The organism is Virgibacillus litoralis, from assembly GCF_017873675.1.
In the GTDB taxonomy this organism is placed as follows: Bacteria; Bacillota; Bacilli; order Bacillales; family Amphibacillaceae; genus Lentibacillus; species Lentibacillus litoralis.
Genome location: NZ_JAGGKK010000015.1, coordinates 1 through 57671 on the forward strand (window position 1 = coordinate 1; position 57671 = coordinate 57671).

Genomic DNA, 57671 nt, shown 5'->3' on the forward strand with positions numbered 1-57671 from the left:
AACTCTATTATACCAAATAACGGAGGTTTTTTCTGTGTTTATATCAATTTTATCCCGTTTTTTCCAAATTTTAGGAGCCGTTTTTCAGTGGTCTCAACCTGTCCCCTCCGTCCCAGATTTAATTAATCTTCTTGTTAAAGTTCTCTAGTTTTTCTAGTGTTTCGTTGGAAAATTCATGAAGCTGTTTTTTGTTAGGTGTTTCTCTTTTAGCCATTGCAATTAAGGGGTACAGACTTTCCTCGATATGTGTGTAATCTTCTGGGTAATCCATTTCGACTTTCTTTTCGATTCGGTCCCACCTTTTCTCAATCTCTTCTCCAAGTTGATTAATTTCAGTACTATTATTTTCATCAGATTCTATTAACTCTTTTAATTCTTCTGTAGTAGTAATCACTTCATTGGTACCTCTTAAAATATCTTCCTTATTACTAAGCTCATGCAAGCCACGTATATCGGAATGCTGTTCCGTGTTGTTAAATCCAACTAGCATCAGACCTGTAGTTGAAATTATCCCAATGAAAAGCAGAAACTTTTTCATAGTATTATACCTCCTTGTTTTTTCTACTTTTCCCATAATTTACTGGGTTATTCATTGATTCTTGGATCTAATATTAGTCTGAATTGCAGTTGATCCACATTGTTGACTTGACGGTTCCACGTTCTGTTATTCCCTGTAAATAGCCTTTTTTGGGCTTAGTTTAGCATCCACATTGCAACCCTGTTTCAGAATTTAATCGCTAAACTAACAAAAAAGGGGGGTACAAATCCACGTGTGATTTGTACCCCTAATTCGTATGCAAATTATTATTTATCCTAGATACCCAGTTAAAAGTTAGCGCTGTTCTAATCGTTTAATTCGATCATCGATATCCGGATGAGATGAAAAGAGTGAGATTAGACCGCTTTTTCCATTTATCTTCATTGTCTGAACTGCTGAATCGTCGGTACGATCATTCACACTGGCCCGGCCTACGTTATTTTTCAATGAACGCAGCGCATGTGCCATTTTGTCGCGTCCTGCTAAATCCGCACCTCCACGATCGGCATGATATTCCCGGTGACGTGAGTATGCACTGACGACAATACTTCCAAGAATCGAGAAGAGGATTTGGAAAATAATAATCGCAGCGAAACGGACGACAAATTGCATTTCTTCACGCACAAATCGTGACGCAATAATTGCAGCAATCCTTGAGAAGAAGACTACAAACGTATTAACAATTCCCTGTAATAATGTCATGGTTACCATGTCGCCGTTAGATACGTGGGCTACCTCATGGGCAATGACACCTTCAACCGCTTTATCGTCCAAGTTGTTCAATAGACCAGCTGAAACAGCAACAAGCGATCGCTTTTTGGTAGGACCTGTCGCAAATGCATTCACTTCTCCAGACTGGTAAATTCCAACCTCGGGCATATGGACTAATCCAGCTGCACGAGAAAGGCGATGAACCTTTTCAACTACAGCGCGTTCAGCTGCTGATAATTGGTCATTCGGATTCAGTACTTTGACCTTCATCATTTTCTTAGCAATCCAACGTGATATTGCCAGTGAGAAGAATGATCCTATGAAGCCTACCAGCAAGCTGAATACCATTAGTGATACATAATCAATTCCCAAATAACCACTGCTATTTTCAAATGAACCGCTAATCCCTGTATAAGTTGTAATTAGTGACCAGGCGATTACGATTGTCGTTAAAACGAGAATGTTTGTTATTATAAAAAGTAATATTCGTTTACCCATTCATTTCCCCCATTTTTTAGAAAACTTGGCATTCACCAAGCTTTAATGTTAAGTGCCTATGCTTATGCATTACTTTTTTTTTACTGCTTAAGTTATAGGTTTCTAGTGTACCATGATTTCACTATAGTAGAGAAGTAAGTTGCATTGTTAAAAATTGCTGTTGACAAAAATAAAGAATAAATATAATATTAGTCCTACTAATTAAAAAATTAAATATCTTATCCAGAGTGACGGAGGGATCAGGCTCTACGATGTCACAGCAACCTACCTTTAAGGTGTGGTGCTACTTCCTGCAGAATGATGTTTGCCATTCTGAGAGATAAGGATTGAATACATAATCAACCCCCTCTTTCATTTTGGAAGAGGGGGTTTTTATATTTTAAATCAGAGGAGGTTAGGTGATGATAGAACTTCAGGAGATAGAAAAGGTTTACCAATCGAAGCATCAAAAGGTTGTAGGTGTAGACAATGTTTCGCTAAATGTGAACAAAGGTGAGGTATATGGGATTGTCGGCTATAGTGGAGCAGGTAAAAGCACGCTGCTTCGTTGCATGAACATATTGGAACGTCCAACTTCAGGTGCTGTCCTCGTTGGTGGTGTGAATTTGTTAACCTTACCTCCAAAAGCTTTGCGAACAGCAAGACAGTCGATTGGAATGATTTTTCAAGGATTTTATTTAGTTGCTTCTAAGACGGTTTTTGAAAATGTTGCATTTGCGTTAAAAGCTGCCGGAATTGATAAGGCATCCCGGAAAAATAGGGTGGTAGAATTACTGGAGCTTGTAGGGTTATCTGACAAAATTAATCACTATCCGGCACAGCTCAGTGGTGGTCAGAAGCAACGTGTCAGTATTGCCAGGGCGCTTGCAAACAATCCTAAAGTATTGCTTTGTGATGAGGCAACATCGTCACTCGATCCAAGTACCACCAAATCAATTTTAGCCTTGTTGAAAAAAATCAATAAAGAGCTCGGCATTACAATTGTTGTCATCACTCATGAGATGGAGGTTGTAAAGGAAATTTGTCAACGATGTGCTGTGATGCAGGATGGACGGATTATTGAAGAAGGTCCTGTATATGATATCTTCTCCGATCCAAAAGAGGAGTTAACGAAAAACTTTATTGAAACAGTATTGCAATTTTCTTTGCCTGAAAAACTGCTGGAATCATGCAAAGGTACATTGGTTAAGCTTCAATTTCGTGGAAAGCTTGCTGAGGAAGCGATCGTATCCGATATGATGCAAGGCTTTCAAGTTAGCGGGAATATTTTGCATGGAAAGGTTGAATACATACAAGATGCTCCACTTGGTATTTTTATTATGGAGTTGAATGGAAGTAAGGAAGAAGTTGAAAAGGCTATCGCTTATTTAGAGGATAGAGTGAAACAGGTGGAGGTGATTCAAGATGGAATTTAGTCGTTTGATTGAAATCCTGCCGGAACTGAATACTGCTTTCTTCCAAACACTTTATATGGTTGGTGTCGCATTATTGGTTGCTATTGTAATCGGTCTTCCACTGGGAATAATTTTATATGTAACAGACAAAGGATTCTTTTTGGAAAATAAACTTGTGAAAAGCGTTGCAGGTGTAATCACCAATCTCGTTCGATCAATTCCGTTTATCATCCTGCTCGTTTTTCTGTTGCCATTAACGGACACTATGCTGGGTACAACAATTGGGCCAACTGCAGCTGCAGTACCTTTATCTGTTGCAGCTATTCCTTTTTTTGCAAGGATAGTAGAATCAGCAGCCAGGGAGATAGATAAAGGTGTTATTGAAGCGGCCATTTCTGTTGGTGCATCACCATGGATGATTATTAAAGATATTATTTTACCTGAGATAAAGCCAGGGATTATTAGCGGATTGACGATAACGACGATTAGTTTAATCGGTTTCTCAGCAATGGCAGGTACAATTGGCGGCGGCGGTATCGGTGATTTAGCAATTCGATATGGCTATTATCGCTACGATGATCTTGTCATGTATACGACTGTAATAGTCTTGATTGTATTGGTGCAAGTGATTCAATACACAGGTGATTTTATTGCGAAATCAGTTAATAAACGATAATGGGGAGGAATTATAAAATGAAAAAAGGATTAGGATTACTAGCGGTATTATTGTCAGCATTGGTACTTGCAGCTTGCGGGTCGGGCGAGGTGTCCGGTGATGATGGAGATGAAAAGACAATCGAATTTGGGGCAACGACAGGACCGTACAGTGACATGGTAACAAAGGCACTGAAGCCATTACTTGAAGAAAAAGGGTATACCGTTAAAAACACGGAATTCAGCGACTATATTCAACCGAACAAAGCTTTAGATAATGGAGATCTGGATGCAAATTTATTCCAGCATAAAATATATTATGAAGCGTTTGAAAAAGAACATAACATGGATTTGTCCGAAATAAAAATAGTACCTACAGCTCCTATGGGTGTCTATTCAAATAAGTTCGATTCGTTAAAGGAAATTAAAGATGAAAGCACCATCACAATCGCAAATGATCCGACAAATTTAGCCAGAACCTTGCTTATGCTGCAGGATGCTAGGCTGATAACGATAAAGGATGGTATTGATCCGTTGCGTGCAACGATTGATGATGTGGTTGACAATCCAAAGAATCTGAAGTTCCAACAAATAGAGGCAGGACAATTGCCACGAACTGTTGAAAGTGAAGATTTAGCTGCGGTACCTGGAAATTATGCCTTAGCAGCAGATTTGGATCTGTTGGATGCACTGGTACTTGAAGAAATGCCAGATGATTACCGAAATCGGGTAGTTGTTAATACGAAAGACATTGACACAAAATGGGCTAAAGATATTAAAGAGGTAATTGAATCAGCAGCATTTGAAAAGATTATTGATGAGCAGTTTAAAGGATTTGGCAAGCCTAATTGGATGAAATAAAGTTAATTATATAATATCGAGTATCACTTGAGTGTGGTATTCGATATTTTTTTGGCAGTTGTGGATTTTTACAGCATAAATGCAATTAGAGTCTATACATTGGTTAGTTTAAAAATAGGGTAGCAGGGGAAAATATTGTATCAGACTAAATAATGGAGTGATTTATGTGGGTAATATGACAGGAAAAACAATTGTTATTACGGGTGCAAGCAGCGGTATTGGTGAAGCAACAGCCGAAAAGTTTGCTAATGAAGGTGCCAATGTTGTCCTTGCTGCACGCAGAGAAGAGCGATTAGAAGAAATCAAAAGTAAAATCAGCTCTGAAAAAGGAAGCATTGCTATAAAGAAAACCGATGTTACATCGAGAGAACAAATGCAGGAACTCGCTGATTTTGCTATAAAAGAATACGGTCAAATAGATGTTCTTTTCAATAATGCAGGGTTAATGCCATTATCTTTTATGAAAAATCTGAAGATAGATGAGTGGGACAGAATGGTAGACGTCAACATAAAGGGAGTGCTTTACGGTATAGCAGCAGTACTTCCGCATATGTTGGAGAAAAACGCTGGCCATATTTTAACGACATCTTCGGTTGCTGGACATGAAGTCTTTCCAAGCAGTGCTGTTTACTCAGGTACTAAGTTTGCAGTTCGTATTATGATGGAAGGACTAGCAAAAGAAGTAGCGCAAAGCAATATCCGTACGACATCCATTTCTCCAGGTGCAGTTCAGACGGAGCTTACAGATACGATTACGGATGAAGAAGTTCTTTCTAATTTCAAAAAAAGTGCCGGGTCAATGAAACTGCTGAATAGTGAGGATATTGCTGAAGCTGTCTATTATGCTGTGAATCAGCCGGAAAATGTAGATGTTAATGAAGTGATTGTTCGTCCTAACAACCAAGGATAAGCATAAAGTTTGGTTAAGCTGTCAGCCTTTCCATAGGATGACGGCTTACCTTATAGTATATATAGCCACATGTTTGTTAGTATTTAGATAGAGTAAAGTTGATTATCAGGAAAGGATGTATCATTTGCAACAAATTAAACTTATAAAAAGACCATCGGGAACGCCAACAAATGAAGACTTTGAATTTGCCGAAGCACCGATTGGAGAGCCGGCTGAGGGTGAAGTACTTATTCGTACTAACTATATATCGGTCGACCCTTATTTAAGAGGAAGAATGAATAATGTGAAGTCTTATGTCCCGCCATTTGAATTGGACTCTGTAATTACAAGCGCAGTGATTGGACAGGTTATTGAATCAAAGTCCACACATTTTGAAAAAAATGATGTTGTAACAGGGGGATTAGGATGGCAGGAGTATTCGGTTGTGCAGGAATCTGAGGTGCGAAAAATTGATACGAATCTTGCCCCAGCATCTGCTTATTTAAGCGTATTAGGAATGACAGGCCTAACAGCTTATTTTGGATTGCTTGATATTGCTGACCCTAAAGAAGGTGAAACGGTCGTTGTATCAGGAGCAGCTGGAGCTGTCGGTTCTGTTGTAGGCCAGATTGCCAAAATTAAAGGTGCTCATGTCGTTGGTATTGCTGGTTCGGATGAAAAAATAGAATACCTTAAAAATGAACTCGGATTTGATGCTGCGATTAACTATAAAACAGAAGAAATTGAAACGGCATTGGCCAAAGCGTGCCCTAACGGAATTGATGTTTATTATGAAAACGTTGGCGGAGAAATTGGTGATGCTGTCCTGCCGCTATTGAATAAATTTGCGCGTATTCCTGTTTGCGGAGCTATTTCTGCCTATAATAATAAGGAAGCTGATATTGGGTTACGAGTCCAAAGCTACCTGATTAAATCAAGTGCTTTAATGCAAGGTTTCACTGTCGGTGATTATGCTTCCCGTTTTAAAGAAGGATCTGAAGCTTTAGCAGGATGGCTTCAGGCAGGGGAAATACAGTACGAAGAAACAATTACAGAAGGATTCGAGAATACGATTGATGCATTTCTGGATTTATTTCAAGGTGCAAACGTAGGCAAAGCAATTGTAAAAGTATCCGATATAGAATAAGTCCTGGGGTGCGTTTCCGTTATGGAGCGCATCCTTTTCAGTTCCTGTTCGACATATAATGACAAAAACCGGGGAGTGACAGGCACGACGCTTTGGATTGAAATTTGGCTAAATTGGGTAAAGCTAAATAGATTGGTTGATTGAGATGGAAGGGAGCTGAATAATGTGTCTAATACGATTAAATTACTTAAAAAGGAAACTATTGCGACTGACACAATGCTATTTCACTGGGAAAAGCCTGAGGGAGTTGAGTTTAAAGCAGGACAATTTGGTGAATTTAATTTAATTGATCCAAGTGAGTCGGATGAAAAAGGAGACTCAAGGGACTTTTCGTTTGTATTTGCACCAGCTGAAAATAAATTAGCGATAGCGACAAGAATACGTGATTCTGCTTATAAGCAGGTCTTAAAGGATTTATCAGAGGGCGCTGAGGTTGAATTCAATGGACCCTATGGCGATTTTTCCCTGCATAAAACGGAATCAACACCTGCCGTATTTATCATTGGAGGTATTGGTATCACACCAGTTCGGAGCATGATTGCCCAGGCAACCATTGATAAATCAGCACATGACATGACGTTACTCTATTCGAATAAGACACCTGATGATGCACCATTTCTGAATGACTTTGAAGCATTTGCAGTGAAAAATGATAACTTTACTTTTGTTCCAGTAATGACGAGAGCTGACTCAAATTGGAGTGGGGAAAGTGGTCATATTGATGCTGATATGCTTAAAAAGTATATTTCAGACGTAAATGTGCCAATTTATTATTTGTCTGGCCCACCCGGTATGGTTTGGGATATGCGAGAGATGCTGCTTGGAGCTGGGGTAAAGGATAATAATATCATTACTGAAGAATTCCCAGGATATTAAACGAGTAGAAAAAATTTAGTTCTGTCCTTGTTGGTCAGAACTTTTTATTTTGGCATCTAGTTGTAATTTGTTAGCAATACTGAAAAAAATACGAAAGTAGCTTTCGCCATTGAGCGTGGCGATAAGCCGAATTTTCTAATATAATGGAAACAGTTAAAAGAAAGGGGAAGGTGAGAAGTTATGCTTTCAAAGCAGTCAATTATTGGGGTTATTGGAACAGGTGTAATGGGCAAAAGTATGACGCTAAATCTGCAAAATGCAGGTTATTCCATAAATCTCTATACCCGAACAAAAGAAAAAGCTCAGGATTTATTGGATAACGGTGCTGTTTGGAAAGATTCTGTCGCTGATTTAGCGCAGACATCTGATGTTATTATAACGATGGTCGGTTATCCGTCAGATGTGGAAAGTGTTTATTTTGGGGAAGAAGGAATTATTGAAAATGCAAGGCCTGGTACATATGTTGTTGATATGACTACCTCTAAGCCTGCGTTAGCTATTTACATTTACCAAAAAGCAGAGGAAAAAAATATTCATGTTTTAGATGCGCCAGTATCCGGTGGTGATGTTGGTGCCAAAAATGGAACACTTGCTATAATGGCTGGCGGTGAACAGCATGTATTTAATGAAGTTTCCCCTATTTTTGATGTAGTTGGTGAAAATGTAATTTTACAAGGGAAAGCAGGTGCAGGTCAGCATACAAAATTAGTAAACCAAATTGCAATTGCATCGAATATGATTGGAGTTTGTGAGGCGATAGCCTATGCCAAGAAGTCAGGGCTCGATCCTTCCCGTGTTCTGGATAGCATTACAACCGGTGCAGCAGGCAGTTTTTCCTTATCAAAGCTAGCCCCACGGATGCTTGCAGGTGATTTCGAACCAGGATTTTATGTGAAGCATTTTATCAAAGATATGACCATTGCGCTGGAGTCGGCACAAGAAATGGGGCTCTCCACACCAGGGCTTTCACTTTCACTGGAACTTTACAAAGAACTTGCTGAAAAAGGAGAAAACGACAGCGGAACACAAGCATTGATAAAACTATTTCAATAATGAGGTGCCTGTAACTCCCAGGACAATACATATGAAGGCTGGTGATCTGATGATATTTGAAGTAATTGTACAAAATGGGCAGGAGGCAATTCAGGCTGAGAAGCTGGGAGCAGATAGGCTTGAACTTGTATCAGCTATGGAGGAGGGTGGTTTGACTCCGAGTTATGGAGCAATCAAGCAAGTACTGGAGAGTGTTGCTATCCCTGTACAGGTTATGGTCCGTCCACATAGCTATCATTTTAGTTATACAGATGAGGATTTAAAGATTATTCGTGAAGATATCGACGTCATTCAAAAACTTGGCTGTAATCGCATTGTTTTTGGGGCATTAAATCAGGACCTTACGATTAATACGACTATGCTGGATGAACTTGTCCAGTTTTATCCTAATCTGGATATAACTTTTCACCGGGCATTTGATGAAGTACCGTCACAGCAAGATGCATATGAAACGTTGGTAAAATACCAGCAAAATGTGAAGCGGATCCTAACATCAGGTGGCAAAGCAAACGCTGAAGCAGGAAAACAACAGCTTCAAGAGCTTGTGGAAAAGGGAAATGGACCTGTCATCATGCCGGGTTCAGGTTTAACACCTGCAAATATTAAAGAAATTCATGAGGCTGTTGGTGCTACTCAGTATCATTTTGGAAAATCAGTGCGAGTGGGCAATTCATTTGAAAATGGCTTTGATCCGGATGCGATGAGAGAAGTTGAGGAGAAGTTAAAGGGGTAGCACCAAAAGAGATCAAATAGAAAAACGTCTGTCATCATAACGGGTTCCGTTTTGTACCCAATTTGTTATAAAAATTCACCAATATAATGAAATATTAAAGGCGTAGTAGCAGGATGAGGGGTATAAAGGGAGCGGAATGTGATTCACATACAGTGAAGTGAATCGTGGTTCCGCTAAATGAGTGAAAAAGCCGTATTAGAAGGTTGAAGCGGTTCCTGGTTCCGTTATTTACCTAAAAACAATGAAAAATGTGGCTAAAAAGGGTAAATAGCGGAATGAGGATTACATAACACGATCAAAATAGGCGTTTTTAAGGAAATAACGGAATGAGGATCCACCAAATCAGTGCGCGCCAGCATGTCTAGTGAATAAATACACTTAAACTGTCTGCCGTCCTTTAGTTGAAGAAGCAATAATAAGAAAAATCTCAGTTCACTTTTAAAACTGAGATTTTTCTAATTTTTAATTCCAAATACCACTACAAATATAGTTTATCATCGAATTTTTCTCGTAATTAAATAGTTAAAAGTCGCACCATACCAACAAAGAACAAAGAGAAGGTAGCTTAGTAATAAAATTTTTTTCATATTTTACCTAAAAGGTATTGAATAAAATTTCTTTTCATATATAATGAATTTAAGAAATATTTTTTCAAAATTTTGAAAGGGGTTACATGGATGAAACTTTCACTACTTGGTCTAGGCAAAATGGGTTACAACTTAGCACTTAACTTAATTGACCAAGGTCATGAAGTTATCACATATGACATCAATCACGAACAGGTGAAAGAAATTTCATCTGAAGGTGCCATCCCGGCATATTCAACTGAGGAAGTAATACAACATTTAGAAAGCCCTCGGATAATATGGACGATGGTTCCTGCTGGCGAAGCTACGGAATCGTTAGTAAGTGATTTACAGGATAAACTTGACCCGGGTGACATTATTATTGATGGGGGGAATTCAAACTATAAAGATTCTATTCGTCGGGGAACCCAGTTAAAGGAAAAAGGAATTCATTTCTATGATGTAGGTACTAGCGGAGGAATAAATGGCGCTAGAAATGGCATTTGTGCCATGATTGGCGGGGATCAAGAGGTATTTAAAGAAATTGAGCCAATTTTCAAAAGTATTACTGTGGAAAATGGATATTTATATACTGGTCCATTGGGGAGTGGTCACTTCCTCAAAATGGTACATAATGGCATTGAATACGGTATGATGCAGTCTATTGCAGAAGGCTTCGATATCCTCAGTAAAAGTCCATTTGATTTTGATTATGAAAGCGTATCCAGGGTTTGGAATCATGGTTCTATTATCAGTTCATGGCTGATGGAACTGACAGAAGGCGCATTTGCGAAAGATGCTAATCTCGATGATATCAAGGGGGTTATGAATTCTTCAGGTGAGGGGAAATGGGCTGTTGAGTCAGCACTTGATATGCAGGTTGCAGCACCAGTAATTGCCTTATCACTCATGATGCGATATCGTTCGCTTGAAGAAGATACCTTTACTGGAAAGGTGGTTGCTGCATTACGAAATGAATTTGGTGGACATGAAGTTATTAAAAATTAATCAAAAATAGGGGGACTTATAAAATGAAGAAGATTTTAATGTTTGCAGTTGTAGCTCTAATGATTATTATTCTTGGCGCATGTAGTGGTGAAGGCGACGAAACATCATCCGACAATTCTAGTGACAATAACGCTGAAGCAACAGAGGGTGCTGAAGAAGGTGCAGAAGAAGCTTCAGAGGAAACAAAGACAATTCGTGCAGGAATCGGTCTGAATGAGGATCATCCACAATATAAGGGACTATTAAAGTTTAAGGAAATTGTTGAAGAAAAAACAGATGGAGCAATCTTGGTTGAAACATATGCAAGTGGCCAACTTGGTGACGACCGTACCATGACTGAGGCTCTTCAGTTAGGATCTCAGGAAGTAACAATTCCATCCACGGCACCTCTTGCTAACTTTGTACCAGAGTATAGTATTTTTGATTTCCCATTCCTGTTCCCAGATGAAGAAACAGCTGATGCAGTACTGGATGGTGAAGTTGGACAAAAATTATTGGATATGCTTGAAGATCAGAATTTGGTAGGTTTGGCTTATTGGGAGAATGGTTTCCGTGATTTAACGAACAGTCAGCATGAAGTAGCAACTGCTGCAGACTTTGAAGGATTAAAAATTCGTACCATGGAAAATGATTTACATTTAGATGCATTTCGTGCATTAGGTGCTAATCCGACTCCTATGGCATTTACAGAGTTGTTCACTGCAATGCAGCAAGGTACAGTTGATGGTCAGGAAAACCCGGTGGCAACAATCTACTTGGAAAAATTCTATGAAGTTCAAGACTATGTATCTAACACACACCATGTTTACAGTCCATTTGTGTTCCTTATGGGCAAAGAATTCTATGATAGTTTAACAGATGAACAACAAACTATTGTAAGAGAAGCTGCTGTTGAAGCTGGTAAATATGAGCGTAAATTAAATCGTGAAGCAAATGAAAAATATGTAGAAGAATTACAAAATGAAGGAATGACATATACTGAAATCACTCCAGAAGCTCGTCAGGAAATGGTAGATATTATTCAGCCTGTCTTGGATGATTATACAGAAAAGATTGGTGAAGACCTTGTACAGGAAGTTTACGATGCGATTGATGAGGCATCGAAATAAGTACTAAGAATTTATTATAACGAATATGATTAGTTGTAATTAATTGTCCTGCTCCTTAGACAATTCTTTAAACAATGTGAGGTAAAGTATTTTTATATCTTTTGTTTATATAGAGCAGGTTTAGTGGTTTTGTGTTGCATGTGAAAAGACTTTGGGGAGTTAATCTTCAGAGTCTTTTTCCACTATAACATATGAAAAATTGCTAGCCGTTCAAAAGTCTATAAACTCAAAATCATGTAATCATGATTTGAATGATGAAGAGGTGATTACCACATGAAAGTTATAAAATGGATTGATGAATATATTGAAGAAGTCCTCCTAGTCATATTATCAGTAGTGATGGTTGTTGTTATCTTTTTGCAAGTAGTCATGCGAACCTTTGATAATTCGCTATCCTGGTCAGAGGAACTAGCACGCTTTAGTTTTATATGGCTTGTATATATTGGTATTAGTTTAGGTGTGAAAAAGCAAAGACATATAAAGATTGATGTTTTGCTGCATTTGCTAAAAGAAAAAAGTGGAGTTATTCTTACCATTTTTTCTAATTTACTATTTTTGGCCTTTGCTATATTCACAATCATTTATGGTTACTCCATTGGAGAAAAGCTTTTAGCATTTGGTCAACAATCACCAGCATTACATATACCGATGGGTTTAGTATATATGGCGACCCCAGTTGGCATGAGTTTAACTGCAATTCGTCTGATACAGAATCTTGTACAGAATTTTACTGCTTTATTTGGATCAAAATATGTTTCAGATGTAGTTACACTTGAGTATGAAAGAGCACAGAAGGGTCCTATTGAATAGATTAGGAGGTTACACAATATGGTATCGGGTGTTTTATTTGGCAGTTTTGCAGTCCTTTTAATTTTAACTGTACCAATTGGGATTTCATTGGGAATAGCAACACTAATCACTATATTTTACTCTGGTACCCTGCCGATTGAATTTCTAATGAAGGAATTAGTAACTTCAGTCGATTCCTTTCCGTTAATGGCTGTTCCATTTTTTATTTTAGCTGGGGAAATCATGGGTAAAGGTGGAATTTCGGAGCGTTTATTTAATGTTGCAAACGCTTTAGTAGGTAATAAAACAGGTGGATTTGCAATAGCAACAATAATTACGTGTATGTTTTTTGCGGCAATTTCCGGTTCAGGTCCTGCCACAGTTGCAGCAATTGGAAGTATTATGATACCTGCAATGGTGAGAAATGGATATGATAAGAAGTTTTCCACGGCTGTTGTTGCAGCAGCAGGTTCTTTAGGGGTAATTATTCCGCCGAGTATTCCAATGGTTATTTATGGTGTTGTTGGAAGTACATCAATTGGAGATTTATTCATAGGAGGGATTATACCAGGGCTGTTAGTTGCAATAGGCTTAATGGTTTATGCATATTTCTACTCTAAGAAAATGGGTTTTAAAGGAATGGACGAACCTACTTCACTAAAAAAGATTTGGGTAGCAACTTGGGAAGCAAAATGGGCACTTTTGATTCCAGTTATTATTTTGGGGGGAATTTATGGTGGCTACTTCACTCCTACAGAAGCTGCAGTTATTGCGGTCGTTTACGGGTTGGTTGCTGGTATGGCAATTTATCGAGAACTGTCAATTCGTATGCTTCCTAAGGTATTAACAGATGCAGCTCTAATGACTGCAACCATTTTAATAATTGTAGGGACAGCTACTGCGTTTGGCCGATTTCTGACCATCGAACAAATACCTTTAAAGGTAGCGAATGCAATGATGACAGTTTCTGAAAGTCCAATAATTATTATGATGTTAATCACATTATTGTTATTAGTTGTCGGCTGTTTTATGGATACATTGGCGGCAATTATCATTTTGACGCCTATATTACTGCCAATTGCAGTTCAAATTGGTTATGATCCAATGCATTTTGGAATTATTATGGTCGTTAACCTTGCAATAGGATTTATCACGCCACCACTAGGTGTTAACCTATTCGTTGCTTCGGGGATTTCAGGGTTACCTATTGAAACAATTGCAAAGGCAATTATGCCGTTTTTCTTTGCCATGCTGGTTACACTTATCATAATTATTGTTTTTCCACAGCTATCATTATTCTTACCGAGTCTTGGAGGTTAATATGGAAAAGTCTTTGGATGTCGTCACATTTGGTGAAACGATGGTCCTGTTTGAACCGGTTCAGATGTTTCCACTGGAATATGTGAGTCAATTTCATAAACATATAGGTGGAGCAGAATCAAATGTAAGTATTGGGCTTAAGCGGCTTGGTCATCAAGTCGGATGGTTTAGCAAGCTTGGGAATGATCCCTTTGGTCGCTACATTCTTCAATTTATTCGTGGGGAAGGAATTGATACGTCAGCTTGTATTCAAACGGATGAAGCCCCGACAGGTTTACTTTTTAAGGAAAAAAAGTCACATGAGAATTTAAATGTGTTTTACTACCGGAAACATTCGGCAGCAAGCTTAATGACGCCAGAGGATTTGGATGAGTCATATATAGCTAATGCAAAATTTCTTCATGTAACAGGTATTACGCCAGCTTTAAGCGAAACGTGTGAGCAGACTGTCTTTCGAGTTATGGACATTGCCAAAAAAAATAACACGACGATTGTTTTTGATCCAAACCTTAGATTAAAACTTTGGAAGGCGGAAAAAGCGCGAGCAGTTTTACTTAAAATGTCTGAGCTGGCAGACGTCATCCTTCCAGGACTTGATGAAGGAACATTTTTAACAGGCGAAACCGAGCCTGAAGGAATCACTGCTGCTCTTAACAAAAATGGAAAGAAAACAATTGTCGTTAAGCTTGGAAGCAAGGGTGCTTATTATCACACAGATGAAGAAAGTGGGTATGTCACAGGATATCCCGCCTCTCAAGTAATTGACCCGGTTGGTGCTGGCGATGGATTTGCTGCTGGAATTATCAGTGGTATGCTGCGTAATGATTCTTTGCCTGCTACAGTGGCACGTGGAAATGCAATTGGAGCTATTGTTGTAGGAATGCATGGTGACGTTGAAGGGCTGCCAAGGGAAGATGAGCTAGAACGATATTTAGATAATGGTTCAAATAATAAAGATGTAAATCGATAACTAATGTTTCAGGGGGGGGGTGTGCAAATGGATAAATGGGAACAGCTGCAATTCTTAAAAGAATCTGGCCTTGTTGCAGTACTCCGTAAACTTGATAAAGATAAAATAAACAAGATTTGTAAAGCTTTAATCAAGGGCGGAACAGGGGCAATAGAAATAACAGTTGATTCAGATGGATCATTTGAGATGATAAATCGACTGAAAATTGAGCATGGAGATCAGGTGCTTATTGGTGCCGGAACAGTCTTAGATGCGGAAACAGCCAAAACAGCAATTCAGGCAGGTGCTGATTTCATTTTTTCACCAATTTTTAATAAAGAAGTGATTCAGCTAACTAACAAATATGGAAAAATTTCTATCCCTGGTGCCATGACCCCTACTGAAATAGTTGAGGCAAATCAGGCTGGTGCAGATTTAATCAAAGTTTTCCCAGCCAATGCTCTTTCCATAAATTATATAAAAGATTTACAAGGACCATTAGGACATATTTCAATGATGCCAACTGGTGGGGTGTCACTTGATAATGTTGAGCATTTTATTCGTACTGGTTCAGTAGCTGTCGGTGTTGGAGGCTCTCTGACGGATGCTGAGGCAATTGCAGACGGAAACTTTGAAAAACTAACGGAAATCGCAGAACAGTTCGTGATGCTAATTAAACGAGCAAGAGTGTAAAGGAGTCTAACAATGAAAATAACAAAATTAGAAACCTTTGTAGTTCCCCCAAGATGGTTGTTTCTAAAAATTGAGACCGATCAGGGGGTTTTTGGCTGGGGTGAACCAGTGGTCGAAGGAAGGGCGGCAACAGTCAAAACAGCTGTAGAAGAACTAGGCGATTATTTGCTTGGAAAAGATCCACTTTTAATTGAAGATCATTGGCAAGTAATGTATCGATCTGGTTTTTACCGTGGTGGTCCTATTCTAATGAGTGCGATTGCAGGGATTGATCAGGCACTATGGGATATTAAAGGGAAATATTATAATGCATCTATTGCAGATCTGATGGGTGGGGCATGCCGTGACAAAATAAAAGTTTATTCATGGATTGGTGGTGACCGTCCATCTGAGGTTGGGAAATCAGCCAAGGAAGCTGTCGATAAAGGGTTTACCGCTATTAAAATGAATGGAACTGAGGAATTACAATATGTTGATTCATACGACAAAATTGATGCAGCTGTTGAACGAATAGCAGCTGTTCGTGAAGCAGTAGGGGGCAACATTGGAATCGGCATCGACTTTCATGGGAGAGTTCATAAACCTATGGCGAAAGTACTAGTGAAAGAGCTCGAGCAATATCGCCCAATGTTTATTGAAGAACCAGTATTGCCAGAAAATAATGAAATACTTAGAGATATTGCTGGTTTAACCAATATACCAATAGCAACAGGTGAAAGAATGTTTTCGCGCTGGGATTTTAAAGATCTATTTACCGGTGGCCATGTAGATATTATTCAGCCCGATTTGTCTCATGCAGGCGGCATTACGGAGTGTAAAAAAATCTTTTCAATGGCTGAAGCTTATGATATAGCTGTAGCTCCACACTGTCCGCTTGGACCTATTGCCTTAGCTTCATGTTTACAGGTAGATGCTACATCGCATAATGCATTCATTCAAGAGCAAAGCTTAGGCATTCACTACAACCATGGTAATGATTTATTGGATTACTTGTCTGATCCATCCGTGCTCGATTATAAAGATGGCTATGTAGCAATGTTACAAGGACCGGGACTCGGAATCACCATTAACGAGGAATATGTACGTGAACAAGCAAAGATAGGACATAACTGGAAAAATCCGGTGTGGCGTCATAAAGATAACTCAGTGGCTGAGTGGTAGAGAAGAAAAAGCCTGAAGGATTCTGCAAATGTCAGGAGGCAAAGTTATGAATACGTTTAAGGTAGTAATAACAGATAATAATTATGACACGATAGCCCCAGAAATTGAGCTATTAGAGAGTATCGGTGCAGAAGTTGTTTCTGCCCAATGTAAGACAGAGAAAGAAGTCATTCAAGCAGCTAAAGATGCTGATGGAATCATAAGTCAGTATGCACCAATTTCCAGGAAAGTTATCGAACAGCTCACCAATTGTAAGGTAGTGTCCCGGTATGGAATAGGTTATGATGTCATTGATGTTGATGCTGCTACGGAAAAGGGGATTTTGGTATGCAATGTGACGGACTATTGCATTGAAGAAGTATCGGATCATGCATTTGCACTTTTAATGGCTTCTGCACGGAAAATAACGGAGCAGGATAAGGCGGTCAGAAGAGGAGTTTGGGATTATAAGGTAACTGCCCCAATCTACCGGTTAAGTAATCAGGTTTTAGGGTTAGTAGGCTTTGGCAATATCCCACAGCTGTTAGCGAAAAAAGCACAGGCCTTTGGATTAAGGGTAATCGCTCACGATCCTTTTATTCCTGTTCATACTGCGGAACAATTAGACGTCGAGCTGGTGGATCTGTCAACATTGTGCGAGCGATCTGATTTTATATCCGTTCATGCTCCGCTGAACGAACAGACAAAAGGGATGATTGGAAAAGAGCAATTTAAACAGATGAAAGAACAAGCGTTTCTTATTAACACCTCAAGAGGACCTGTTGTTGATGAGCAAGCGTTAATTGAAGCATTAAGCGATAATGCAATTACAGGGGCTGCACTGGATGTCCTAGAAACAGAGCCGATAGATTTTAATGATCCATTACTTAGTTTAGAAAATGTTATTCTTAGTGCGCATATAGCGTGGAATTCAATGGAAGCTGAATTAGAGCTTAAAAGTAAAGCAGCTCAAAATGTAGCAGATGTATTAACAGGTTATTATCCAACTTATTTGGTTAATAAAGAGATTAAAGGGACAGTTTTTTAAAAAAATAAATAGAAAAAGGAGGAGGCTGGCATGAACGAAATTACGCAAGAAGTGGTCGTCAACATTACGGAAGAGGAGACAATTATTGAACTTAGTCAACTGACACAGAAATATCACTCGGAAATTTACCTGAAGAAAATAGTCGGAGGATCTGTCCTAGAAATCAGCCTGAAAAGTTTTTTAGGGTTAATCACGCTGCAGTTACAAAATGGTGATCATCTTACGGTTAGGGTTATAGGGGAGGATTCCAAAGAAGCTATTGATGAAGTTGTTCGATTCCTTTCGTGACTTGAATAAAAGTTAGGGGATATGAAAATGAATCGGAAACAATTAGCTTGGATTCATCATATACACGCAACAGTTCTTCTTCTGCTTTTACTTACTGGCCATAGGCTTTTATTTATCTTTTTTCAGGACACTATTTAATGAGTGGAAAATACCCTTAGTGGCGATTCATATAGTTATCGCCATTTTTTATGTTGGAATTATGCTGGTTTCTATTTATCATGCTTATCGGTATAGTGAAAAACGTGCTCCGATAAAGAAGTTTAATATATGGTTATTTATCATTCTTTTTTCACTTTGGCTATGCTCTGGAATTCTGATGTATTTTCAGCAACTCGTTCCAGTATGGGTGCGGAACAATAGTGTAATCATCCATGATTGGTCGACCTGGACTGCTATTCCTTGGATTTTATTTCACGGGTATGGGCATTTATTTAAGGTGAGGATTCCGTGGCCAAATTGGTGGAGAGGCCGTAAACAAGTACCTGATTGGATATCCGAAAATAAATTAGGAAGACGAGATGTTACGAAGTCGCTTCTGTTATTCCTCGTTTTTATATTTTTAGGTGGTTGGATTCGCTGGGTTACACCTGTACTGTCTATCCCAGAGAACCAAGAGAAAAGAAGAGGATATTTTCGGATCTATAATGTAACCAATGATTATCCACGGTATGAGGAAGAAGACTGGAAGGTTGCCATCGTAGATCTTAATCAGGTAAAGGAAGAATTAACAATGAAAGATATGCGAAAATTACCTTGGCATTCAATCGTCGATGATTTTCATTGTGTTACAGGCTGGAGTGTCAGGGGCGTAGAATTGCGTGGCATTTATTTGAAGGATCTGCTAGAAGCGTATTATAGAAATCATCCTGAGGATACCTATGTAACGGTTTATTCAGGAGATGAATTATATTATGACTCCTTCACAATTTCTCAGCTGCTTGATGAAGAAGCCATGCTTATATTTGAGCTTGATGGCTTGCCATTAAGAAAATCTCAGGGATTCCCTTGTCGGCTTTATCATCCAAATATGTACGGGTATAAATCAGTGAAGTGGGTTACTAGAATTCAATTGACTGCTGGCCGTGAACAAGGATACTGGCAAACGAATGGGGACTATGACTTAGATGGCTATTTATAAACCTGTTAAAAAATGGCTCTTGCCACTTCTGTCTATTGTTATCGGCTTGTCAATGGGTTACGCGTTGTTCCTAAGCAAGGAAGACTATCAATATAGTCAATGGGTTACATTGCTTGAAGACAGTCAAACTAATAGGTACAAGATTGAATCAGCCTACAAATGGGACAATAATGTATATTCCAAAAGCCAGGGGATCTGGTCAGAAGAAAACTCCTATTACCAAATTGCCACCCCAATATCAGATGGTGATGAATTTTCCTTTGAAGCTTATGTATTTGAAGAGGAATTTTATTTAAAAAGCAGTGGTGAATGGTTTGTTGGAACGTTCCCCCACAGTTTTACAGAAGAACTGGCACCACTTAATAATCCATTAAAATGGGCAGTAGATGTATTAAAACATGCAGAGCATATCAGTAAAAATAAAAATAGAGACTATGTCACATATAAAGCCACTTTCAAGGCGTTTCCGTCAATCGACTTTCGGGGTACATTACTTAGTAAACAAGACAATACTTATTTGGAGATGACTTTTAAGAGAGGAGAACCATTTTCTCTTGAGTGGGTGGTTAATCCAATACACCCTGATTCCTTAGGACCACTTGTTTCTTATCCAGAAACATTAACTTATCGCCTCTCTTTTGATACTACTAAGAATACTGTTCCCGCTCTTCCAGCAGAAGCGAAAGAGGCGGAAGAAATTGACTAATAATCTGTAAAACTATTAATTCCTTTGCAGGTTATCCAACCTGGTATAAGTTGTATTAATTTGTCCATAAACGTCTTTGAATATCTCATATAAACGTTTATAGAATTGATGGTTGTTTAAGTTAGGCTCTATCGTATCCTTCATTGGAACGACCTTTTTAATATCCGAAAGGGAAGGAACCTCATTGAGGCTGAATAAAGCTAACCAAGCAGCACCCCAAGCTGAACTTTGATGACTCTCAGGTAAATGTACGGGTTTTCCGAAAATGTCGGCAAGAATACTGACCCAAATATCAGAATGACTGAAGCCGCCATTTGCAAAAAGATTTACATGTTGATTACCTAGTCTGTCCAGCGCTTGTCCAATTTGGTAGACATTAAGAATGACACCTTCCATAGCTGCTCTAATTAAATCACCTTTTTGATGGGTAGAGGTAAGGCCAATAAAGGTTCCTTTGGCTTGTGAGTCCCAGATAGGAGCTCTTTCCCCTGTAATGTATGGAAGGAATAATAAATTATTAGATCCGGGCGGCGAGCATGCTGCCAGTTGACTCATGTCTTCCAAAGAAAGTTCGACACCTTCCGAGCTAAATAAAGACTGGAGCCAAGCTAAAACAATCCCTCCGTTATTCGAGGCGCCCCCAGTTATCCATGATTTCGAATCGAATCGATAGGTGAAGATTTCTTCTTTTTTATCTAACAGTGGTTTGGCTGTAAACTGTCTGATGGCACAACTAGTTCCAATTGTGATTGCGGTATCACCAGGTTTTAACGCTCCTACACCTAAATTGGCTAAGGGCCCGTCAGATGCTCCAATTGTAAAAGGAATTTGTTGGTCAAGGCCAATCTCTTCAGCAATACTAGATTTTAATCCCTTTAATAGATAAGTAGGCGGAACCGGCGAGAAGAGGTTGTCTTCTGTTATGCCGGCTTCGGTAAGTGCTTCTTCATTCCAATCTAATTTCTCCACATCAAATAAACCAGTTGAAGCTGCTACGGAATAATCAACCACTTCTTCATTAAACCATCGCTTTACAAGAAATTCTTTAATAGAAATATATTTGTTGGCGTCTTTGTAAGGCGGCCAAGCTAGCTCTTTCATCCAGACCAGTTTTGCTAGAGGTGTCATCGGATGAAGAGGAGTACCTGTTTTAAAGAATAAATCCGGATTTGTTCGTTTAAGGTGATCTGCCTGATTTTGACTTCGTGAGTCAGCCCAAATAATAGAGTTTGAGAGAGGCTCTCCATCGTTTGTGGCGCATATCAGTGAGTGCATAGCTGAAGAGATTCCAATTCCCTTCAGTTGTTTTTTTGGGATATTGGATTCTATTACTACTGTTTTTAAAACGTGGATAGCTGCTATTTCAATTTCAAGAGGTTCTTGTTCAGCCCAATTTAAAGCAGGATAAAGGATAGGGTATTTCTTTTCGTGTTCAGCTATAATCTTCCCACTGTAATCAAACATTAAAGCTTTGACGCTCGTAGTACCTATATCAAGCCCTATAATATAAGAGGACATGCTTAATTCTCCTTTTCGTAAGTAAAAGTTGATAACATGTTTGCAGTTATTTATGTTGATTACGTAGTAGTCACGTCATGTCCCTACATCCAGCGTCCATTGCCTAGTGCCTTTCAGTAGGGAACCCTTACCTTTCTTTGCTTATAATCGTTTGCTTGAAATTGCATCACGCATTTTGGATAAGGACTCTTTTGTTTGATCCTTTTTTTGCAGGCAGTAATTGACATATAAGGCATCGATAATACTTAACTCAGCAATTCGTGATGCAAGTGCCTCTGATCGATACTCCGTTTCCTGTGCGGCAGTAAACAGAGTAATATCAACCACTTTGCTTAGTGGCGATTTGGCAAAGTTGGTAATTCCTATTGTTTTGGCATTCCTCTTCTTTGCCACTTCAATTACGTCGAGTAAATCTTTATTGGAACCAGAGTGTGAAATAAATATGGCAACAGATTGTTCATTTAATTGAGATGCAGACATGAGCTGTAAGTGACTGTCCGTATAGGCCTGGCTAATCAGGCCAGTCTTTATAAACTTATGCTGTGCATCTAAGCCGACAATCCCAGAACCGCCATTTCCGTAAAAGCTTAGATTATTGGCTTCTGTCAGAAAGGCTACTGCTTGCTGGATAGAATCCTGCGATTGTAAATCTCTTGTATATTCGATTGCTTTTATATTTGACTGGAATACTTTTTTGGTAACTTCCAGCTCTGAATCATTTTCATTTATTGACTCGTGGATATCTTTGATGGGATTGACTATTTCAGAAGCTAACACAATTTTAAGTGATTGGTATCCTTTAAAGCCTAACCGTTTACAAAAGCGAAAAACAGTAGCGTCTGCTATCATCAAATCATCTGCAACCTGATTAATTGTCGCATGAATAATTTTTTCTGGTTTATCAAGGATGTAGTCTGCAACTAGTTTTTCTTTTTCACTAAAAGAACTATAAGCTGACCGGATTCTATTTAAGACGTTTGTGGCTGGAGTAATTGTATTCACTAATAACCCACTTCCTTAATTTGTATGTATGCGTTTAATTATAATCTTATATGAAAATAAGTTTAAAATAAAGAGAAAAGATGAAAATTTTTTTCTTTCATTTATCATCTAACTCGATTATCATTAGAATTATACAAACATAGGTAGCTCGCATCTAGGAAGTATTATGATACTCAGGTTCCAAAAAATGAGGGGGATTCTCGTGGTAAATTTATTTCAGTTAAGTGGAAAGATTGCAGTCGTTACAGGGGCGACAAGAGGAATTGGCCGATCAATGGCTTTGGCCTTAGCAGATGCAGGTGCAGATATCGCGCTTTTACAGCGAAACCCCGAACAAACAGATGTTAAGGAAGAAATTGAAGCAACTACAGGCCGGCAGTGTAAGATTATAGCCTGTGATTTAGAGAACCCAGCCCAAGTTAAAAATGCTATTCCTGAAGTTGTTGCCCTTTATGGGAGAATTGATATTTTAGTAAATAGTGCTGGGATACAACGTCGCTCACCATCCATCGAATTCACTGAGCAAGATTGGGATGATGTTTTAAATATCAACCTTAAAACTGTATGGACTTTATGCCAGCAGGCCGGACGGTACATGGTTAGACAAGGCAGTGGGAAGATTATTAATGTCGCATCTTTACTCTCATTTCAAGGTGGGATAACAGTTCCTGCGTATGCTGCGGCCAAAGGGGCGGTAGCCCAACTAACTAAGGCACTTTCAAATGAGTGGGCAAAAGAAAACGTAAATGTAAATGCAATTGTTCCAGGCTATATAGCAACAGACATGAATACGGCTTTAATAAATGATCCAGTTAGAAGCAAACAAATACTTGATCGAATACCTGCAGATCGTTGGGGCAATCCAGAAGATTTTAAGGGTACTGCAGTATTTCTTGCTTCAGAGGCGTCAGCATATATTCATGGCCATTTGTTAGCAGTGGACGGCGGGTGGCTGGGCCGTTAATCTTTTAGACCAGGAGTGATATATATGCTAAATCAAATTGACAAGAATAAAAAAAAGGTCGCTGAAGAAGCTGTTAAATATATTAAAAACGGAATGACTGTAGGTTTGGGATCTGGGTCAACTATTGACTGGATGCTTAAAAAGCTTGGAGAAAGCGTTAAAGATGGATTGGATATCAAAGGTATACCAACTTCAGTTAAAACGGAAAAATTAGCAAGGGAATACGGCATTCCGTTAACTGACTTTACAAACGTACTTGAAATTGATTTGGCTATTGATGGGGCTGATGAAATAGATGACGACTTATCTCTGCTAAAAGGTGGAGGCGGATCACTCGTTAGGGAAAAAATAGTTGATTCTGTTGCGAAAGAGCTTATCATAATAGCAGACGAATCTAAATTGGTTTCTGGACTGGGAGATTTTTTATTACCTGTTGAAGTGGTCCAGTTTGGGTGGGAACTAACCGCAAAACATATCTCTCAGTTAAATTGTGTTCCCTATTTACGAAAAAAAAGTAACAATGAAATATTTATTACCGATAATAATAATTATATTTTAGACTGCAGTTTCGAAAAAATTCCCCAACCAATCAGATTGCATGAAAAGTTAAAACTACTGACCGGGGTTGTGGAAACTGGTTTATTTGTGGGCATGGTGGATCGCGTTATTATTGGAAGTGATAATGGAATTAGAACTCATGTGAATGATTTCTAGTGCTTTTTAATGAATGATGAAACAATATAACTATACATAACTAAGGGTGAACTACATAATGTCTGGCTTTAATGAGCAATTTTTGTATGCCGTAATAATCATAGCACTGGGTTATACACTTAAACGATTTAATATAATAAAGGAAAAAGATGGAGAAGGTTTAGCGAGAATAATATTCAATCTGACTCTCCCGGCATTAATTATTGTGTCTTTTAGTGACATTAAGATTGAATCTTCCTTATTTCTTCTTATAGGTATAGCCTTTTGTTATGGACTACTTTCGGCTTTTGTATCTATTATTATATTTAAAAAGGAAAGCAGAGAAAATAAGGGTATGCTAGGAATGTTGGTGCCAGGCTTCAATATTGGCTTGTTTGCATATCCACTCGTTGAAGGGATATGGGGAAGAGAAGGTATTAAATATTTTGGGATGTTTGATGTTGGTAATGCATTTATCGTGTTCGGTCTACTATATCTAATTGGCAGCTATTATTCATCCGATAAGGCAGAGCTTAGTCTAGGTGTAATCATGAGGAAGTTAACGGGTTCAATCCCATTAATGACTTATATTATTGTTTGTGGATTGAATATAATAAGTGTTCAGCTCCCAGAAATGGTTATAAATGTTTCCGGGATAGTTTCCGTAGCAAACATGCCTCTATCGTTTCTGCTACTAGGTATTTATTTAAATTTTAAGTTTGATAAAAGTTACTATACACTCATTATGAAAGTCCTAACCATTAGGTATGTACTTGGCTTAACTGTTGGTATATCACTCTTTTATATATTACCTTATGATGATATGTTTAAATATACTGTCCTTATTGGTCTGATGTTACCAGTATCAGTGTCGGTTTTGCCTTATTCTGTTGAATTTAACTATGACCAAAGATTTATCGGAACTGTATCCAATTTGACGATCCTGATTACCTTCTTTTTATTATGGATTCTGATGAATGTAATTAGTTGATTGCTAGATTCCATTAAACAACAATCTTCTTGTTATTTCCCGGGAAATGACAGATTGACTGTTTTTTCGACTTTTGAACATTTTTGCTGTCGGAACAATTTCATGTATAATTAATAAAAGATTGCAACTATTCATACAGGAGGAGTTTTTATGTCAAAAATTCGTTGGGGTGTTTTAAGCACAGCAAATATTGCACAAAAAGCACTTTTACCTGCTTTCTTGCGTTCGGAAAATGCTGAGGTGACTGCTATAGCTAGTGGAAGTGACATTACAAAGGCCGAAAGGGTAGCGGAAAAATTCAGTATCCCAACTGCGTACGATGGCTATGATAAGCTGTTGGATGACTCGAATATTGACGCTGTTTATATTCCATTGCCAAACCATTTACATAAACAGTGGGTAATTGAGGCTGCTAAGAAAGGTAAACATATTTTATGTGAGAAACCAGCAGCGATAAATTCCAATGATGTTTTGGAAATGAAGAAAGTTTGTGATGAGCATGGCGTTCTTTTCATGGAAGCATTTATGTATCATTTTCACTCTCAGCACAATCGTGTAAAAGAGATAATTGACTCTGGTGAGATTGGTGAAGTGAAACTGATGCGTGCTGCTTTTTCGTTTTACCTTGCCAAAAAGGAAAATAATATCCGTATGAGTAATCAAAAGGGTGGCGGCAGTATTTATGATATCGGCTGTTATGGTATCCATTCAATTAGGAATATACTTCGGTCTGAACCGAACACTGTTCAAGTGCATGCTGCGGTTGACCCTGTGTATGGAGTGGAAACTGATGCAGTTGGATATATGACATTTCCAAATGGAGTACGAGCAATATTTGATTCTAGTTTTAATTTGGCACATCGGAGTGAATACGAGGTTGTCGGAACAGAGGGACAAATTAAAGTTCCTAGAGCATATCGTCCAGATAATAAAGGTGGCGATGGGTTAGTGATTGTTGAGAAGGGAAATGTGCAACGAACTGAAACAGTGAATAGCGATCAATACCGCAGTCAGGTGGAGCATTTGTCACAGGCAATTATAGACAAAAAAACTGAGTTGTATCATGATTTTAATAATACGATAAATAATATGCGTGTGATTGATGCTTGCTATGAATCAATCAAGCAAGGTCGTCTAATCGAAATATCTTAAGTTTATATAAACCCTAATTTGTCGGATTTTTAGCAAATTAGGGTATTATTATTTTAACTGCTCCATGGTAAGATAGAAACATAATTCGTAAGTAGGTGACAGTATGAACAGTAACTCCAGATTTTTAATTTATACGTTGAGCGGTGTTTTATTTGTCATTAGTTTTGTTGGTATGCTGATTTATGGTTATAAGGCATTTTATATAGAAGCAGAAAAAGTAGAGTCAGATGATTATACCTATCATTTTGCATTAATTGCTGAAGAGATTGAAAACGATTACTGGCGTTTAATTGAAGAAGGCGCCAAAGATGCTGCTTTGGAAAATAATATTTATTTGGAATATATGGCACCGCAAAAAGCTGACAATGACGAATTGTTGAAATTACTGGACCGAATGATTTCTGCAAAAGTTGATGGAATCCTTACACAAGGTGTTGAAGGGGATCGATTTGTCGATTTAGTACATAAGGCAATTGAACGTGGAATACCGATTATCACGGTCGACACAGATGTGAAAAGCAGTGAACGAAATGTATATGTAGGAACTGATAATTTCTATGCTGGTCAGCTGGCTGGGAAGACTATTATCGAAAATACAACTGGCGAACAGTATGTTGGAATTATTACCGGCCGTTTTGATGCGATAAACCAGCAGGAGAGGCTAGAGGGCTTGAAACAAGCATTTAAAGCTGAAGAACGTATTCATATTGTTGATATTAAGGAGTCCAATATAACTGAAGTAGGTGCGACTCAAGCCACCTACTCGCTGCTTAAAAACTATCCGTCGATAACAGCATTAGTTGGCACAAGTGCCCTAGATGGGATTGGTATGGTACAAGGAATTAATGAAATAGCATCCAGGAAAGATATTTATATCACTGCGTTTGACGTTCTGCCAGATACGCTTGCTTTGATTCGTCAAAATAAGATTGATGCAACTATTGCACAGTACCCAAAAGAAATGGGATATAAATCAGTAGAAGTTATGATGGAACTTCAAGGTGAAGGAATGCTGAATAGTGAAGTCTATACTGAAACGAGAATTCTCGAGAAACAGGACTTGAAAGGGTTTCAAAATGGTGGAATCAAATGAAGACAATCCGTGGAAAGCTAATCGTTTACTTCTTTGTATTTGTGCTGCTATTTCAGGTAACAGCAATTTCTATTTTTATCAGTTCAAATGATTTAACAAACGCCTATAACAAAAGCTTTCAGAGATTTTTATTGTTGAATTCTATTTCAGAAAAGACCAAAGACTTATATACATATACCAAAACATATGTAACTGAATCGGAAGCAGAAAATGCGGTGAATTATTATGATACAAAAAAACAGCTTCAAGAGGAAAAAGGGAAGCTGGAATCTACCTTTTACTATATAGAAAAAATAGAAATGAAAAACTACACTAATTTAATTGAAACATTTATTCATGAAAGTGAACTTACGGTTGGATTTGTAATAAAGGATGACATCGAACAATACCTTTTTCATCTGGAGGAAACCGGAAATGCATCAGGATACATTCAGGAATCCACATTGGAAATGATGGATTTAGAAATGACTGCTTATAAATCATTCTATGAAGATTTACAGTTACGTAATAATAACTTTTTGCTATTTACTATTTTTCTTTTTGTTACAACGAGTATGATCGCAGTCTTTTTTGCACTTTGGTTTTCGAAGGGGATAACACGTCCGGTTGGAGACCTGTCTCGTGCAGCAAAGGAGGTTTCCAAGGGAGATTTGTTAGGTGAACCAATCAAAATTCAGTCGAATGATGAATTGAAATTACTTGGTGATACGTTTAATCACATGCGGACAAATATCCATGAATTAGTTGAGGAAATAAAGGACCAATCAGAGTTGGACCGGCTGCTTAAGGAAATGGAGCTAAAGCATTTACAAAATCAGGTTAATCCACATTTTTTATTTAATACATTAAATACAATATCTAAAATGGCTTATCTAGAAGATGCCAAATCAACGTCATCGCTGATTGATTCTGTAGCAAAACTTCTTCGTCATAGTTTAGGTGAAATTGAAAGCAGCGTTGCTTTAGCGGATGAAGTAGATGTTGTCAAAGATTACTTTCATATTCAAAAAACGCGTTTTTCCGAACGAATCATTTTTAATTTAGATGTGGATGAAACATGCCTGGATGTGAAAGTTCCTCGTTTAACCCTTCAACCGTTAGTAGAGAATGCGTTTATTCATGGTATTGAAGGAGAAGAAGATGGTGGCATTATTAAACTGCGTATCTATCAACGTGATGCTGATATTATTGTTGAAGTTAGCGATGATGGAGTTGGAATGGAGCAGGAAAAAGTGAATGAACTCGTTTCATTAATGAAACAACCGGAGCATGTAGGTCACTCAACTGGCATAGGATTGACTAATGTTATCCGCCGTCTGCAGCTTTTCTATCAAAATACGCATGTCGTGGAAATAGAGTCGGATATAGGGAAAGGAACGACAATTCGATTATTTCTGCCTATGGAGTAAGGGGGGATATAATGCGCGTCTTAATTGCTGAGGATGAATTGCTTGAACGAAAAGTGATGAAAAAGTTTATAGAAAGTAATTTTACTGATATGCATATTGTTGGAGAAGCACAGAATGGGAGAAAGGCAATCGAACTAGCAGAAACAACGAATCCTGATATTATTTTTATGGATATAAAGATGCCGGGGATAAATGGTTTGGAGGCGATTAAAGAGATTACCAAGCATTACCCTTCAATAAAGTTTATCCTGGTATCTGCTTATGATTCTTTCGGTTATGCAAAACAGGCCATGAACTATGGGATAAAGGAGTATATTTTAAAGCCCGGAAAAAAAGAGGAAATTGTGCGGGCAATACTCCGTGTTAAAAAAGAAATTCTGCATGAACGTGAACAACTGGACGAAAAGAGACAGTTATTTAAAGAGCGTTTATTTACAAAATTGATGCATCATCCGGTTGCAGAGGATGCCTATGACATACAGAAGATGTATTATCCCGAAATGCAAAGTGGGTATTTTTTGGTTGCACAGTTAAATGGACTTGTAGATGAAGACATAGTTGAACGTATATTGGAAAAGCATATCAGGCATCCTTTTATGTTTAACATGACTGAAGAGCGACTCTCTATTTGCGTTTTGGTGACGCAGAATATTGAAAAAGCAGAGGTACTAACTGTAGCTCGTGGGATTCAATTGGAAATTGGGGAGAATTGCTTTCTTGGAGCAGGATATCCATGTGAATCCCTTGAAAATTTCCCAAGATCATATCAAGAAGCACTTACTGCCAGCTACCAGTTAAATAAAGTGAAAAAGCGGAACTACGGTTTTCCAAGAGAAAAAGAGAATGATAGAAAAGAGATTATAACACGTCTTCTTGCAGAGATTGGAAAAGGTAATGACCGAGATGCTGTGGATATTTTTAACGAGGAAGATTTTACAACCAGTGACCTGGAAGAAATCTATTTTAATATAAGACAAATGCTGGAAGAACGGGATATTTCGATCCCTGACAGCTCTATATCTGAATTGAACTCACCTTATGACTGGCATACATTTATTACGATTTGTTGTATGAATTTACAGGAATACTATCAATCCAAACAGTACATTGCAAAAGCTAAGACATTTGTTGAGGAGAATTATTGCAATGGAGTGACGTTGGAGGAAGCTTCAGCATATGTCGATTTAAGCCCTAATTATTTTTCCAATGTATTTAAGCAGGAGCTTGGGCATACATTTATAGATTATGTGACGAAACTTCGTATGGAAAAAGCAAAAGATTTAATTCAGGAAAATTCCTATTCATTGAAAGAGATAAGCTATATGGTTGGTTATAATGATCCTAATTATTTTAGCAGGGTTTTTAAAAAGTATTATCAGATGTCCCCTAAGCATTTTCAACACGAAATCTTTAAAAAGTGAAGGTAATAGTAAAAAAGTGCTGTAATTAAATTCCTGTACACACCCAGATTTTTTTACAATTAGGTATGAAAGCGTTATCAATGAAAAGGGGGATTTATTTGTGAAGAAATTATATGGAATTATGTTTCTTTTAGCGTTGGCACTTGTTGTTTCGGCATGCAGTTCAGAATCATCTGGTTCTGATGGCGATTCTGATAGTGGAGAGAGTGCTAAAGAAGTAGAGATCTTTAGCTGGTGGACAGGTGCTGGTGAAGAAGATGGCCTGTTAGCCTTAATTGATTTGTTTGAAGAAGAACATCCGGATATTGCAGTTGAAAATGCTGCTGTAGCTGGTGGGGCAGGCACGAATGCGAAAGCAGTACTTGCAACTAGAATGCAAGGTGACGATCCGCCATCAACTTTCCAGGTTCACGGTGGAGATGAATTGAACGAAGGCTGGGTTGCAGCAGATAAAATGCAGCCACTAAACGACTTTTATGAAGAAAATGGCTGGATGGATAAATTTCCACAGGAATTAATTGACTTGGTCAGTAAAGATGGCAACATTTATTCAGTACCAGTAAATATCCATCGTGGAAACGTAATGTTTTATAACATGCAAGTGTTCGAGGATAACGGAATTGAGGTACCAACAACATTTGATGAGTTTTTTGAAGTAGCAGATGAGTTAAAAGCTGCGGGCGTTGACCCAATAGCTTTAGGGGACAAAGAATCGTGGACAGCGACTCAGATTTTTGAAAATGTTCTATTAGGTGTTTTAGGACCTGACGATTATAAGAAACTTTTTGAAGGTGAATTTGGCTTTGACGACGAGCGAGTCGTAGAAGCAACAGAGAAATTTGGTAAAATGCTTGATTATGTAAATGAAGACCACGCATCACGTAACTGGCAAGATTCAGGTCAGTTAGTTGCAAATGGTGATGCGGCAATGATTAACATGGGTGATTGGGCAAAAGGATATTTTGCGAATGACTTAGAGTTGGAAACTAATAAGGACTTTGGTTACTTTGAGTTCCCTGCTACTGACGGTGAGTTTGTTGTAATTACTGACACATTCGGATTGCCAAAAGGGATAGATAATCCTGATGATGTTAAGAAATTTCTTTCAGTTTTAGGCTCTGTGGAAGGTCAGGATGCATTTAACCCATTAAAAGGTTCAATTCCAGCACGTGTAGATGCTGACGAATCTAACTATGATCAATATGGTAAAGATACAATGGCTGACTTCCAGGAAGCACGATTAGTTCCAAGTCTTGCACATGGTTCTGCAGCATCAGAAGGGTTTTTAACGAAAGTAAATCAAGCTGTAAACATCTTTGTAACACAACGCGATGTAGACGCGTTTGTTCAAGCACTAGAGAGCGCAGCGCCGGAAATGTAATAATTTAGCAGATTTGAGGCTGCCTCATATAATTTGGCAGCCTTTTTTCTTTACAACATGAAACCTCGATGTGAGGAGGGTATTAATTTGGAGGAAGTAAAGCAAAAACGTAATAGGAAATTATCAAAGGATCAGTGGACAGCTATTGCGTTTTTAATTCCGTCCGTTATGTTAATTTTTATTTTTGTATATGGATTTATTGGTTGGACAGGGTATGTATCGGTAAGTAATTGGAACTCGCTTGTACCGGATTTTTCATTTGCGGGCTTGAAAAACTATATCTATCTGTTTAATGATTTCCGTTTTCAATCTGACTTGCGAAATACCTTGTTTTTTACAATTCTATTTATTGGGTTCGTTATAATATTAGGTATGGGGATAGCAGTTCTACTAGATCAAAAGCTAAAAGGGGAATCCTTTTTTCGAAATATTTTCTTGTTTCCAATGGCGCTATCCTTTGTAGTTACAGGTGTTGTATGGCAATGGCTTTTAAACCCATCAACTGGATTTAATCAGTTCTTGAGTGTATTTGGAATTAAACCGAAATGGTACACTGATACAAACATTCTCGCCGGTTATGAATGGGGGAGTATTGAGTTCGGTTTGCCTGTAGCCATTATTGCAGTCGTTATTGCTGCAGTTTGGCAGATGACAGGTTTTTCGTTAGCAATGTATTTAGCCGGATTACGTGGTATTCCGGATGAACTGCGGGAAGCTGCCAGAATAGATGGTGCGAGCGAATTTCAAATATTTCGCAGAGTTATTCTTCCAATGTTAATGCCGATTACGATGAGTGTCATTATTATCATGGCCCATATTTCTCTGAAAATATTTGACTTAATTTATGCCATGACCGGTTCCGGAGCAAATTTCGTTACGGATGTTCCTGGTGTTTATATGTTCGAAACAACATTCAGAGGAAACTATTATGCGAATGGGGCTGCTATAGCAATTATCATGTTACTTTTAGTAGCAATATTTATTGTTCCGTATCTTTGGAATAGTAGAAAGGGTGATAATTAATGGCAGCACTTAATATTGGGAAAGTATTAAAATATTTTATATTAATTTTTCTAGCAGTAATATTTTTAATGCCAATCTATGTAATACTTGTCACGAGTTTGAAGCCTTTAGATGAAGTATCACTAGAGAGCATGTGGGCTTTACCAACATCCATAGATTTCAGTTCATATGTGAGGGCGTTTACAGAACTAGCACCTAACCTATTAAATAGTATCTATCTTGTTGTACCAGCAACATTGTTATCCGCATTGTTAGGAGCGATGAATGGATATGTGCTTTCTAAATGGAAATTTAGAGGGGCAGATACAATTTTTACGTTTATTCTGTTTGGAATGTTTATTCCATATCAAAGTATCTTAATACCAATGATACAATTTTTACGTACTATCGATTTATATAATACTATTCCAGGACTAATACTTGTACATGTTGTCTATGGATTGCCAATAACAACTTTAATGTTCCGGAACTTCTATGCGAATATTCCTGATCAGATGATTGAGGCCGCAAAAATAGATGGTGCGAACTTTCTTGGTATATTCCGACACATAATTATTCCGTTATCCATTACCGGGTTTGTCGTTGTGGCGATTTGGCAGTTCACAAATATTTGGAACGAATTCTTATTTGCAGTAACTATTACAACATCAGATAATCAGCCAATTATGGTTGCTTTGCAAAACCTTTCCGGAAGTCAAATTGTCCAATGGAACGTGCAGATGGCCGGGGCATTACTAGCAGCTCTGCCAACATTATTAGTTTACATTTTTTTAGGGAAATACTTTGTTCGCGGACTTTTGGCAGGATCAGTGAAAGGGTGAACTGATTCCAGTTACTTCTCGTTTTTTTACATTTAGGCAGTTTAAAAACTTCTTTATAATATGGATGGAGGTGGAAAGTCATGAGATATCGTCAACTAGGAAATACAGACTTAAAGATAAGTGAGTTAAGTTTTGGTACATGGGCTATTGGTGGTGCATGGGGGAAACTTAACGATGATAATGCTTTACATGCTTTGGACCGAGCGATGGATAAAGGTGTGAATTTCTTTGATACCGCAGATGTATACGGCGATGGTCATAGTGAGGAGCTTTTAGCAAAGGCAACAAAGGGAAGGGAGGATTCCATTCACATTGCTACGAAATTTTGCCGCGCCGGTGATATTCATGACCCGAAAAACTATTCCATGGAGCGTGTAGCAGAGTACTGTGAGAACAGCTTAAGAAGATTGAATCGTGATCAGATTGATTTGTATCAAATTCATTGTCCGCCAATGGAAATTCTCAAGGATGGCCGTGTGTTTGAGGCATTAGAAAAATTAAAGAAACAAGGGAAAATTCGCTATTACGGCGTAAGTGTCGAGACAGTTGAAGAAGGGTTATATTGCTTGGAACATACAAATGCAAGTACATTACAGGTTATCTTTAATATTTTTCGTCAGAAGTCTTTAGAGGAACTATTTCCAAAAGTTTACGATAAAGGGATAGGTATCCTTGCTCGTGTGCCATTGGCAAGCGGCCTGCTTACCGGAAAGTTTAGTGAAGATGCAACATTTGAAGCGGATGATCACCGTAATTTTAATCGGGATGGTCAGGCGTTTAATGTTGGTGAAACGTTTGCTGGACTTGAGTTTAATAAAGGAGTTGAGCTCAGCCGGGAGCTAGATTGGATTGAAGATGGCAGGGGTACTATGACTCGTGCGGCACTGAAATGGATTTTAGAACATAAAGAAGTTTCCAGTGTTATTCCGGGATTCAAAAATGTGGATCAAGTAGAGGATAATTTACAAGCACTTGATGTGAAAGGATATTCAACCGAAGAACTTGAGAGGCTGGCATCATTTTATCGTCAAGAGGTACATGGACATATACGGGGAGTTTATTAAAAATTGTAGGGAGCTTAGCCAGTATTGGATAAGTTCCCTATCTTTATCAGTTGCTAATTATTTTCGCCAATTTTAGCCAAAAAACGGGAAGTGACAGGCACCTCGAATGTGAATTTCGTACTTGAATGATATTTTTCTTCAGGGTGCAAAAGGATTGATGGGAAGTCGTCATATAGTAGTGATGCTGGGTGTTTTTGTGTTTCCAGGCAGAGTCCTAAATACCTTTCTGACATTCCTTCTTTAAGTTTAAGGCCATTTCCAAGGTTATTGGATGTATACATAACCATTCCTGGTTCATCCGTGTTAACTGTTAGTGTCCGTCCGCTTTTTTTCTCTTTTACAGTTACATCTGAGTGATTTTGTTTCTCTAAAAAAAAGTAGTGATCATATCCGTTTCCAACTATCTTATTTTGCAGATGGCTCGAATTTATTCCGTCTTTAATGTTCCGGCCTGAAGTGAAATCAAAAGGTGTACGTTCAACATTAAGTTTTTTACCTGTAGGAATAAAGTTATCATTTAATGCTGCAATACGGTTGCTTGCTACTGTTACAATGTGATTTTCTACTGTTTCCTTTAAATCTCCGCTTAAATTAAAATATGTATGATTTGTAAGTGCCAACGGAGTCGTTTTATCGGTTGTTGCGTCATACGTAATTATCAATTGGTTTTCATTGTTAAGTTCATAGGTAACGTCGGCATGTACATTCCCGGGATAACCATCATCCCCGTCAGGGCTCTTATGTGAAAGCTTTACACCAACAGATGTGTCTGTCTCAAAGGGACTCGTTTCCCATAAAGCATGATGAAATGCTGTTGTTCCACCATGTAAATGGTTATCTCCGTCGTTAGCTGTTAGTTTATACAATTGGTTATCTGCCTGAAAAGCAGCATCTTTTATTCTTCCAGCGACTCGTCCAATAATTGCACCAAAAAATGCGGGATTTTCTATGTAGTCCTGGTAATTATTAAAGCCAAGCACAACATTTTCGATAGTTCCATTACGGTCTGGAGTTCGTATTTCTGTTATGGTCCCTCCATAATTAAGAATGCTTACTTCCATTTGATTATCATTGGAAAGCGTGTAGAGCTGCCATGTTATATGTTCGTTAGGGTTTATATGTTGTGTTGTAATTTTCATAAGTAACTCATTTCCTTTTATTTAAAGATTGAATAAAACGTTTAAAGGCATTTTCTCCCGATGAATCTTGTTTGAAAACACCTGCATGCTCAAGCACGTTAACGAACTTTTTTCCCAGTTCGTTCTCCATAATGCTATTTATCATATTCTTGTCAGTCTGCTCACCGTATGCAGCTTTTATTTCTTTTGCCCATGCTTGATGATAATCTGCTATATTGGATGGTTCGCCTAGAAGATGTTTTTTAATTTCATTTAATTCATCAATTAATCTAGGGGGAAGTACTGCTAATCCCATGACTTCGATTAAGCCGATATTCTCTTTTTTAATGTGGTGTACATCAGCATGCGGGTGGAAAATACCCATCGGATGTTCAGCAGTTGTTCGATTATTCCTTAATGCAAGGTCGAGTTCATATTTTCCGTCACGGATTCGCGCTATAGGTGTAATGGTATTATGTGACACATTATTAGTGAATGGATGTATTCCAGCATCCTCATCTGTATAGTTTTTCCATGTAGTCAGAATGTGATTTGCTGCATCAATTAGTTCATTTTTATCAATGCTTTGCAGTCGGATAACAGATATGGGCCAGTATAAGAAGGATCCACTGACAGACGTATAGTATTCTAGTGAAAAATCAAACCGGCTTTTTGCTTTTGTCATAGCAAACTCGTAATTGCCACCCTGGTAATGATCATGACTTAAAATAGATCCACCAACTATTGGCAAGTCCGCATTGGATCCCATGAAATAATGCGGGTATGTTTCAACAAACTCGAGTAATCGTTCAAACGTGTTTTTGCTGATTTTCATATCTCGATGTTCTTCTGCGAGTAATATGCAGTGCTCGTTGTAATAAACATATGGCGAATACTGCAGATACCAATTTTCATTTTGTAATGGAATTTTTACAACGCGATGGTTAGCTCGTGCTGCATGATCAATTCTACCCGCATAGCCTTCATTTTCAATGCAAAGCGGACACAGAGGGTAGTTGGATTTCTCCTTTTTACTGCGTTCAAGTTCGAGTTGTTCAGGGTCCTTTTCGGGTTTGGATAAATTTATGGTAATATCCATTGGTCCGAATGCGGTGTTTGCTTTGAAATGAACATTCTTTTTTATCCGTTTCATTTGAATGTAATTACTATTCTTACTTAACTCGTAAAAAAAATTGGTTGCTGATTTAGATGAATCATTAGCAAGCTTAGATTGGAATTGTTCATTTATCATCGATGGTCTTGCTACAAAAACATCCATAATCTTTGCTGCAAATTTTTCCTTTTCAGCTAGAATATCGGTAATGATATTTTTATTAATTGCATAGGAAACAATATCATCCACAGTATCAGGGATAGAATAGTTTGGGGTGGATGCTGTTGGCTCGATATAGGAATCAAGCTGCAATAAGTCCAACAGTATATTTTGTGCATAAATTTTATCGGTCGTATCAATTAATCTATTTTTTACAGATTCATCTATTAGGTTACTTATTAGTTGATAGATTGCGGTCATCAGGATTTCACATCCTCGTATCCATTGGGATGACTTTGGTGCCATTTCCAAGCATCCTGGATAATTTTGTTTATTGAAGTTTGGGTTGGATTCCAATTAAGTAAATCCTTTGCTTTTTGTGAAGAAGCAATTAACCTACCTGGGTCGCCAGTGCGACGCTCTTCGATTTTGACTGTGATTTCTTCACCTGTCACCGCTTTAACTGCTTCAACCATTTCTTTTACAGAGAAGCCCTGACTGCTGCCTAAATTAAAAATATCACTGCTCCCGCCACCTTTCAGATAGTCAAGTGCTAGTATATGTGCGTTAATCAAGTCTTCTACATGAATATAATCCCTGACACATGTGCCATCAGGGGTGTTATAGTCATCACCAAAAATAGATATGTGCTCTCGTTGTTTTAGAGCCACCTGGAGAATTATCGGAATTAAATGGGTTTCCGGGTTATGTGCTTCTCCAATTTCACCTGATCCTCTTGCACCGGCCACGTTAAAATACCGCAGCGATACATAATTAATGTCATGTGCTTGGCTAGACCATTTCATCATTTTCTCCATGGTGAGTTTTGTGTCACCATAAGCGTTTGTTGGATTAGGAGGGACTTCTTCTGTAATCGGAATGGTATCCGTTTCCCCATAAGTTGCTGCTGTTGACGAAAATACAATGAATTTAACATCATTCTCGACCATTACTTGTAAAAGAACCTGTGTTCCATGGACATTGTTATCATAGTACTTGAGCGGATTTTCCATGGATTCACCAACTAACGAGTTTGCGGCAAAATGAATAACGGAATCAATTGATTCTTTAGCAAATACGTCACGTAAAAATTCAATGTTGCGGCAATCTCCTTGATAAAACCTTGCATTAGGATGTATTGCACCACGATATCCCGTTTCCAAATTATCAACGACGATAACGTCTTCCTTTTGATCAATTAATTGGTATGTTGCATGGGATCCTATATACCCTGCTCCACCTAAGACTAATACACTCATATTATATTCCCTCCGTAATTTCTCTAGCACCTTCACATATCATGGCCGTGTAAAAGGTAGCATCATAGCCGATTTTTGTTCGATAGATAGTGTTCATGTGATGTGTAACGTTATCAACTTGGTCTCGTTTAACAAGTGCTATTGCACATCCGCCGAATCCTGCCCCTGTCATTCTGGCACCGATAACATCCTTATGTTCCCAGGCTGCTTCAACAATGGTATCAAGTTCACGGCCAGTCACTTCATAATCATCTTTTAACGATGTATGCGAATCGTTCATAAGCTTACCAAAAGCAACTAAATCATGCCGATTTAATTTTTTTTGTGCCTCTAACGTACGTGCATTCTCGTAAACTGCGTGTTTCGCACGTTTTCGGTGTATAGGAGAGTTAATCAGCTGTTTATGAGACTCAAACTCTTCTGGTGTTAAGTCACCTAAACTTTTAATAGTAAGTTCTTTTTGTAAATCAGATAAAGCTGATTCACATTCGCTTCTGCGGTCGTTATATTTGGAACCAGCAAGTGTTCTTCGTTTATTTGAATTGATTATTAAAATACAATAGTCTTGCAGGTTTACTGGAACATATTCATAGTTTAACGTTTGGCAGTTTAAGAGAATGGCAGCATCTTTTCGACCTTTTCCTATCGCGAATTGATCCATGATACCGCTATTAACTCCAATGTATTCATTCTCCAATTTTTGCCCGATTTTGATAAGTTCAATTCGATTAATCGGATGCTGATACAGATTTTCTACTAAAACACCTGTTGCCATTTCAATTGATGCTGATGAAGATAATCCAGCGCCGTTTGGAATGTTTCCATAAAATAAAATATCAATGCCTGTTTCGATATCGACACCAGCATTTTTTAAATAACCTATCATTCCTTTAGGAAAGTTCGCCCATTCATCATCCACTTTATAGGAAAGATCAGATAAATTACATTCTATGATACCAGTTTCAGGAAAATTCAAAGAGTAAAAACAGAATTTCTGATCGTTTCGTTTGGCTGCTAAAGCATATGTACCAAATGAAATGGCTGCAGGGAAAACATTTCCGCCATTATAATCTGTATGTTCACCGATGAGGTTGATTCGACCTGGTGCGAAAAATATTCTTGGAGCGCTGGTTGTTTCAAATATTTTTTTAAATGAGTTAGTTAATTCGGTCGTATTCATTTATGCCTCCTTAAATTGGGCAAGTATTTACTTAAGTTTATTATTAATTGGGAAGTTATTCAAATTTGGAATGGCAATTATGATAAGATAAAAATAAAAGGGTGTGTACATAATGCAGTATGCTATAGGCGTTGATATCGGTGGAACAAAAGTCGCAACAGCAATAGTTGATGAAGCTGGTAATGTTTTAACAGAATCAATTATTTCTACCGATCTATCGATTCGTGCAATTAAAATGGTGGAGAAAATTAATAATGAAATAGAACAAGTTATTAAAAGAACAGGAATCCCAATAGAACAGCTAATAGGAATAGGTATCGGTGCTCCTGGACCATTAGATAGTAAACATGGCATTATTACGTCGCCACCTAATTTACGTGGATGGATTGATGTGCCAATATCGCAATTAGTTGAGCAACATTTCTCGATTCCTGTTTCCTTGGAGAACGATGCAAACGCCGCAGCAATGGCTGAGAAACTGACAGGAGCAGCGCAAGAGAATAATAACTTTGCCTATATAACGGTGAGTACAGGCATTGGTGCTGGCATTATGGCGGAAGGAAAGCTGTTGAGAGGGTTGAAGGGGAACGCCGGTGACATTGGACATACAGTGATTGACCCATCGTTTGGGAAGTGTACGTGCGGGCAAGACGGATGTTTGGAGTGGATTGCCTCAGGAACTGCAATTGCCAGACAGGGTTCACTAATAATGGGCAAAGAAATTTCAACAAAAGAAGTATTCAATCTTTACTTTGGTGGGAATGAGGAAATTGTGCATTTAATCGGAAAGGTTTTCCGCGTACTTGGTATTGCATGTGTCTCAGTTATTAATACTTTTGATACCGAAAAGATAGTGATTGGTGGAGGAGTGTCAAAAGTAGGTGATCCGCTATTTCAATCGATTCAAGCATATGTGGGTGAATTCGCATTAAACGAAACCGGGAGACAAACAGAAATAGTTCCAGCTAAGTTAGAACAAAGTGCCGGGGTAATTGGAGCGGCAGCTTTATGTTTTAATCGATAATAAGTATGGAGGAATTAAAATGTATAACGAACCAATTTTTCTGAACCCGGTATTTCAGGAGAGGATATGGGGTGGTAATAAATTACAAACACTTTTTGGATACGACATTCCAAGTAACAACACAGGTGAGGCATGGGTTATATCAGCCCATCCGAATGGCCCATCTGAAATAGTAAATGGTCCGTTACAAGGAAAGGAATTAGTTGAAGCGTGGAAGGAACATCCAGAAATATTTGGGGAGACATCAAATGAAGGAGATTTTCCGCTTCTAGTTAAAATTTTAGATGCAAATAAGGATTTGTCTGTCCAGGTTCATCCTGATGATACATATGCTAGAGAAGTTGAGGGTGAAGGTTATGGAAAAACTGAATGCTGGTATGTTCTGGACTGCGCAGAAGATGCTGAAATTATTTTTGGTCACCATGCACGATCACCTGCAGAGTTCAGGAGAATGGTTGATTTTGGGAATTGGCAGGCGTTACTTAGGCGTGTAAAGGTTCAAAAAGGTGATTTTATATACGTCCCAAGCGGTACAATTCATGCAATTGGAAAGGGAATAGTCGTTTTGGAGATCCAGCAAAGTTCAGATATTACTTATAGGGTCTATGATTATGACCGTATTGATACGGAAGGAAATACACGTGAATTACATGTTGACGCTGCTATTGAGGTAACCAATTTTCCACATGAAGAGGTTGACTCACGACAGATTAAAAAAGTGATTGACGATTTGGTTAGTACACAGTTAGTTGACGAAAAGTATTTCAGTGTCTATCACTGGAAACTCGATGGTGAAGTTTCACGAAAATTGGAGTCTTTCCTATTAGTAAGTGTAATTAGTGGAAAAGGTAATGTTATGGTTGACGGACACGCATTTCCAGTTCAATTAGGAGATCATTTTATTTTACCAAGTACTGTAGAGGAATATATAGTCGAAGGTGATATGGAAATTATTGCTTCGGTGCCTGGAATGGATTAAGCGTTAGGTACATAAATGGAGGAAGTGTTATGGCACTTCCTCTATTATGGTTATTTACAAATTATTGTTATTTCGGCAGTTTCCAATAGTCTTTTTCAAAGATACTCATCAACACGGCATCATGATATTCACCATTCACGAAATAGTGTTCATGCAATTCCCCTTCAGCCTGAAAACCTACTTTTTCATAAATATGAATTGCCTTTTCGTTTACCTTGTCCACAACTAAATAAAGCTTGTGCAGGTTAAGCCTGGAAAAAGCATAGTCCATCGCCAATTGAGTTGCTGTACTTGCATAACCATTACCCTGATGTGCGGTATCAATCATAATCGCAAATTCCGCATACCGGTGTCTCTGATCAATACCATACAAGCCTACAAACCCCAGTTTTTCCCCTTTATAAGTTAATATAAACTGTCTCTCACGTGTACTATCCTGGCTTTTTTCAAATTCATCCTTTAGCTTCTCCATAGACATATAGGGTTCTTCAAACCAATAATCCATCACTTCTGGATCATTGTTCAGCTTGTGTAAAAATTCTAAATCATCTTTTTCCAATGTACGTAGTTTTACATCCTTTGACATGCTGTGTATTCCTCCAATCGTTTACTCCCATTATCAATTAATACTATCAGAAGTTTAGGTGCCAGTCATGGGGGATAAGCATATATTTTTAGAATAGCATTACTCTTTAAGTCATTTAATGTAAAATAAAGTTAACATTTAATAGAGAAGGGGTAGCAGTCAATGAATTTTACAAATAATCAAGTTCAATTTATCCGGGAACAGACAGTACATGTGGAAAGAACAAAAGCGATACCAGATACATTGTTAGATTTTATCTATGAGAAAAGATTATTTAAATTATTAGTTTCTGAATCACTGGGAGGGCGGTTGCTGGAGTTGCCAAATGCGCTTCGTATATTTCAAGATGCTTCCTATGCAGAAGGGAATTTTGGCTGGCTTGTTACCATTGGCTCTGGAGGAGGAATGTTTTCCCCGAATTTTGAGGTGAACCAGGCAAAAAACTATTTCACTCCCAACAACGCGGTCATTGCAGGGAGCGGATTCCCGGCTGGAAAGGCTGAAAAGGCAGATGAAGGTTATATCGTGAACGGAGAATGGAAGTATAGCAGTGGTTCAGAATTTGCTACGTTATTTACGGCTAACTGTGTTGTTGAAGATGGTGAAGCCACGAAAGTCGTTTCGTTTATATTAAATACAGACCAAGTTCATGTAAAAGAAGATTGGGATGCTTTCGGACTTAAAGGGACAAGCAGTCATACGATACAAGTTGTTGACCAGTTCGTTCCTGCTAAACGGACATTTTCCATATTTGAGATACAAAACGACTTTGCAGGATCTGTGCATCAGTTTCCGTTTGTACCGTTTTCAGAGGCATCATTTGCATCCATTGTATTTGGCATAGGCAGACATTATCTAGAAGAAGCGGAGCAGATTGCCATTAAAAATAAAGATAATTGGCAGCAAGGTGAATTTGATCGCTATCGCTTTGTTACAGATAAATTAAAAATAGAACAACAAAGGTGGGAAGCAGCCGAGACGTATTTTTACGAATTGGTTGAAAAAACATGGCATGCCCATAAAAATGGTCAAGATGTTGATGATGAAACTTGGGAAGAATTTTCGCTTGCTTGCAAACAAGGAGCAACTACTGTTATAACTTGTGCACAAAATCTTTTTCGTTATATGGGAATGGAATGTGTTATGGAGCATTCAGAGTTGAACCGGATTTGGCGAGATTTGCAAACTGCTGCACAGCATGCTTTTTTGATTCCTTATAAGGAAAATGAAGCTAGCTTCAAGAAAGTGTGATCCGGGTATAGATATTTATAAATTAAAAGATAGGGAGTGAAATTGTTGAGTAAAAGCAAGAAGAATGTGACTTGGGCAGAAGCCAAGAAACGCTGTCGACTGAACCAAACTGACATTAAAATGGCCAAGGAGCTTGGAATGAAGCCGAATAGCTTGCTGAAAAATATCCCTTCGCCTAATCAAAAATGGAAAGCGCCTGTAAAGGTATGGTTCGTGAGTTATATGAGAAAAAATTTGGCAGAATACTTACGACTGATAAAAAAGATAAATCACCCCAAGAAGAATATGAATTTTCGGATGAGGAGTTGCCTTTCTAATGACATCAACTATAAAACAGTTGTCAGAATCAGAAATTAGAGCGATTTTGCGAGCAGCGGATGAAATCATTGCACAAGGCGGACGAACGCTTCTTGCTAAAATTTTAAAGGGTTCACGCGAGAAAAAAATACTGCAATTACGGTTGGATAGTTGTCCGACTTATGGGTGGTTTCATTCTGATAAATTGGATGAAATCAAACTTAAAATTGATTGGATGATAGATTATGACTTTCTGGACATTCAATACAGCGGGAAGTTACCGATGATTATTTTTACGGAACGAGGCTGGGAAATCGAGCGTGATCAGTTTGTAGATGAAATTTTAGAGGAATGGAACCAGTGGCTGGCAGATGAAACAGAAAGTCCTGATATGAGTTATTTAAAAGATCGAAACCGTAAAATGATATTTTTACTCCTTGATAGGGTTAAGGAAACAGGAAACAGAAAGTACATTCCTTATTTAAAAGAATGGGCAAAAGTTGATTACAAAAAGGTGAAAGCTGAGATCCAATCAACAATTAAGTCTTTGGAATCGAATGAGCCCATTGATCAACAATCCGTAAGTGAACGAGAGGAGTCAATTAAAGAAGCGTTGAAGGGATTGGCCCCGCAAGATCTTCTTTTAAAATGCTGGGAATGCGGTGATCGTTTTACGTTTACAATAGGTGAGCAGCAATTTTATAAACAAAAAGGTTTTGTTCATCCTAAGAGGTGTGAATCGTGTCGCGGGAAAAAATATTTAGATTATATGTAAACCGGAAATCTTCTGAAATGTATCAAAACCATTTTGTGTTATACAACCATTGAATATTTTCCCAAATTAAGAAACCAGCTATTGCGTAAAATAACAGGAAACGGAATGGAGGTTTTTTCATGAAGGAAAGTAATCAACGTAATGGCAAATATACGGTTGCGGGAACAGATATTGATGCGGTTAAAGAGCAGAGTCGGCGTTCAGGCTTATCATATAATGAAGCAAAAGAATGGATTGCAAAGACATCAGGTGGCCGTGGTACCAATATTTATAGTAATACTAATGCAGAAGATGTTAAACGGAAGAACGAGCAATCCAATGGTAACCAGCAGTAAGAGATACTGCTATTAAGAGGCTGGACAAAAGTATTTTAATTTCCACTTCAGAGATAATTTTGGTGAACGTCATAGCTGCACATATGCAGTAAGAAAGTAGTTATACTTTCTTACTGCAAAATAAATCCGAGCTAATTCGAATTCTTTTTCAAGAATTTGGAATCTTAGTTTGGATTATTTTAATTAAAACACTTTTGTCCCAGTGCCATTATTTATGTAAAGGAATTTAAAGAGACAGGTAAAATAGTGAGTGTAAATTAAACAGGTATGGGGTTCATCTATACATATAATAATATTTGTCTGACCAATTTTACGAACTAATGTTATATTGCGTTAATTCAAATCGCTTGGATTTACTGCCTTATTTTTGAATTATGAAATTGATTCATCTAAATAAATGTTGACATATTTAGAAAATTCATTATACACTGTATTCAACAAAGGTGAATATAAGGAAACAATGATAAATATAATTTTGTAAGCGCATTCTTTTTCCTTAACAAAATCTTAGGAGGCTTCATAATGTCATCATATATTTCGGGATTTTATAAGTTGTCGCCGGAACAAAGACTGGATAAAGTAACAGCACATCTTGAACTTTCAGATGATGAAAAAAAGATTATAAAAGGGGAACAGGGTTTTACGACTGAACATGCAGATCGAATGATAGAAAATGTGATTGGCTATTTACCTATTCCATTAGGAGTTGCTGCTAATTTTAAAGTGGATGGGGAGGACGTTTTTGTGCCAATGGCCACCGAAGAGCCTTCTGTGGTGGCGGCCGCTAGTCATGCTGCAAAGTTAGCGTACAACACTGGAGGCTTTACGACTTCCTATTCTGGATCCATTATGCGGGGACAGGTACAAATAACGAACTTGAAAGATCCTTATGGTGCATTAGCACGAATCTATGAAAATAAGGATGCCATTTTACAACTATGTAATGAACAGGATCAAACGCTTGTGGCTTTTGGCGGTGGAGCGAAAGATTTGGATGTACACATAATTCAAGGTGAAGACGAAAAAATGGTTGTTGTCCATTTACTGGTTGATACAAAAGATGCCATGGGTGCTAATGCTGTTAATACAATGGCTGAAGCTGCTTCACCGTTAATTGAGAATATTACTGGTGGTCAGGTGGTCTTACGCATTTTGTCCAACCTTGCTGATCAGCGGATTGTGCGGGCACGAGCTGTATTTGAAGATCCATTTGGGGGAGATCAAGAGGCAATAAGTAAATTTATGAAGGCACATCAGTTAGCCGTTGCTGATCCATATCGTGCTGCGACACATAATAAAGGCATCATGAATGGTATTTCTGCTGTTGTTCTTGCCACAGGAAATGATACAAGGGCTGTTGAGGCGGGTGCTCATGCATACGCTTCGATTACAGGAAGATATCGTTCGTTAACACAATGGGAGATTGGTGAAGATAACTCGATTATCGGAACGATTGAGCTGCCATTAGCTGCCGGATTAATAGGTGGCGCAACGCAATCGCATCCTGTAGCTAAGCTTGCAACAAAAATTTTGCAGGTAAAAACAGCTGAACAACTTGCAGGAACTATTGCAGCAACAGGATTGGCACAGAATTTTGCTGGATTAAAAGCCTTGGCAAGCGAAGGTATTCAAAAGGGGCATATGAAGCTGCATGCCAGAAACATGGCATCGATGGCCGGGGCGGGAGGTGATCAAATAGATCAAGTTGTTAGACTTGCAGCAGAGCAGGAAAAATTCAGCTTTGATGATATTAAACAAATTGTGCAGGCACTTCAGAAGTAGTTTTTTTCAGCAGTTAAGAAAGTATAAATCCTTTCTTACTGCATAAGAGCAACTAAGGCTTATCTATATTAAAGCTTTACGATAAGCCAAGTTTTCTAAAGAGAACAAGGAGGGGTAAACATGCAATGGCCAAAATATGTTCAATTGAAAGAAGTCGGACCTCGTGATGGTTTGCAGAACGAAAAGACTTGGGTTCCGACTGCAGATAAGGTGGCTTGGATCAATAAGCTCTCCGATTCGGGGGTAAAAGAGATCGAGTATTCATCATTTGTTCACCCAAAGTGGATTCCGGCCTTGTCAGATGCTCGTGAAGTCGGAAGGAAAATTAAACGTAATCCGAATGTCTTTTATTCGGCACTCGTTCCAAATGTAAAGGGACTGCAGCATGCCCTTGAGACTGGAATTGATGGTGCATCGATATTTATGTCGGCAAGTGAAACACATAACCGAAAGAATATTAACAAATCGATTGCTGATACATATCCGGTGCTGGGAGAAGTGCTTCATGAGGCAAAACAGGCAAACAAGCGTGTTACAGGCTATGTTTCAACTGTATTTGATTGTCCTTTTGAGGGAAAAGTCACACCTGAACAGGTTGTCCGTGTTTGCGAAAGATTATTTGAAAATGGAGCAGACGAAATTTCTTTGGGTGACACGATTGGTTCAGCAGTTCCATCTCAAGTAGAACAGCTGCTCGAAGCCGTTCTTTCCCATTTTCCGGAAGATAAGATTATCATGCATTTTCATAATACAAGGGGGATGGCCATTGCCAACATTATGACATCGCTTCAGTATGGTGTTTCCCGATTTGACTGCTCTGTTGGAGGATTAGGTGGGTGCCCATATGCACCAGGGGCAGCTGGTAATGTAGCAACCAATGATGTGCTGTATCTGTTACATGGTTTAGGGATTGATACAGGAATTCAAGAAAACAAGATACAGGAGGCAGCACTATTTATCCAGAACAAACTGCAAAAAGAACTGCCGAGTAAGTCGCTTGCTTATGCTGTAAGTGGAAAGGGAAGTTAATTGAAACAAATTCATAAACAAGGCGGTGAAATTATGAACGAAGAAGAGAAGAATTATGTAGATGTGTGGGGAGATAATGTGAAGATTAAAGATCTTGGTATCTCTATGGCACTTTGTATTGCTTTTGCTCTTGGTGGATATATAATTGCTCCAGGCGAGGCACCTCAACCTTTGATTACTGGTCTTGTCGGCGGTGTTATCGGCTTTATAGTAAGCAGTATTATTATTAAACCAAAACGGACTATTTCCAAAATGAGAGAGGATGATTAAACGTTGGATATGATGATTATTTTACAAATGATACTTGCTAGTATAGGGGGTGCTGCTTTATATACGCTCATTGGAATCGCACCTGGAACCGACGAGACAGCTGTTTTAGCACCTGTGACGATTGCACTTGTGCTTGTAGGGGTTTCACCTTATGTAATTCTATCATTTTTCATTGCCGCCATAGTGGCAAAAAAATTAACAGATTCAATTCCTGTTGCAGTAGCAGGTATACCTGGTGGTGTTATGTCAGCACCAATGGTCGAGCATGCGATGGTATTGAAAACGCATGGGCTGCCAGATCAAAGTATTAAAAAAATGTCTTCAGGGTCTGTGATAGGAACACTGGTTTCCATACCTGCAAGTTTCTTAATTGCAAATTTAATTTTGCCCTACGCTGATAAAATCAGTGAGTATGCAGGTTTAATCTTCTTTTTAGGTGCAATATTTCTCGCATTAATGACCAAAAATAAAATTTTATCTTTAGCAATTATAATTCCTTTTGCCCTGCTCATACAGGGGCTGCGTCACTTATACTGGGGGCTTGAAATTGTACCCTCAGATGTTACTGTCTTTGTTTCTTTCTTTTTAGGAATTACGATTGGTCCAATTGTATTTAAATTATTTGAGCTATTAAATAATGATTATCGTAAAAATTTGCCTGGACTAGGGAATAAAGAAATCAGTCTTAAAAGTGCCAGGAAAGAGAAAGGATTTCCTAACCCCTTTAAAATCCTAACCAAAAAGGAAACAGCATCTTCTGCATTCGGTAGTTTTATAGGGGCAATTACTTTTTTTCTTTCACCGGTTGGTATGACAGTATTTTTAGGGGAGTTTTTAACCAGACATATTAAAGATCCTGTTCAGCGGGCTTCAAGAGCAATATCTACAATGGATGGTTTAACAAATGCCGCTTATATTTCAGGAACATTAGTCCCATTGATTGCTATTGGGCTACCTTTGTCCCCAATGGCTATCGGCCCTGCAGCTGGATTATTCAATGCTCCTCCAGTTTTTACACCTGAACACAATATTCATCATTTGCTTTCCATGGGTGAAATTATGACAGCAACAATAATAGGCGCTATAATTGCTATACTTATTACTTTTTATGTAACTATTAAATATGCGAGCCAGATTTGTGCTTTTGTATTCAAGTATATTCCACATGAAGCACTAATCGGACTTTTTGCAGGTCTAGTCGTTATGTTAGCGTTTATGGATGCTGGCTGGATCAATATCTTTGGCACAATGCTAATAGCACTTGTTTCAGGCTTGCTTCATAGGAATGGTGTGAACTATGGTGTGCTGTTTATGATTCTATATGCTGCCCCATGGCTTTTAGGTGTATTGAGTTAAATCGATTACAGAACAAAAGGAGAGGTTTCTCATAAATCTTGATAGTTTAGGCCAAAAAATAAATCAAATTCGTTTGCGGAAAAAGAAAACGCAACAACAAATAGCTGATGAATGCGGTATTTCAAAAAGCTTATTGTCAAAAATTGAAAATGGACAAACCTCTTCTGCGATTGCTACGTTATCGAAAATTAGCGAAGCATTGGAGGTACCCCTATCATGGGTGTTAGACGATCAGGCAGAACAGAATCTCGTGTTGCTTCCAAAGACAAATAGGGAGTCTAATGTGACAGACGAGAATATGGGCTACTCATATGAATTACTTGCAAACAGATCCTCATATTCTGGTATTGAACCAACAATTGTTAACGTTACACCAAAGGATTCAAATTTACGTCAGGAATCGTACACTCACTCACAAGATGAATTTATTTATATTTTAAAGGGTTCCATTTACCTTTATTATGATGGTAATAAACACTATATGGAAGTAGAGGATAGTGCATATTTTAATGGGGATAAACCGCACTTATTTATCCCGGTAGATAACGAAGGGGCCAAAGTGCTGTCGGTTTTTATAGATAATCAATTATAAAATCGATAAGCCAGGTTTTCTAAATAATATTTAGAAGGTGGGATGAAATGGGAACAGATCAAAGCTCAGTATTATCTGCACAATCCATTCTAAACATGGACGCTTCCTCTATTGCCAGGGCCATTAAAGATGGAGAAATAACCAGTAATGAAGCGGTAAACATCTATATCGAACATCTAAAGAAAGTGAATCCTGCTATTAATGCTGTTGTGGAGGAACACTACACAGAAGCCTTAAGGGAGGCTCAAGAAAAAGATAACCAGAATGCAAACGTCACTAAAGGACCACTATTTGGAGTTCCGATTAGTGTGAAGGAAGCATTTAATGTTGAGAACATGAAAACAACAGGTGGGCTGCTAAATAGAAAGCACTTGATAGCGAGAGAAGATGCAGATGTTGTCGCAAAGCTAAAAGAGGCTGGTGCGATTATTCTAGGTAAAACAAATACACCTGCATTATGTTTTTGTCAGGAAACGGATAATAAATTGTATGGCAGAACGAACAACCCATGGGATGTTACAAGAACAGCAGGTGGCTCAAGTGGCGGGGAAGGTGCTTTGCTTGGCGCAGGTGGTGCAGCAGCTGGAGTTGGTTCCGATATTGGTGGCTCCATTCGCTTCCCAAGTCACTTTAAGGGAGTGGTTGGCTTTAAACCTGGGAAATTTCAAGTATCATCTATCGGCCATTTTCCCGCTGACACTATTCCTTTGCAAAAAAGGATGTCAGGAATGGGGCCGATGGGAAAATCAGTGCGTGATATGGAATTAATATACGATATTATTGCAAATAACTCCGCTACCGAGCAGTCACTTGATGATTTCGAAATTGGTATTTTATCGGATGGTTTAAATATTCCTTTATCACAAAATACAAAGGATGTGGTGGGTGGAATTGAAAGCTACCTACAAAAATCAGTTTCTGTAAATAGGTCCACACCGCCTTACTTTGAAAATAGTGCGCAGCTATGGCAGGAAATTATGTCACTTGATGGTGGAAAAAGTATGGAAAAACTAGCCTTCAATACGGACCGTTCAAATGTATTGGCCGCATATGCTAAAGAAAAAATAACCAGGAAGACTAAAATTCACCCGTATTTGTCATGGGCATTAATTGGTGCCAAACTATTCAAACCATCATCAGGCAGAATAAAGCAAATAGAAGGTATTATTGAGCAGGGGGATAGGGAGATAGCTGCATATTTGAACAATCGATTATTAATTTTACCGGTTTATCATACTGCTGCACCTGAACATGGAAAGTTGTTTCAGGAGATTTTCTCCATACGCAAAACTTTTCTGCAATATATGCCTTATATTGCATACGCTAATGTTTGGGGACTGCCGTCATTAACCATTCCAGCTGGCACTGATGAGAATAACATGCCGATCGGTATACAGGTTGTAAGTATGAATGGTAATGAGGATGCAATATTCAAGTTAGGAAAGATAGTGGAGCGGAAGTTTGGTGGATATAACCGTTGTAGTAGATTGGATTAGTCTCATAATAATAGTTTTCGAATCTGCTTCTAGATATACAAATCTGACATATAATAATAAATGTGCATTTAGCGTAAGTTTAACAAACAGGGAGGTAGTATAATGCCATGTGGGAAGCACCAGGTGGATCTTGATATTCCGATTGAATACATCTGGGATTTTGTTAGTGATATGAATAAGTGGGCCCCGTTAGTTCCTGGCTATGTAACGCATGAAATTCTTAACACTAAGCAATCGACTTGGACATTTAAAGGTGACGTCGGTATTATACAAAAAACAGTTTGTTTACAGGTGGACATTACGGAATGGAAAGAGCCAACTATGGTTTCTTTCCAGTTAACTGGAGTGAATGAGAATTTTGATGGAAATGGTTTTTTTGAAGCTGAGGAGATAAACGAATATGTGACAAGAATGACCGGATCCCTAGATATAACTGCAAAAGGATTTACCGGACCGATGATTAACTCAGTGCTAAAGTCATTCGTACCAAAAACCACAAAAGAGCTCACCACAGCAGTCGCGAATGAATTGGTTCCTGTCACTTCCAGGTCTTTGTAATAGTATTTCGATTACTATATTGCTTGATTTTGGACACTGTTCTCTAAACGGAGAGCGGTGTTTTGTTATGGAATTATAAAAGTCCTGGAAAGGTATGAAAATGGTGAATTTAGTAGAGGAAGTGTTGTTGTTAGAGGGGACGGAAACAGATATTGCATTCGACATATTATGACAAAAAACGGGAAGTGACAGGCACTCCACTGACCATTCTAAATTATCTGAAAAGTGACTTGACATTTAAAAAATGAATCAATAGAATATAATTAACAAGTAACATTTACATAGAGGAAGTGACTGTCTTTTGTCTTTACGTGAGAAGAAAACAGCGAAGAAAAAAGAAGAGATTTTGCAATCTGCTGTGAGCATTTTATCCGAGAAGGGTTACCATGGGACAACTATGGAGGAGATTGCAGCTAAGCTATTAATGACTAAAGGATCTGTTTATTATTATTTTAATGATAAACAGAATCTGCTATTTGAAAGTCAGATCATGATATTAAATCGAAGTATCCAAAATATGGAATCTATTAACAGTCAAAATGTAAGCGTTATCAAAAAACTAAGGAAGGCCATAATTGCCCATATTGAGTATGCAATCAGGGAAAGGTCCGGATTTGTGATGATGTTTAATCCGGAGCAAATTTTTTCACCTTCACAGTTGGAGCAGATTTTTCAATTAAGAGATGAATACGGAAAAGGCTTTGATCAGTTGATAGAAGAAGGAATTGAAGCTGATGTTTTTAGATCAATGGATGTAAAAATAGTCAGGAACATTATTTTAGGCGCAATAAACTGGGTCACACAGTGGTATTCCGACGACGGGAAAAAAGATGAGACAGAAATGGCTGAATTGATTGCAGATTATGTGATGCAAATTTTAATAAAAGATTTTTAGAGGAGGTACTAATAATGGAAGTTAAAAATAGTGTTGCAGTAGTTACCGGTGGAGCCTCAGGTTTAGGAGAAGCCACCGTCCGGAATATAGTTTCACAAGGCGGTAAAGCTGTAATCCTGGATTTACAGACAAAAAAAGGCAATGACCTTGCAGCGGAATTAGGAGAAATGGCGGTGTTCGCTAAAACAGATGTAACGGATGAATCTAGTGTGGTGTCTGCTTTAAACAACGCTATCGAAACATTTGGACAGGTCAATATTCTCGTTAATTGCGCTGGGATTGGTGAAGCCAAAAGAACGTTAAACAAGAATAACGAAGCCCATGATCTAGATTCTTTTTCAAAAGTGATTGGCATCAATTTAATCGGCACATTTAATATGATCCGGTTAGCCTCAGAAAAGATGGCAGCCAATGAACCTGGTCATACCGGAGAAAGAGGCGTAATTATTAATACGGCTTCTGTTGCTGCATATGAAGGTCAAATGGGACAGGCGGCATATAGTGCATCAAAAGGCGGAATCGTGGGGATGACGCTGCCAATTGCAAGGGATCTTTCCAAGCTTGGAATCAGGGTAATGTCAGTTGCCCCCGGATTATTTGAAACGCCATTATTTGCCGGACTTCCGGATAAGGCGCGTGAAGCTTTGGAAAAAATGACACCGTTTCCATCGAGATTGGGCCGGCCTGATGAGTATGCGCAATTGGTTCAGAGTATTATTACAAACCCGATGTTAAATGGTGAGACGATTCGCTTGGATGGTGCTATCAGGATGCAGCCACGGTAATTATTTCATATAAAAAAAGAGGTGCAATTCATGAGCAGAAGTTATTTAAAAGAAGAACATGAAATTTTTCGCAGCTCCTTACGAAAATTTCTGGAGAAGGAAGCAGTACCGTTTATTGAACAATGGGAAAAAGAGAAACAAGTGCCTAGGTCGTTCTGGAAAAAAGCTGGAGAACAGGGATATCTTTGTCCCCAGGTTGATGAGGCGTATGGGGGATTAAATGCAGACTTTGGTTATGCGGTTGTTATTTCTGAAGAGTTTGATCGGGTTAGTGTCGGTATGGTTGGCTTTGGACTTCACAATGATATCGTGATTCCTTATATCGAAGCATTTGGTACAGAAAAGCAGAAACAGCGCTGGCTGCCTGGTGCAATTAGTGGGGATTTAGTTTCTGCTATAGCCATGACAGAACCAGGAGCAGGGTCAGATCTTGCGGCAATTCAGACGACAGCCATAAAAGATGGTGAGGACTACATTATCAATGGTGAAAAAACGTTTATCTCAAATGGACATTCTGCTGATATAGCAGTGGTGGTTTGTAAAACAGATCCAAAAGCAAATCCGCCGCATAAGGGGATAAGTCTGTTTGTAGTAGAGAATGGCACACCAGGATTTTCGAAGGGGAAGAAACTTCAAAAAATTGGACAGCATGCAAATGATACAAGTGAGTTAATTTTTGAGGATGTTCGTGTTCCAGGTGATAATCTGCTTGGGGAGGAAGGAAAAGGATTCTATTATTTAATGGAGAAGCTTCAACAGGAACGATTAATGGTTTCCATTCAGAGTATGGCTTCTGCAGAAACGATGCTCAATCAAACAATTAGCTATGTAAAACAGCGGAAAGCATTCGGGAAAAGTATCAGCCAGTTTCAAAACACGCAATTTAAACTTGCTGAAATACAAACAGAGATTGAAATAGGCAAAACGTTTGTAGATAGATTGATAGATGACCATGTGGGAGGAAAGGATATTGTAACAGAAGTATCGATGGCAAAATGGTGGACAACGGATTTGTCAAAAAAAGTTGCAGCAGAATGCCTTCAACTACATGGTGGCTACGGATATATGGAAGAGTATGAGATTGCCAGAAGATATCGGGATGTTGCGGTGTCGTCTATTTATGCCGGAACCAATGAGATTATGAAAATGATTATTGCGAAAAAGATGGATTTATAGAAACCCTTCTGATTAAAGAGGTGAAGCATTTTTAAATTTAGGGAAATATCGATTGGTGATGTATATTCAACCAATCCTGTAACCGTTACGAAAGAAAGCATTCTGGAATTTGGACAGAAATATGATCCGCAATATTTTCATATAGATGAAGTAGCGGCTAAAAGAAGTCCTTATGGGTCACTGATTGCCTCAGGTTTTCAAACGCTAGCAGTAGTCTGGGCTGAATGGATAAAAATGGACATTCTTGGGCGTGATTGTATAGGCGGTGCTGGTGCGGATATGCAGTTTAAGGCACCGGTGATCCCAAATGATCAACTCAAGGGCCAATTTAAGGTTGCGAATAAACGAATGCTTTCTGATGAAAAAAGAGGGATATTAACGATTGAAGTCGTAATTCATAACCAAAAAGAAGAGGAAGTATTTTCTGCTCAAACAAATGTATTTATGTTAGTTTAGGATAAATGTAAGGGTTTTCATTGTATTTGAAGAGAGGAGGGGTTCATATTGCCATTGAAGTCTACACGCGTACTTGATTTAACCCGGTTACTGCCTGGTCCGTACTGCACGATGTTATTAGCAGATTTTGGTGCGGAAGTTATAAAAGTAGAAGATCCGGATAGTGGTGATTATGCAAGGGCATTTCATCCAAAGATTGCTGGTAACAGTGCGATGTTCCATTCACTGAATCGGAATAAGAAGAGTGTCTGTCTAAATTTAAAATTACCAGAAGATAAACATGTATTTCTGCAAATGGTAAAAAATGCAGATGTTGTTGTTGAATCATTTCGCCCGGGGGTGATGGAACGACTTGGTTTGGGCTATGAACAATTAAAAGCAGTCAATCCCGGACTTGTATATTGTGCTATTACAGGATATGGCCAGACAGGTCCATACGCAAACCGTCCTGGTCACGACCTGAATTATCTCAGCTATGCCGGTTTACTGGATTTGATGGGCGAAAAAGATGGAAATCCAATTATTCCTGCAACAACAATTGCCGATATTGGCGGTGGCGCTTACCCAGCTGTTACAGGTATTTTAATGGCTCTTTTGAATAAAGAAAAAACAGGTAAGGGCCAATTTATTGATATTTCCATGCTGGATAATGTGATTTCCTGGATGCAGACGTTACTGCCTGATTATTTGGCGACAAACAACAAACCAAATAGAGGGGAGCAGATGCTGGATGGCGGGAAAGCTTGCTATGCAGTTTATGAAACAATCGATGGACGTAATATTTCAGTAGGAGCACTGGAACCGAAATTTTGGACTGCGTTTTGCAAAGCAATTGGCAAGAGCGAATTTATTCCCCTGCAAGATGACTCCTTAGATAAGCAGCTTCAGTTAAAACAAGAGATACAACGCATTATTTTAACAAAAACACTATCAGAATGGATGGAAGTATTTTCAGATATTGACGCATGTGTATCACCAGTTCTAACTTTTCAGGAAATGATTAAACATCCGCAAATTATTTCACGTGGAATGATTCAACAGATAAATGATTCCGCATTTGGTCAGATGAGGCAGATTGGTGTTCCGATTAAATTATCTGAAACACCTGGTGTTATTCGTTGCTCTGCACCAAAAATCGGGGAACATACGGATGAAGTTATGAAGGAAATGGGGGTGCTGCGATAAGATGAAAGATAGCATCAGCTGAAGTGGTCGGCTTATTGTTAAATACTAAATTCAGGAGGTTTTTGAATGGATATAGGTACTACATTAGTTAGAAATGCTAGAAGAACACCACATAAAACGGCGATACATTATGGAGAAAAGTCTTATTCATACGTTGAATTTAATCGTGAAGTAAACAAACTGGCAAATGGGTTAATTTCCAGAGGTGTTAAAAAAGGCGATAAGATAGCCCTGATGATGAAAAACTCTGACACGTACATGGTAACGTTCTATGCAATTATGAAGGCTGGTGCAGTCGCTGTTCCTGTTAATTTCCGTTTGACAGCCAAAGAAGTAGACTACATTTTAAATGATTCGGATGCTTCTATCGTCTTTTTCGATGGTGAATATGCTGAATTAGTTCATGAAGCTTCAACTGAAAAGGTAGCATTACAGGTCTCTGCAGGCCCTACATCAAACGGTCAAACCAGATTGGAAGAGGTAACGACAATTGACGAATCTGAACCGGGAATAACTGTGGATGAATGGGATGATGCGGAAATCCTGTACACATCAGGTACAACCGGAAATCCAAAAGGGGCTTTATTTGATCATCATCGAATCCTCCATGTCGCTTTCTCCACATCGATTATGATGAAAATTGGCCCAGAAGATAATCTTTTCCATGTTGCACCACTTTTCCACTCTGCTCAGTTAAATCTATTTATGATTACTGCTACGTACCTTGGAAGCACCCAGGTAATCCATCAGAATTTTGATCCTGTTCAAGCATTAAAAGCAATTGACGAACATCAGATTAGTTTATTTTTCGGAATCCCTACCATGTATAACTTTTTTCTACAGGTTCCGGATAAAGAAAAGTATGATTTGTCATCTGTAAAAAGATGTGGTTATGGTGCAGCACCTATGCCTGTCCCACTTTTGGAAAAATCTATGGAAATGTTCGGGCATGATCAATTTTTCAATATGTGTGGTTTAACAGAAGGCGGACCAGGTGGCGTTCTGCTTTGGCCAGAAGATCATAAAACGAAACTTGGTGCCGGCGGTCGGGCGATGCTGAACACGGAAGCAAGAGTCGTAACAGACTCAGGTGAAGATGTTCATCCAGGGCAAGTCGGTGAATTTATTATCCGTAGTGAAATGGTCATGAAAAGCTATTACAACAAACCTGAAGAAACACAAAAAGCCCTGCGCGACGGGTGGCTTTATACAGGAGACTTGGCTACGATTGATGAAGAAGGCTATGTAACGCTGGTAGATCGGAAAAAAGACATGATTATTTCCGGCGGCGAAAATGTGTATTCAACTGAGGTAGAACAAGTACTGTACAAACACCCAAAAATACTGGAAGCAGCTGTTGTCGGATTACCTGAT

General features: G+C 38.4%; 57 protein-coding genes and 1 riboswitch (1 of these 58 running past the window's edge). Of the genes, 48 read left to right on the forward strand and 9 right to left on the reverse strand.

Going from position 1 to position 57671, the window contains the following annotated elements:
- Positions 1-118: 118 nt before the first annotated feature.
- A complete protein-coding gene (locus J2Z82_RS13170; RefSeq protein ID WP_209481243.1) occupies positions 119-538 on the reverse strand; it encodes a hypothetical protein in 420 nt (139 codons plus the stop codon).
- A gap of 294 nt (positions 539-832) precedes the next feature.
- The gene (gene htpX / locus J2Z82_RS13175) at positions 833-1747 is read right to left on the reverse strand and encodes a protease HtpX (protein ID WP_209481244.1); all 915 of its coding nucleotides are present in this window, start codon (positions 1745-1747) and stop codon (positions 833-835) included.
- A gap of 215 nt (positions 1748-1962) precedes the next feature.
- Positions 1963-2073: riboswitch (SAM riboswitch) on the forward strand.
- 75 nt (positions 2074-2148) lie between these two features.
- Here htpX and J2Z82_RS13180 point away from each other — a divergent pair.
- From J2Z82_RS13180 to J2Z82_RS13270, 19 genes are all read left to right on the forward strand, one after another.
- Positions 2149-3162, forward strand: a complete 1014-nt coding sequence (locus tag J2Z82_RS13180) for a methionine ABC transporter ATP-binding protein (RefSeq protein ID WP_209481245.1) — start codon at positions 2149-2151, stop codon at positions 3160-3162.
- On the forward strand, positions 3152-3817 hold the full coding sequence (locus J2Z82_RS13185; RefSeq protein ID WP_209481246.1) for a methionine ABC transporter permease: 666 nt from the start codon (positions 3152-3154) through the stop codon (positions 3815-3817). The genes J2Z82_RS13180 and J2Z82_RS13185 overlap by 11 nt, the downstream gene beginning before the upstream one ends.
- Before the next feature lie 17 nt (positions 3818-3834).
- Positions 3835-4656 carry a MetQ/NlpA family ABC transporter substrate-binding protein gene (locus tag J2Z82_RS13190; RefSeq protein WP_209481247.1) on the forward strand — a complete coding sequence of 274 codons (822 nt, stop codon included), beginning with the start codon at positions 3835-3837 and terminating at the stop codon, positions 4654-4656.
- Positions 4657-4831: 175 nt separating this feature from the next.
- Complete coding sequence (locus J2Z82_RS13195) at positions 4832-5566, forward strand: SDR family oxidoreductase (protein WP_209481331.1); 735 nt, start codon at positions 4832-4834, stop codon at positions 5564-5566.
- A 124-nt stretch (positions 5567-5690) separates the two neighbouring features.
- The gene (locus tag J2Z82_RS13200) at positions 5691-6692 is read left to right on the forward strand and encodes an NADP-dependent oxidoreductase (RefSeq protein ID WP_390314479.1); all 1002 of its coding nucleotides are present in this window, start codon (positions 5691-5693) and stop codon (positions 6690-6692) included.
- 165 nt (positions 6693-6857) lie between these two features.
- Positions 6858-7568: an FAD-dependent oxidoreductase gene (locus J2Z82_RS13205; protein ID WP_342453640.1), complete on the forward strand. Its 711-nt coding sequence runs from the start codon at positions 6858-6860 to the stop codon at positions 7566-7568.
- Positions 7569-7748: 180 nt separating this feature from the next.
- On the forward strand, positions 7749-8621 hold the full coding sequence (locus tag J2Z82_RS13210; protein ID WP_209481249.1) for an NAD(P)-dependent oxidoreductase: 873 nt from the start codon (positions 7749-7751) through the stop codon (positions 8619-8621).
- A 31-nt stretch (positions 8622-8652) separates the two neighbouring features.
- Entirely contained in the window at positions 8653-9354 is a 702-nt protein-coding gene (locus J2Z82_RS13215) for a copper homeostasis protein CutC (protein ID WP_245251689.1), read from the forward strand.
- Between the two features lie 677 nt (positions 9355-10031).
- A complete protein-coding gene (gnd, locus tag J2Z82_RS13220) occupies positions 10032-10928 on the forward strand; it encodes a phosphogluconate dehydrogenase (NAD(+)-dependent, decarboxylating) (protein WP_209481250.1) in 897 nt (298 codons plus the stop codon).
- A 23-nt stretch (positions 10929-10951) separates the two neighbouring features.
- The gene (locus J2Z82_RS13225; RefSeq protein WP_209481251.1) at positions 10952-12037 is read left to right on the forward strand and encodes a TRAP transporter substrate-binding protein; all 1086 of its coding nucleotides are present in this window, start codon (positions 10952-10954) and stop codon (positions 12035-12037) included.
- Positions 12038-12310: 273 nt separating this feature from the next.
- Positions 12311-12847 carry a TRAP transporter small permease gene (locus tag J2Z82_RS13230; RefSeq protein ID WP_209481252.1) on the forward strand — a complete coding sequence of 179 codons (537 nt, stop codon included), beginning with the start codon at positions 12311-12313 and terminating at the stop codon, positions 12845-12847.
- Between the two features lie 18 nt (positions 12848-12865).
- Positions 12866-14146, forward strand: coding sequence for a TRAP transporter large permease (locus J2Z82_RS13235; RefSeq protein ID WP_209481253.1), 1281 nt, complete (start codon positions 12866-12868; stop codon positions 14144-14146).
- A gap of 1 nt (position 14147) precedes the next feature.
- Positions 14148-15116, forward strand: coding sequence for a sugar kinase (locus J2Z82_RS13240; protein ID WP_209481254.1), 969 nt, complete (start codon positions 14148-14150; stop codon positions 15114-15116).
- A 27-nt stretch (positions 15117-15143) separates the two neighbouring features.
- Positions 15144-15788, forward strand: coding sequence for a bifunctional 4-hydroxy-2-oxoglutarate aldolase/2-dehydro-3-deoxy-phosphogluconate aldolase (locus J2Z82_RS13245; RefSeq protein ID WP_209481255.1), 645 nt, complete (start codon positions 15144-15146; stop codon positions 15786-15788).
- Positions 15789-15800: 12 nt separating this feature from the next.
- On the forward strand, positions 15801-16949 hold the full coding sequence (gene dgoD, locus J2Z82_RS13250; RefSeq protein ID WP_209481256.1) for a galactonate dehydratase: 1149 nt from the start codon (positions 15801-15803) through the stop codon (positions 16947-16949).
- A gap of 46 nt (positions 16950-16995) precedes the next feature.
- Positions 16996-17976, forward strand: a complete 981-nt coding sequence (locus J2Z82_RS13255; RefSeq protein WP_209481257.1) for a C-terminal binding protein — start codon at positions 16996-16998, stop codon at positions 17974-17976.
- Positions 17977-18006: 30 nt separating this feature from the next.
- On the forward strand, positions 18007-18264 hold the full coding sequence (locus J2Z82_RS13260) for an HPr family phosphocarrier protein (RefSeq protein WP_209481258.1): 258 nt from the start codon (positions 18007-18009) through the stop codon (positions 18262-18264).
- 157 nt (positions 18265-18421) lie between these two features.
- Positions 18422-19402, forward strand: coding sequence for a molybdopterin-dependent oxidoreductase (locus J2Z82_RS13265; protein ID WP_209481259.1), 981 nt, complete (start codon positions 18422-18424; stop codon positions 19400-19402).
- Positions 19389-20108 (forward strand): hypothetical protein, encoded by a 720-nt coding sequence (locus tag J2Z82_RS13270; protein WP_209481260.1) that lies wholly within the window; start codon positions 19389-19391, stop codon positions 20106-20108. Before J2Z82_RS13265 ends, J2Z82_RS13270 begins: the two co-directional genes overlap by 14 nt.
- 15 nt (positions 20109-20123) lie before the next feature.
- On the opposite strand, the gene J2Z82_RS13275 is transcribed toward J2Z82_RS13270, so the two are convergent.
- Positions 20124-21626, reverse strand: coding sequence for a gluconokinase (locus J2Z82_RS13275; protein WP_209481261.1), 1503 nt, complete (start codon positions 21624-21626; stop codon positions 20124-20126).
- A gap of 141 nt (positions 21627-21767) precedes the next feature.
- Entirely contained in the window at positions 21768-22619 is an 852-nt protein-coding gene (locus tag J2Z82_RS13280) for a MurR/RpiR family transcriptional regulator (RefSeq protein WP_209481334.1), read from the reverse strand.
- A gap of 196 nt (positions 22620-22815) precedes the next feature.
- Here J2Z82_RS13280 and J2Z82_RS13285 point away from each other — a divergent pair, with 196 nt between their 5' ends.
- The 11 genes from J2Z82_RS13285 (at position 22816) to J2Z82_RS13335 (ending at position 34640) form a co-directional block, all read left to right on the forward strand.
- Positions 22816-23592 (forward strand): glucose 1-dehydrogenase, encoded by a 777-nt coding sequence (locus J2Z82_RS13285; protein WP_245251710.1) that lies wholly within the window; start codon positions 22816-22818, stop codon positions 23590-23592.
- A 24-nt stretch (positions 23593-23616) separates the two neighbouring features.
- Complete coding sequence (gene rpiA / locus J2Z82_RS13290) at positions 23617-24306, forward strand: ribose-5-phosphate isomerase RpiA (protein ID WP_209481263.1); 690 nt, start codon at positions 23617-23619, stop codon at positions 24304-24306.
- Between the two features lie 58 nt (positions 24307-24364).
- Positions 24365-25276, forward strand: a complete 912-nt coding sequence (locus J2Z82_RS13295; protein ID WP_209481264.1) for an AEC family transporter — start codon at positions 24365-24367, stop codon at positions 25274-25276.
- A 150-nt stretch (positions 25277-25426) separates the two neighbouring features.
- Positions 25427-26428, forward strand: coding sequence for a Gfo/Idh/MocA family protein (locus tag J2Z82_RS13300; RefSeq protein ID WP_209481265.1), 1002 nt, complete (start codon positions 25427-25429; stop codon positions 26426-26428).
- A gap of 103 nt (positions 26429-26531) precedes the next feature.
- The gene (locus J2Z82_RS13305) at positions 26532-27521 is read left to right on the forward strand and encodes a sugar-binding protein (RefSeq protein ID WP_209481266.1); all 990 of its coding nucleotides are present in this window, start codon (positions 26532-26534) and stop codon (positions 27519-27521) included.
- A complete protein-coding gene (locus J2Z82_RS13310) occupies positions 27518-28930 on the forward strand; it encodes a sensor histidine kinase (protein ID WP_209481267.1) in 1413 nt (470 codons plus the stop codon). Before J2Z82_RS13305 ends, J2Z82_RS13310 begins: the two co-directional genes overlap by 4 nt.
- Before the next feature lie 11 nt (positions 28931-28941).
- Complete coding sequence (locus J2Z82_RS13315; RefSeq protein WP_209481268.1) at positions 28942-30351, forward strand: response regulator; 1410 nt, start codon at positions 28942-28944, stop codon at positions 30349-30351.
- Between the two features lie 121 nt (positions 30352-30472).
- Positions 30473-31732 carry an ABC transporter substrate-binding protein gene (locus J2Z82_RS13320; protein WP_209481335.1) on the forward strand — a complete coding sequence of 420 codons (1260 nt, stop codon included), beginning with the start codon at positions 30473-30475 and terminating at the stop codon, positions 31730-31732.
- 168 nt (positions 31733-31900) lie between these two features.
- Positions 31901-32755, forward strand: a complete 855-nt coding sequence (locus J2Z82_RS13325; protein ID WP_390314511.1) for a carbohydrate ABC transporter permease — start codon at positions 31901-31903, stop codon at positions 32753-32755.
- Positions 32755-33576, forward strand: a complete 822-nt coding sequence (locus J2Z82_RS13330) for a carbohydrate ABC transporter permease (protein WP_209481269.1) — start codon at positions 32755-32757, stop codon at positions 33574-33576. The genes J2Z82_RS13325 and J2Z82_RS13330 overlap by 1 nt, the downstream gene beginning before the upstream one ends.
- Before the next feature lie 80 nt (positions 33577-33656).
- Positions 33657-34640 (forward strand): aldo/keto reductase, encoded by a 984-nt coding sequence (locus J2Z82_RS13335; protein ID WP_209481270.1) that lies wholly within the window; start codon positions 33657-33659, stop codon positions 34638-34640.
- A gap of 53 nt (positions 34641-34693) precedes the next feature.
- Here the strand turns inward: J2Z82_RS13335 and J2Z82_RS13340 are convergent, their stop codons facing one another.
- Genes J2Z82_RS13340 through J2Z82_RS13355 form a run of 4 tightly spaced genes read right to left on the reverse strand, consistent with a single transcriptional unit; the run spans position 34694 to position 39470 of the window.
- On the reverse strand, positions 34694-35779 hold the full coding sequence (locus tag J2Z82_RS13340) for an aldose epimerase family protein (RefSeq protein WP_209481271.1): 1086 nt from the start codon (positions 35777-35779) through the stop codon (positions 34694-34696).
- Positions 35780-35786: 7 nt separating this feature from the next.
- Complete coding sequence (locus tag J2Z82_RS13345; RefSeq protein WP_245251690.1) at positions 35787-37337, reverse strand: UDP-glucose--hexose-1-phosphate uridylyltransferase; 1551 nt, start codon at positions 37335-37337, stop codon at positions 35787-35789.
- Positions 37292-38290 (reverse strand): UDP-glucose 4-epimerase GalE, encoded by a 999-nt coding sequence (gene galE, locus J2Z82_RS13350; RefSeq protein WP_209481272.1) that lies wholly within the window; start codon positions 38288-38290, stop codon positions 37292-37294. Before galE ends, J2Z82_RS13345 begins: the two co-directional genes overlap by 46 nt.
- Position 38291: 1 nt before the next feature.
- The gene (locus J2Z82_RS13355; protein WP_209481273.1) at positions 38292-39470 is read right to left on the reverse strand and encodes a galactokinase; all 1179 of its coding nucleotides are present in this window, start codon (positions 39468-39470) and stop codon (positions 38292-38294) included.
- 112 nt (positions 39471-39582) lie between these two features.
- Here J2Z82_RS13355 and J2Z82_RS13360 point away from each other — a divergent pair, with 112 nt between their 5' ends.
- On the forward strand, positions 39583-40494 hold the full coding sequence (locus J2Z82_RS13360; RefSeq protein WP_209481274.1) for an ROK family protein: 912 nt from the start codon (positions 39583-39585) through the stop codon (positions 40492-40494).
- A gap of 19 nt (positions 40495-40513) precedes the next feature.
- On the forward strand, positions 40514-41473 hold the full coding sequence (gene manA, locus J2Z82_RS13365; RefSeq protein ID WP_209481275.1) for a mannose-6-phosphate isomerase, class I: 960 nt from the start codon (positions 40514-40516) through the stop codon (positions 41471-41473).
- 67 nt (positions 41474-41540) lie between these two features.
- Here the strand turns inward: manA and J2Z82_RS13370 are convergent, their stop codons facing one another.
- A complete protein-coding gene (locus J2Z82_RS13370; RefSeq protein ID WP_209481276.1) occupies positions 41541-42059 on the reverse strand; it encodes a GNAT family N-acetyltransferase in 519 nt (172 codons plus the stop codon).
- A gap of 162 nt (positions 42060-42221) precedes the next feature.
- On the opposite strand from J2Z82_RS13370, the gene J2Z82_RS13375 reads away from it, so the two are divergent.
- The 16 genes from J2Z82_RS13375 to J2Z82_RS13450 form a co-directional block, all read left to right on the forward strand.
- Positions 42222-43310: an acyl-CoA dehydrogenase family protein gene (locus tag J2Z82_RS13375; protein ID WP_209481277.1), complete on the forward strand. Its 1089-nt coding sequence runs from the start codon at positions 42222-42224 to the stop codon at positions 43308-43310.
- Between the two features lie 316 nt (positions 43311-43626).
- A complete protein-coding gene (locus J2Z82_RS13380; protein WP_209481278.1) occupies positions 43627-44382 on the forward strand; it encodes an RQC-minor-1 family DNA-binding protein in 756 nt (251 codons plus the stop codon).
- A gap of 119 nt (positions 44383-44501) precedes the next feature.
- Entirely contained in the window at positions 44502-44717 is a 216-nt protein-coding gene (locus tag J2Z82_RS13385) for a hypothetical protein (RefSeq protein WP_209481279.1), read from the forward strand.
- 522 nt (positions 44718-45239) lie between these two features.
- Positions 45240-46499, forward strand: a complete 1260-nt coding sequence (locus tag J2Z82_RS13390; RefSeq protein ID WP_209481280.1) for a hydroxymethylglutaryl-CoA reductase, degradative — start codon at positions 45240-45242, stop codon at positions 46497-46499.
- 120 nt (positions 46500-46619) lie between these two features.
- Positions 46620-47528, forward strand: coding sequence for a hydroxymethylglutaryl-CoA lyase (locus J2Z82_RS13395; RefSeq protein WP_209481281.1), 909 nt, complete (start codon positions 46620-46622; stop codon positions 47526-47528).
- A complete protein-coding gene (locus J2Z82_RS13400; RefSeq protein WP_342453642.1) occupies positions 47529-47798 on the forward strand; it encodes a hypothetical protein in 270 nt (89 codons plus the stop codon).
- A gap of 3 nt (positions 47799-47801) precedes the next feature.
- Positions 47802-49154, forward strand: coding sequence for a tripartite tricarboxylate transporter permease (locus tag J2Z82_RS13405; protein WP_209481282.1), 1353 nt, complete (start codon positions 47802-47804; stop codon positions 49152-49154).
- Between the two features lie 58 nt (positions 49155-49212).
- A complete protein-coding gene (locus J2Z82_RS19710) occupies positions 49213-49746 on the forward strand; it encodes a helix-turn-helix domain-containing protein (protein WP_342453645.1) in 534 nt (177 codons plus the stop codon).
- A 47-nt stretch (positions 49747-49793) separates the two neighbouring features.
- Entirely contained in the window at positions 49794-51242 is a 1449-nt protein-coding gene (locus J2Z82_RS13415; protein ID WP_245251694.1) for an amidase, read from the forward strand.
- A 102-nt stretch (positions 51243-51344) separates the two neighbouring features.
- Complete coding sequence (locus tag J2Z82_RS13420; RefSeq protein WP_209481283.1) at positions 51345-51800, forward strand: SRPBCC family protein; 456 nt, start codon at positions 51345-51347, stop codon at positions 51798-51800.
- Between the two features lie 301 nt (positions 51801-52101).
- A complete protein-coding gene (locus J2Z82_RS13425; RefSeq protein WP_209481284.1) occupies positions 52102-52695 on the forward strand; it encodes a TetR/AcrR family transcriptional regulator in 594 nt (197 codons plus the stop codon).
- A gap of 14 nt (positions 52696-52709) precedes the next feature.
- On the forward strand, positions 52710-53480 hold the full coding sequence (locus J2Z82_RS13430; RefSeq protein WP_209481285.1) for a 3-hydroxyacyl-CoA dehydrogenase: 771 nt from the start codon (positions 52710-52712) through the stop codon (positions 53478-53480).
- Positions 53481-53510: 30 nt separating this feature from the next.
- Positions 53511-54656, forward strand: a complete 1146-nt coding sequence (locus J2Z82_RS13435; RefSeq protein ID WP_209481286.1) for an acyl-CoA dehydrogenase family protein — start codon at positions 53511-53513, stop codon at positions 54654-54656.
- 51 nt (positions 54657-54707) lie between these two features.
- A complete protein-coding gene (locus tag J2Z82_RS13440; RefSeq protein ID WP_342453646.1) occupies positions 54708-55112 on the forward strand; it encodes a MaoC/PaaZ C-terminal domain-containing protein in 405 nt (134 codons plus the stop codon).
- Positions 55113-55160: 48 nt separating this feature from the next.
- Entirely contained in the window at positions 55161-56297 is a 1137-nt protein-coding gene (locus J2Z82_RS13445) for a CaiB/BaiF CoA transferase family protein (protein ID WP_209481287.1), read from the forward strand.
- Positions 56298-56363: 66 nt separating this feature from the next.
- Positions 56364-57671: the 5' portion of a class I adenylate-forming enzyme family protein gene (locus J2Z82_RS13450; RefSeq protein ID WP_209481288.1), read on the forward strand. 216 nt of this gene lie beyond the right edge of the window; the window shows 1308 of its 1524 coding nt (coding positions 1-1308); its start codon is at positions 56364-56366; its stop codon lies beyond the right edge, outside the window.

What these genes read in the sequence shown, in the direction of transcription:
- J2Z82_RS13170 (WP_209481243.1), bottom strand. Translation starts at nt 538, where the DNA reads ATGAAAAAGTTTCTGCTTTTCATTGGGATAATTTCAACTACAGGTCTG.
- htpX (WP_209481244.1), bottom strand. Translation starts at nt 1,747, where the DNA reads ATGGGTAAACGAATATTACTTTTTATAATAACAAACATTCTCGTTTTA.
- J2Z82_RS13180 (WP_209481245.1), top strand. Translation starts at nt 2,149, where the DNA reads ATGATAGAACTTCAGGAGATAGAAAAGGTTTACCAATCGAAGCATCAA.
- J2Z82_RS13185 (WP_209481246.1), top strand. Translation starts at nt 3,152, where the DNA reads ATGGAATTTAGTCGTTTGATTGAAATCCTGCCGGAACTGAATACTGCT.
- J2Z82_RS13190 (WP_209481247.1), top strand. Translation starts at nt 3,835, where the DNA reads ATGAAAAAAGGATTAGGATTACTAGCGGTATTATTGTCAGCATTGGTA.
- J2Z82_RS13195 (WP_209481331.1), top strand. Translation starts at nt 4,832, where the DNA reads ATGACAGGAAAAACAATTGTTATTACGGGTGCAAGCAGCGGTATTGGT.
- J2Z82_RS13210 (WP_209481249.1), top strand. Translation starts at nt 7,749, where the DNA reads ATGCTTTCAAAGCAGTCAATTATTGGGGTTATTGGAACAGGTGTAATG.
- J2Z82_RS13215 (WP_245251689.1), top strand. Translation starts at nt 8,653, where the DNA reads ATGAAGGCTGGTGATCTGATGATATTTGAAGTAATTGTACAAAATGGG.
- gnd (WP_209481250.1), top strand. Translation starts at nt 10,032, where the DNA reads ATGAAACTTTCACTACTTGGTCTAGGCAAAATGGGTTACAACTTAGCA.
- J2Z82_RS13225 (WP_209481251.1), top strand. Translation starts at nt 10,952, where the DNA reads ATGAAGAAGATTTTAATGTTTGCAGTTGTAGCTCTAATGATTATTATT.
- J2Z82_RS13230 (WP_209481252.1), top strand. Translation starts at nt 12,311, where the DNA reads ATGAAAGTTATAAAATGGATTGATGAATATATTGAAGAAGTCCTCCTA.
- J2Z82_RS13235 (WP_209481253.1), top strand. Translation starts at nt 12,866, where the DNA reads ATGGTATCGGGTGTTTTATTTGGCAGTTTTGCAGTCCTTTTAATTTTA.
- J2Z82_RS13240 (WP_209481254.1), top strand. Translation starts at nt 14,148, where the DNA reads ATGGAAAAGTCTTTGGATGTCGTCACATTTGGTGAAACGATGGTCCTG.
- J2Z82_RS13245 (WP_209481255.1), top strand. Translation starts at nt 15,144, where the DNA reads ATGGATAAATGGGAACAGCTGCAATTCTTAAAAGAATCTGGCCTTGTT.
- dgoD (WP_209481256.1), top strand. Translation starts at nt 15,801, where the DNA reads ATGAAAATAACAAAATTAGAAACCTTTGTAGTTCCCCCAAGATGGTTG.
- J2Z82_RS13255 (WP_209481257.1), top strand. Translation starts at nt 16,996, where the DNA reads ATGAATACGTTTAAGGTAGTAATAACAGATAATAATTATGACACGATA.
- J2Z82_RS13260 (WP_209481258.1), top strand. Translation starts at nt 18,007, where the DNA reads ATGAACGAAATTACGCAAGAAGTGGTCGTCAACATTACGGAAGAGGAG.
- J2Z82_RS13270 (WP_209481260.1), top strand. Translation starts at nt 19,389, where the DNA reads ATGGCTATTTATAAACCTGTTAAAAAATGGCTCTTGCCACTTCTGTCT.
- J2Z82_RS13275 (WP_209481261.1), bottom strand. Translation starts at nt 21,626, where the DNA reads ATGTCCTCTTATATTATAGGGCTTGATATAGGTACTACGAGCGTCAAA.
- J2Z82_RS13285 (WP_245251710.1), top strand. Translation starts at nt 22,816, where the DNA reads ATGAGGGGGATTCTCGTGGTAAATTTATTTCAGTTAAGTGGAAAGATT.
- rpiA (WP_209481263.1), top strand. Translation starts at nt 23,617, where the DNA reads ATGCTAAATCAAATTGACAAGAATAAAAAAAAGGTCGCTGAAGAAGCT.
- J2Z82_RS13295 (WP_209481264.1), top strand. Translation starts at nt 24,365, where the DNA reads ATGTCTGGCTTTAATGAGCAATTTTTGTATGCCGTAATAATCATAGCA.
- J2Z82_RS13300 (WP_209481265.1), top strand. Translation starts at nt 25,427, where the DNA reads ATGTCAAAAATTCGTTGGGGTGTTTTAAGCACAGCAAATATTGCACAA.
- J2Z82_RS13305 (WP_209481266.1), top strand. Translation starts at nt 26,532, where the DNA reads ATGAACAGTAACTCCAGATTTTTAATTTATACGTTGAGCGGTGTTTTA.
- J2Z82_RS13310 (WP_209481267.1), top strand. Translation starts at nt 27,518, where the DNA reads ATGAAGACAATCCGTGGAAAGCTAATCGTTTACTTCTTTGTATTTGTG.
- J2Z82_RS13315 (WP_209481268.1), top strand. Translation starts at nt 28,942, where the DNA reads ATGCGCGTCTTAATTGCTGAGGATGAATTGCTTGAACGAAAAGTGATG.
- J2Z82_RS13320 (WP_209481335.1), top strand. Translation starts at nt 30,473, where the DNA reads ATGTTTCTTTTAGCGTTGGCACTTGTTGTTTCGGCATGCAGTTCAGAA.
- J2Z82_RS13325 (WP_390314511.1), top strand. Translation starts at nt 31,901, where the DNA reads ATGTTAATTTTTATTTTTGTATATGGATTTATTGGTTGGACAGGGTAT.
- J2Z82_RS13330 (WP_209481269.1), top strand. Translation starts at nt 32,755, where the DNA reads ATGGCAGCACTTAATATTGGGAAAGTATTAAAATATTTTATATTAATT.
- J2Z82_RS13335 (WP_209481270.1), top strand. Translation starts at nt 33,657, where the DNA reads ATGAGATATCGTCAACTAGGAAATACAGACTTAAAGATAAGTGAGTTA.
- J2Z82_RS13340 (WP_209481271.1), bottom strand. Translation starts at nt 35,779, where the DNA reads ATGAAAATTACAACACAACATATAAACCCTAACGAACATATAACATGG.
- J2Z82_RS13345 (WP_245251690.1), bottom strand. Translation starts at nt 37,337, where the DNA reads ATGGCACCAAAGTCATCCCAATGGATACGAGGATGTGAAATCCTGATG.
- galE (WP_209481272.1), bottom strand. Translation starts at nt 38,290, where the DNA reads ATGAGTGTATTAGTCTTAGGTGGAGCAGGGTATATAGGATCCCATGCA.
- J2Z82_RS13355 (WP_209481273.1), bottom strand. Translation starts at nt 39,470, where the DNA reads ATGAATACGACCGAATTAACTAACTCATTTAAAAAAATATTTGAAACA.
- J2Z82_RS13360 (WP_209481274.1), top strand. Translation starts at nt 39,583, where the DNA reads ATGCAGTATGCTATAGGCGTTGATATCGGTGGAACAAAAGTCGCAACA.
- manA (WP_209481275.1), top strand. Translation starts at nt 40,514, where the DNA reads ATGTATAACGAACCAATTTTTCTGAACCCGGTATTTCAGGAGAGGATA.
- J2Z82_RS13370 (WP_209481276.1), bottom strand. Translation starts at nt 42,059, where the DNA reads ATGTCAAAGGATGTAAAACTACGTACATTGGAAAAAGATGATTTAGAA.
- J2Z82_RS13375 (WP_209481277.1), top strand. Translation starts at nt 42,222, where the DNA reads ATGAATTTTACAAATAATCAAGTTCAATTTATCCGGGAACAGACAGTA.
- J2Z82_RS13380 (WP_209481278.1), top strand. Translation starts at nt 43,627, where the DNA reads ATGACATCAACTATAAAACAGTTGTCAGAATCAGAAATTAGAGCGATT.
- J2Z82_RS13385 (WP_209481279.1), top strand. Translation starts at nt 44,502, where the DNA reads ATGAAGGAAAGTAATCAACGTAATGGCAAATATACGGTTGCGGGAACA.
- J2Z82_RS13390 (WP_209481280.1), top strand. Translation starts at nt 45,240, where the DNA reads ATGTCATCATATATTTCGGGATTTTATAAGTTGTCGCCGGAACAAAGA.
- J2Z82_RS13395 (WP_209481281.1), top strand. Translation starts at nt 46,620, where the DNA reads ATGCAATGGCCAAAATATGTTCAATTGAAAGAAGTCGGACCTCGTGAT.
- J2Z82_RS13415 (WP_245251694.1), top strand. Translation starts at nt 49,794, where the DNA reads ATGGGAACAGATCAAAGCTCAGTATTATCTGCACAATCCATTCTAAAC.
- J2Z82_RS13420 (WP_209481283.1), top strand. Translation starts at nt 51,345, where the DNA reads ATGCCATGTGGGAAGCACCAGGTGGATCTTGATATTCCGATTGAATAC.
- J2Z82_RS13430 (WP_209481285.1), top strand. Translation starts at nt 52,710, where the DNA reads ATGGAAGTTAAAAATAGTGTTGCAGTAGTTACCGGTGGAGCCTCAGGT.
- J2Z82_RS13435 (WP_209481286.1), top strand. Translation starts at nt 53,511, where the DNA reads ATGAGCAGAAGTTATTTAAAAGAAGAACATGAAATTTTTCGCAGCTCC.